Here is a 56,423-nt window from a genome sequence, read left to right as displayed (position 1 = left end):
GAGGTCAGGCCCGAGGGTGATGTGCAGGCGCACGCTGCGGTCCGGATCATCGAAGGGATGCGCGAGGTACACTCGCAACGGCCCCACCGGCGAACGCCACCGCAAGCCGATGCCGGCGCCCACGCTGGGCGACCAGTCGAGCTCGTCGAACGCGTTACCGGCATCCACGAACACCGCCCCGGCAAAATTGCCGAACAGGTCATGGGCGTACTCCAGGCGCAAGGTGGCCAGGCGGGTGCCCCCGACCACGTTGCCTTCCGCGTCCGTGGGTCCCAGCGTCTGGTAGCCGTAGCCCCGGACGCTAGCATCGCCGCCGGCGAAAAATCGGAACTCGGGCGGGAGCTCCTCCAGCTCACTCTTCATAGTCACACCGAGCTCGGTGCCGGCGATCAGCTTCCCCTTCGGTCCCAGCGGATGGACGAGGCGGAAGTAACCGGAGAACTGCAGGAAGCTCGTTGTGGAGCCGATGGCACGGTGAGTGCCCCTCGCTTCCACGCCGACGCTGTAGCCACGGCGCGGATTGACGTCCCAGTCGAACCGGGCCCGGCTGAACGCGAGCGACGGCAGTACCAGCACGCTGTCTTCGCTGTCCGTACTCACCTGATAATCCCAGAAGCCGAGTTCGAGGCCCTCGGTTCGCAGCCAGTCGCCGCCGAGTTTGGTCACACGTTTCACCCCGAAGGTCGCGCTGTCGGTCTCCGAGGTATCCGTGTCTTCGTTGCGCAGGCCCGCGTTGTAGCTCAGCCACTCGACCGTCGGATCGCCGACGGGCAACCGGTAGCTGGCCGTGAGGAAAGACTCGACGTCCGATGCCAGCAGCTCCGCCCGCAGGCGGTGGCCACGGTCGTTCACGCGCATGTTCTCGTAGCCGCCCCGCAACCGCAGGCCGCCGTCCGTCGATGCGCCCACCCCCACGTTGTACTCGATGCGGGTCGCCGGCGTGAGGCGCACCGTCACGGGGATGCGATGGTCGGGCGAGACGCTGAGGTCCGGTTCGATACGAACGCTGCGGAAATACCCGCTGGTGAGCATGGCCTGATAGGCGTCGCTGACCAGGGCCGCGTCGTAAGGTACGCCTTCCGATAGATCCAGGAACGCGCGCGCCAGTCCCGGCTCGAGGAAGTCCTGTTCGACGGTGATCTCGCCCACCCGGTAACGGGGCCCGGAGGCGAAATGCAGGGTGACGTCGGCCGCCTGCTGCTCGGGCCACACGTCGATGCGGGCCGCCGTGAACTCGGCCTCGACGTAACCCCGGTCGGCGGCGGCGATGCGCAGCCGATCCTTGTACGCCGCATACTTGCCGTGATGGAGCGGCTCCCCTTCACGCGGCCGGCCCTCCCGCGCTTCGGCCAGGAACGCCGGATCCTCCTCGGCCGCCCCGCCGATGCGAACCTCCACTTCACGGTAGCGGGTTCGGGGGCCGGCATCGACGACGACCGTCGCCAGCCAGCAGCCCTCCCGCTCCAGGTCCAGCGTCTTCTCGAAGGTCGGGCCGTAATGGCCCAGTGCCTTCAGCGCGTCGGTGATCTCCTGGTCCAGGTTGCGGAACCCCCGCCGCACCCGCCAGGCCGGCGCGTCACAGGGCTCGTCCGCGAGGCCGGCGAAGGACCGGGCGTTGTCGAGGAGTTCACCCTCGACGCCCTCGATGAGCAGCTCGGCCCTGGCGGCGGGCGCCCCCATCGTGGCAATGGTTGCAGCAGCCAGCAGCAGGGCCGAAAACAGGCCCGCAGTCCTGCCGCTCCGCCTGCCCGCACCGGCGGCGCTTTCGTTCCCCCCTGACGCAGACGCACAGCGGTCCGTCAGAACTCCTCCCCGGTCCACGGCCTCACGTAGGCCGGCGGCAGGCCGCGGTCCGGTGCGCCGGCCGGATCACGATACCGGTCGCGCAACAGGGTCTGGCGGCTCCGCATGGGCACGGCCGCGCCGTCGATGAATACCTGGTCAGGAAAGCTGGTGACTTCCAGCGGGTCGCCATCCCAGACCACGAGGTCGGCGGCCAGGCCGGGCCGGATCGCGCCCAGTTCATCGCCCAGGCCGAAGACCTCGGCCGGTGCCCGGGTGATGGCCCGCAGGCCCTCGTGCCAGGGCAGACCATGGGCCACCGCATTGCCGGCCGCCTGGGTGATGTTGCGCGGGTTGTGGCTGTCACCGGCCGAGAAAACGAGGGTGACCTCCGCTTCGTGTAGTCGCGCGGCGTTCTCCAGGGTGGCTTCCAGCCGATCGAAGTCCGCGGGCAGATTCGCGAGCGGATTCAGGATCACGGGCACACCCGCGGCGGCGAGCTTGTCGGCACGCATCCAGGCCTCCGACCCGCCCGAGATCACCAGGCGAAGGCCGTGTTCGAGGGCCAGCGCCAGCACCGCGTCGATGTCACTCGCCCGCTCGACGTCGACCACCAGCGGCATGTCGCCAGCGAGAACCGGCTGCAGTGCCTCGAGATCTTCGGCACTCACGCTGAGTGTCCGACGCTCGCCCCTTGAATAAGCCTCGGTATTGTCCGCGTATTCCGCCGCGTCACGCAGCGCACTCTCCAGCCGCAACAGGGCCTCCGCGCGGGAACCGAAGGCGACGGCGCCGCCGGCGCTGCCGAGCCTCGCGAACAGGGCGGCGCGTTCCCTCGTGACCGAGCCCGGATCGCCCGACAGGGAGATCACGGCACCCAGGCCGGAGATGACGCTGCTGCGCACGCCCGCCTCGTCCGGGCCGGAAGACGTGGGCGCGACCAGCGCCCGGGTGACCCCTTCGATGCGGTTGATCGCGATCAGTGTGGAGCGCGGATTGATGGCCGGCGCCACGGCGAAGGCCGCCGTATAGCGTTCGCCCCGCTGCACGTGATCGACCGTCGAGGCTTCCAGGCTGATCTCCTCCACTCCCAGCACGCTGGCAGGATCGAACAGCCCGGGCGTAATCACCTTGCCGGTGGCATCGATCCGGCGGGCTCCGGCCGGGATGTCGACGTCGGTACCCACCGCCGCGACACGCCCGTTCTCGATCAGCAAAATGGCCGGCGAGAGCGTGCCTTGCGGGCCCATCGTGTGCACCGTCGCGCCTGTAATCGCCACAGTGTCATCGCCGCCCGAACTGCCATCCGAGCCGGCGGCCGGGGCGGAGACAGAGACGGACAGGGCAGCCGCCAGGCAGAGCCCTGCGAACAGGCGTCCGATCCGGGGGTTCGCACGTGTCATTCCGGGCCTCCTGTCCGACGGGTGGTGCCGAGCGTGAAATCCGTGACCGGCTGACGCGCGGGGTCTGTGCGGTCGTAGACCAGCGCGCCGTCGATGTAGACCTCGTCGGCCCGGCTGTAAACGCTGAACGGGTCGCCGCTCCAGATCACGACGTCCGCCATCTTGCCGGCCTCCAGCGTGCCGGTAACGTCCTCGACGCCGAGGGCACGGGCCGCATTGCGGGTAAGCCAGGTCATGGCCAGCTCGGGCTCGACCGGGATGCCGGCTCGGTTGGCCGCTGCCATGGCCTTGGCGGCCTCCTGGTTCAGGCGCTGGATCCCCTCGTCGGAATCGGAATGGATGATGGCGCAGCCGCCGGCCGCGTCGACCAGCGGCGCATTCTCGCGCACCGCGTCGTACGCTTCCAGCTTGAAGCCCCACCAGTCCGCCCACACCGCGGCGCAGGCATCGTGCTCGGCCAGGAGATCGGCGATCTTGTACGCCTCAACCGCATGGTGAAAAGCCGTGACCCGATAGCCGAACTCGTCCGCCACATCCATCATGGTCGCCATTTCGTCGGCACGGTAACAGTGATTGTGCACCAGTATCTCGCCCCGCAGCACACCGGCGAGCGTCTCCAGGCCGAGGTCCCGCGCCGGTGGCTCGCCGTCACCGGCTGCAGCGGCCTCGAGCTTCTCCAGATACCCGGCCGCCTCGATCCACGCCTTGCGATACCCCGCCACATTGCCCATGCGGGTGGACGGGGCCTGATTGCGCTCTCCATAGACCCGCTTCGGGTTCTCCCCGCAGGCCATCTTCAGACCGTGCGGCGCACCCGGGAATTTCATCTGCTGGACCGTGCGTGACGGGACGTTCTTCAGCGTGACGGTGCGCCCGCCGATCAGATTCGCCGAGCCGGGGAGAATCTGCAGCGTCGTGACGCCGCCCGCGAGCGCGGTGGCGAAGCCGGGATCCTGGGGCCAGACCGCATGCTCCGCCCACACCTCGGCCGTCACCGGCGCGGTCATCTCGTTGCCGTCCGAATGCGCTTTCAGGGCCGGTGACGGATAGACGCCCAGGTGCGAGTGCACGTCGATGATACCCGGGGTCACCCACCGGCCCACCCCATCCACGACGCGGGCGCCCCGGGGCGCGTCCAGGCCGCTGCCGACGGCCGCAACCCGTCCATCGCGCAGCACCACGTCGGCCTCTTTCAGCCGCTCGCCGGTGCCGGTCAGGACCGTGGCGCCGCGGATCAGCACCGGCCCGTCGCCAGGCAGGGGTTTGTAGGTGGAATCGTAAGCCCGCGGCTGCGGGGCCTCGTCGGTGCCGCACGCCGCGAACAGCAGCGCCGCGCAGGCGATCGGGAGCGTTTTCCAGCCGGCTTGCATCGTTCTCCTCGGGATCGGATGAAAGCGCAGAATCCTACCACGACGGCGACCCGGCCCGGCCCCGCGCAGGACGACTCCAGACGGTCAGCGAACGCGACCGTCGGCGTTGACGCCTGTCAATCGGCTCCGGTATCGGAATCCGGCGCGGCGCCGGCCGTGCCACCGTGGCGCCCGGCGCCGGCGGAAAAACGCCGGGCGCCTGCCGCGCTCTCGCCGCTGTCCAGGGTAGCGCGGCCGAGGGCGAACTCCAGCGCCATAGCGCCGTCTTCCTCCAGGCTCCATTGCCGCAGCGCGCTCAGGCGGTCGTTCCTGAGACAGGTCTGGGGTGCCGCCCCGATCTCCCGCGCAAGCGCCATCGCCTCGGTGACGGCCTGCCCCGACTCGACCAGCCGATTCGCCAGCCCGAAATCCGCCGCTTCCTCCCCGCCGACACCGCGTCCGGTGAGGATCATGTCCAGCGCCCGGCTCTGGCCGATCAGGCGCGGCAGGCGCACCGTGCCACCGTCGATGAGAGGGACGCCGAAGCGCCGGCAGAAGACGCCGAAGACCGCGTCACGGCTCGCCACCCGCAGGTCGCACCAGAGCGCGAGTTCCAGCCCTCCGGCGACCGCATGGCCTTCCACCGCGGCGATCACCGGTTTCGTGAGCTGCAGGCGGGTCGGCCCCATGGGCCCCGGTCCGTCCGCAGCCACCCGGTTGCCGTCGCCCGAGGCGAACGCCTTCAGATCGGCGCCGGCGCAGAAGGACCCGCCGGCCCCGGCCAGCACGGCCACTCGTGCCTCCGCATCGCGTTCGAAGGCCTCGAGAGCGGCCAACAATGCGGCTGCGGTATCCCGGTCGACGGCATTGCGGTGGGCGGGACGATTCAGGGTCACCAGCGTGACGTAGCCCTCTCGCTCCACCAGGACGTTCGCGTTCTCTGTCATTACGGCCATACCTCCATGCCGAGTCGAATTCCGGTGACGACCAGGAACACCCCGAACAGCCGGCTGAGCCAGCGCCGGCTGAGCCTGTGCGCGACTGCCGCGCCCAGCGGCGCCATCAGGATGGTCGCCGGGATGATGAGCGCCACCGCCAACAGGTTGACATAACCCAGGCTGAACGGCGGCCGGCCCGGCTCGTCCCAGCCGGCCAGCACGTAGCCCACGCTGGCGGGCAGGCTGATCACGAATCCGAGCAGGGCCGCGGTGCCCACGGCCCTGTGGATCGGCTGGTTGAACAGGTTCAGGGCGGTGACGCCGAAGGTACCGCCGCCGATTCCCATCAGCGTCGACAAGGCGCCGATGGAGAACGGCAGGGAGAGTGCGGTGGTGCCGCGAGGCACCTCGTCCCGCAGCACCACGTCGTCCAGCGGCAGCCACATCTTCACCCCGAATATGACGGCCATGACGGCGAAGATAGCCGTCAGCGTGTCGCTGTGCAGCCGATCGGCGATGAGCACGCCCGCGCAGGCACCCACGAAGACGGCGGGGGCCCAGCGGCGTGCCAGTTCGAGGTCGACCGATCCCCGCTGCCAGTGTGCCCGGCTCGAGGACAGGGATGTCGGGATGATCGTGGCCAGCGAGGTCGCCACGGCGACGTGCATGGTCACCGCGTCAGCGGTGTCCGTGGCCGCGAGGGCGACCAGCAGCGCCGGAACGATGATGATGCCGCCGCCGATGCCCAGCAGCCCGGCCAGGAAACCGGCGACGATGCCGGCGGCGAGCACGGGCAATGCGAGTGTCAGAAGCTCGGGGCCCATTGCGGCCATCGTGTCCATCGCCTCCACGGGACTCCGTCGGGCTGTGCGCGAGAGTCACGGAGGATGCCCGAGGCCGGGCTTCATTGAAAGCGCGGTATGCGCCGGCGCCACGCCGTCAGCTGCGCCCGGACTCTCCCAGCAACGCGCGTCTGAGGTCCGCTGATCTGGCCTCCGGGTGCAGCCAGATGGACAGGAAGGCGGGCCCGAACTCCGGCTCCGCCACCTCGCCGGTCTTCTCGCCGTTGTGATAGAAGACAGTACGCTCGTCCGGCAGTACCAGACAGGACAGGGTATCGCCTTCCCGGACGTCCGGCAGCAACTGGCGTAACCAGCCGAACCACCGCGGCGGCGCGTCCACGCCCAGGCGACCCCACTCCTCCCGGGCGATATTGATCAGCTTCGAGGCCCTCACGTCGCGGTGGTAGTAGATCTCGAAACGAGCCCGCTCGGTGTCGGTCCAGTCACTGAAGCGGCCGGTCTCGGTCGCGAAGGAAGCATGATAGACGCGCAGGCCGAACCAACTGTACTCGCCCTGCCCGACCACCTCGAGACCGTCTGCGGCCGGCCCGTCCGACGCGTCTGCATCGGCTGACGCCGGACCGGCGGCGGCCAATGCCATCGCCGTAGCCGCCACCGTCGTGATTGCGCTCAGGCGCACGCGGTGTCGCGCCCATGCCGCCCAACTGACTCCACGCGCCGCCGCCGGAATCCGCCCGATTGCATCCATAGTGCCGGTCTCCTCGAAACCATGCGGTACCATGCCGCTCCTGTACGGGGTTTCGACAGGGCGGCCACGGCGGATGCAACCGCCTCGCCGGACTGGCGCAAACAGAGGCTGAGGAGAGAATATTGACGGCTGCGCAGACGCAGGCCCGTGTCGTACTGGTCGGCATGGGCATCTTTCACCTCGGCTGCCTGGGCGCGTTCTGGACCGGCGTGAGTCCGGCCGCACTGACGGTGGCGCTGATCCTCTATCTGGTGCGCGGTTTCGGCGTCACGGCCGGTTATCACCGACTGCTGGCGCACCGGTCGTTCCGCGCCGGCCGGACGGTGCAGTTCCTGCTGGCATTCGCGGGTAGTCTCGCCACCCAGGGCGGCCCGCTCTGGTGGGTGGCCCACCACCGCAGCCACCACCGCTACACGGAGACGGACCGGGATATCCACTCGCCCCGCACCCAGGGCTTCTGGCGCTCGCACATGGGCTGGATGCTGTCCGCCGAGAGCTTCCGCGAGAACGGCGCCAATGCCAGAGATCTCTACCGCGTGCCCGAGCTGAAGTTCCTGCAGCAGCACTACGCCTGGATCGTGCTCGGTCAGGGTGCCGCCATCTTTGCCCTGGGCGAAGGGCTGGCCGCGCTCGGCCTGAATACCTCGGGGCTGCAGATGCTCGTCTGGGGCTGGTTCATCACCACTGTCGCCCTGTGGCACGCCACGTTCATGGTGAATTCGGTCTGCCACCTCTGGGGCAGCCGCCCGTTCGATGCGGCCGATACCAGCACCAACAACTGGCTGGTGGCGGTGCTGGCGCTGGGCGAGGGCTGGCACAACAACCACCACAAGTTCGCCTACTCGGCCCGCCACGGGCTCGAATGGTGGCAGTTCGACCTGACCTGGATGCTCCTGCGGGCGATGGAGAAGTTCGACCTGGTGACCGATCTCAGGCTACCGCGGCGGCGCATGCTCGAGCGCGCCCGCGCCACGGCCGGCTGATGAGGCGGCCGGCGATGTGCGGCCGTTCAACTGACGAAAAGTTGACGACAGGCGGGAGAATGCCCTAGCGGCCGACGACCTGATCGATCACGAGCCGAGCCGTCTCCCCGCTGTCCATGCGATAGGTCGTCGCGCCGATCAGATCGCCCGCGGTCTCGCTGATCGAACCGCCTTTCGCCACCCGGGCCACCAGCTCGACTTCCTCCTGAGTGGAGATCTGCCGTCCCGCCATCATCGCGTTGGCGTCGCTGAGCGTGATGGACAGGGGCAGATCGCCGGCGCGGCGGCGGACGGCAGCAATCGGCGGCCCGCCGACCCCCGGCGTGCGCGCAAAGATGAACAGTACCGCATCAGCCGGTGCCTGGGCGGCGAGTTCCGGGCTCAACGTCACCTGCAGCGGTACCGTGCCGGGCGCCGCCTCCGGGGCAGGGGCCGGCGCCTCGGGCTCCGGCTCCGGGGCCGCGGCAGGCGCTGATTCCTGTGACGGCATCTCTGCCGCGGCCGCCATCGGCGCGCCGGCATCGCCCTCTCCGGCACCTGCGGCGGCGCGCAGCTCGCGGATATTGCTCTCGAGTATCTGCCGCACGTCATCCGGCGGCGCGGTATCCAGTATCTGCTCCCAGCGGTCCGCCGCGAGCAGCCGCTCGCCCCGGTTCGCCGCCGCCAGACCCGCATACCAGAGCGCACGGGCGTTGTTCGGCGCCAGCTGCAGCGCGTTCTCGAACAGCTGACCCGCCCGTCCCGTGATGGCCGTGCTGTCGGCAAACAGGATCGACTCGCCAAGATCGAGCATCACCACCGGATCGTCGTCGGCCAGTTCGTAGGCCCGCTCGAAGGCCCGTGCCGCTTCCCGGTATCGCTCCTGCGCCCGATAGCTGCGGCCCAGGAACTTCCAGCCTTCGACGTCGTCCGGATTCTCCTCCAGGCTCGCGGCCAGCTCGGCGATGGCATCCTGCGCGTCGCTCGCATGCGGATTGTCGTTCGTGCCCGCCGAGGTGAGTACGCTGTCGAAATCGTAATCACTGAGGTAGACGTAGGTGCCCACCGAGGCACCCAGAAAGAGCACGGCGATGAAAGCCGCGAAGCCGCCGGAGCTGCTCTCGCTGCTCTCACCGTTCTCGGTAGCCTGGCTACCTTTGCGCAGCGCCAGGTAAAGGGGAGCTGCCGCCGCCAGCGCCATGAGGCCGGCTATCGCCCAGAAGATCGTCGTTGTCATAAGTTCACCGGGCCGGGGCACCGGCCGCTCTGTCTAGCTTTCATCGTCGATGGGAAGGTTGGTTCGCCGCCGGATCACCCGGAGCAGCACGAATGCGGCAATGAGCAGCAGCAGGACGGGAGCGCCCCACAGCAAGGCCGTGCGCTGGTCGAACGGCGGCCGGTACAGCACGAACTCGCCGTAGCGGTCAGTCAGGAAGAGCAAGATCTCCTCGTTCGACTTGCCCTCGGAGATCATCTCGCGGATCTCCCGACGGAGATCTTCGGCGAGCATCGCGTTCGAGTCCTTGATGGACTGATTCTGGCAGGTGGCGCAGCGGATCTCGTCGATGAGCTCCTCGTAGCGGGCCTGGGTGGCCGGATCCTCGAACGCCGGACCTTTGTCGATGGCGAAAGCCGACACCGTCAGCGCCATGAGGAGCGCCAACCAACCTGTTTTCAGCAATTTCACGAACCTGATTTCCTGGCCTCGGATGTTCCGATCTCGGATTTCCTCGCCTCGGCGATCCGTGGCTCGAATTCCTCGCGCCACACCTTTGGTGTCAACGGACTCACGTGCTTGTAGATCACGCGCCCCTCCTGGTCGAGCAGGAAAGTCTCCGGCGCGCCGTAGACTCCCCAGTCGATGCCCACCCGGCCGTCACCGTCGAAGGCGTTGGCCGTATACGGGTTGCCCAGATCGCGCAGCCAGCGCAGTGCGGCCGGCCGCTCGTCCCGCCAGTTCAGCCCGTAGATAGGAATGGTACCGGAACGCGCAAGGGCCATCAGGAAATTATGCTCCTGACGGCAGGCTACGCACCAGCTCGCCCAGACGTTGACCAGCGCCACCTCGCCGCGGATGTCCGTGTCGGATACGGTCTCCTCCGGGTTGCTGAGTTCCGGCAGGGTGAAGGTCGGCGAATCCCGCCCGATGAGCGGCGACGGCAATTCGCCCGGGTCCTTGCCGAGACCCGCCATCAGGGCGATCAGCAGCCCCAGGAATACGGCAATGGGCAGTATGTAGCGAATCATGTCGCCGCCCTGCCCTCCGCGGCCGTACCGGCCTCCATGGCGCGCCGCTCGGCGGCCGGCACCCGGTAACGCCGGTCGGACATCGCCACGATGCCGCCGAGCGCCATCACGCCACAGCCGAACCAGATCCAGCGGATCAGGGGCTTGTACTGAATGCGAACGCTCCAGGCGCCGTTGCCGAGTGAGTCGCCCAGCGCGACGAACAGGTCCCGGTCCCAACCGGCGTCGATACTCGCCTCGGTCATGGGGCTCTGGCGCACCCGGTACACCCGCTTCTGGGGGGTGAGCACGGTGACGAGTTCGCCGTCACGGCGCACCTCGAATTCCGCTTCCATGGCGTCGTAGTTGGGGCCCTCCACCTCGCGCAGTCCGCGCATCGTGAAGTCGTAACCGGCCACCTGGATGGTCTCGCCCGGACTCGCCCGCATGTCGACTTCCTGGCCGTAGGACATCACGGCCGTGACGCCGATGACGAACATACCGACGCCCAGATGGGCGAGCTGCATGCCCGTGACGGCCCGCGACTGCCGGGGCCCGGAACGCTTGCCGAACAAGCGCATCAGCGGGTCCCAGACAGCGGTAAAGCTCACGAAGAACGCCGCCAGCATGCCGGTGAAGATCAGCGGCGTGACGCGGCCGTAGATCAGCCAGGGCACCAGGATGGCCAGCGGCACGGCGATAGCCAGCGGCAGGCGCACCTGACGCCAGATGGCCATCTTGTCGCCGCTGCGCCAGGCCGTGCTCATGCCGATGCCTATCAGCAATGCCAGCGGCAGCATCGGGATGATGAACGCCAGGTCGAAGAACGGCGGGCCAACCGAGATCTTGCCGAGGCCGAGACCGTCGAGGAACAGGGGATAGAGCGTACCCAGCAGCACCAGCGTGGCCGTGATCACCAGCAGCACGTTGTTCAGGAGCAGGAAGGTCTCCCGCGACAGGGGCTTGAAGCCGGCGTCGGAATCCATCTTCGGTGCCCGCCAGGCGTATAACGCGAGCGCCGAGCCCACCACGATTGCGAGGAAAGCCAGGATGAAGGCGCCGCGAGTGGGGTCACTGGCGAATGCGTGCACGGAGACCAGCACACCGGAGCGCACGAGGAACGTGCCGAGCAGGCTGAGCGAGAATGCGGTGATCGCAAGCAGCAGCGTCCAGCTCTTGAACAGGCCGCGTTTCTCCGTGACCGCCAGCGAGTGAATCAGGGCCGTGCCGACGAGCCAGGGCATGAACGAGGCGTTCTCCACCGGATCCCAGAACCACCAGCCGCCCCAGCCGAGTTCGTAGTAGGCCCACCAGCTGCCCAGCGCGATGCCGATGGTGAGGAACATCCAGGCGGCGGTCGTCCAGGGCCGCGTCCAGCGCGCCCAGTCCCGATCGAGTTTTCCTTCCAGCATGGCCGCCACGGCGAAGGCGAATGCCACCGCGAAGCCGACGTAGCCGATGTAGAGCATCGGGGGATGGATGACCAGTGCCGGATCCTGCAGCAGCGGATTGAGGTCCGCGCCGTCGGGGGCCGCCGGCACCAGCCGCTCGAACGGATTCGAGGTAAACAGCGTAAAGGCGTAGAAGCCGACGCTGAGCAGACCCATCACGCCGATGACCCGGGCGCCGAAGCGTTGCGGCATGTGGCGCGACGAATAGGCCACGGCAACGGTCCAGGCCGCCATCGCCAGGGTCCACAGCAGCAGCGAACCCTCGTGGGCACCCCATACCGCGGCGATGCGGTAACCGATCGGCAGCATGGAGTTCGAGTTGTTGGCGACGTACAGAACCGAGAAGTCGTTCTGTATGAAAGCCCACGTGAGGCACAGGAAGGAGACCCCCATGAAGCCGAACTGCGCCGCCGCAGCCGGGCGGGCGACCGCCGTCCATTGCGTCTTGCCGAGCTGCGCGCCGACCAGCGGCACGACGCCCTGGACCAGCGCGAGCGTCAGGGCCAGGATGAGTGCGAATTGTCCTATTTCGGGGATCATGGCTTCGTCCGCTCCGGGAAGTGGCCGCTGCGCTTCAGCGAATCGGCGACCTCTGGCGGCATGTAGTTCTCGTCATGCTTCGCCAGGATCTTGTCCGCCTGGAAGACGCCGTCTTCCCCGACGCGTCCGTGCGCGATCACGCCCTGGCCCTCGCGGAACAGATCCGGCAGCACGCCGTTGTAGCGCACGCCGAGGGAGTTCTGGTAATCGGTGATGGTGAACTCCACGTCCATGCTGCCCGAGGCCCGTTCGATGGTGCCTTCCTGCACCATGCCACCGACCCGGTAGGTCCGTGTCTCGGGCACGTTGCCCGCGGCCACCTGGTCGAGCTCGATGTAGAACATCATGTTCTCCCGGAAGGCGGTCAGGCTCAGGGCCGTGGCGATAGCGAGCCCGGTCACGGCCAGCCCAACGGCCAGCATCCGCTGTCGGCGAGGGGTCATCAGTCGTCCTCCATTGCTTGGATTCTGCGGGCCACGTTCAGCCTGGCGGCTGCGTGGCGACGTCTTGCCGCGGTCACGTTAAAAACGAGAATGATTGCGGTTAAGGCGAAGGAACTCCATACGTACCCGCCGTAACCGCCCATGGCCAGGAATTCGGTCATCTCTGCAACTCCCCTGCCGGGATACTTTCCCCGACCGCATTATCGCCGAGAAGTTCACGCTTGACCCAGCGGGAATGGCGCTCGCGCTCGAGCACCTCCGCCCGGGCACGGGTCAGGAGCACCGCGGCGAAGAACAGCGTGAAGCCGATGATCATGATCAGGAGCGGCGTCAGCATGTTGCCGGTGATCGACGGCTGGTCGAACTTGGCCAGCGTGGCGCCCTGGTGCAGGGAACTCCACCACTCGACCGAGTAGTGGATGATCGGCACGTTTATCACGCCCACGATCGCCAGCACAGCACTGGCCCGGTCGGCCTTGTTGGTGTCGTCGATCGAGGCCCGCAGGGCCATGTAGCCGAGATAGAGGAACAGGAGTATCAGCTCGGAGGTGAGCCGGGCGTCGCCCCACTCCCACCAGGTGCCCCACATCGGCCGGCCCCATATGGAACCGGTCGCGAGCGCCAGGAAAGTGAACGATGCGCCGATCGGCGCGCACGCCGCCGCCACCGCATGCGCGAGCTTCATTCGCCAGATCAGGCCGATGGCCGCGCCGGTGGCCATGACCACATAGGCCATGAGCGAGAGGTAGGCGGACGGTACGTGCACGTAGATGATGCGGAAGCCGTCACCCTGCTGATAATCGGCAGGTGCCAGCACCAGGCCCTTGAAGGTGCCGGCGATCAGGGCGATGGCGGCCAGCACGCCGAACCATGGCGCGAGCTTGCCGGCGATGCGGTAGAAGTGGGGCGGCGAGCCCAGCTTATGAAACCAAGTCCACATGAGTCCTGTCCTGCTCCTCTCTGCCGATGCGCCTCAGTCGGCGCTGATCCTCAGTGCCGCCGAAGCCGCGAAGGGTGAAAATGTCATCGTCAGCATGGTGAGTGCCGCGAGAAGGTAGAGCGATCCCCCCGTCGTCTCTCCGTCAGCCGAGAGACTCACGGCTCTCGCACCAAAAATCAATACGGGCATCACCAGCGGCAGCACCAACAGACTCAGGAGCGAATTGGCCTGGCGCAGCCCCACCGTCAGGGCGGCTCCCACCGAGCCGATCAGGCTGAGACTCAGCGTGCCCAGCACGAGCGAGCCCGCAAGAATCGGGAGCGACTCCTCCGGTATGAAGAAGGCGACGCCGGCTATCGGCGATATGATCACGAGGGGCAGCCCGGTCACAAGCCACTGCGCCGCGATTTTTCCGAGGACAAGAACAGACACAGGCTGACCCGAGAGCAGCAGCTGCTCCAGCGTGCCGTCTTCCCGGTCCTGCCGGAACAGCGAGCCGAGCGACATCAGCGAGGCGAGCAGCGCCGCCACCCACAATACGCCCGGCCCGAACTTCATCAGGAGCTGTTTGTCCGGGCTGACCGCCAACGGGAACAGGCTTACCACGATTGAGAAGAAGATGAGCGGGGTGGCCATGTCGCCGGGCCGCCGGAAGGCCAGTCGGAGTTCCCGGGCGACGATCGTCAGCCAGACGTTCCAGAGTCCCGCCGGCTCGGGTCGGCTATGCGCCGTCATGACTTCCTCCCGAGTTCGAGTTGCGCAAGCTCGACCCGCTCGACCTCGACCGCTTCGTGGGCCACCAGAACACAGACACCGCCGCCGATCACGTGTTCCGAGATCAGCTGCTTCACCAGGGCCTTGCCCGCCACGTCCAGGTTGGTCAGAGGCTCGTCCATCAGCCACAGACGGGCCTCGCTCAGCAACAGGTTGGCCAGGGAGGCGCGTCGGCGCTGCCCCGCCGAGAGCCGCCCTGCCTGTATTTCGGACAGGCGGCCGATCTGCAGCTTGTCCATCACCCGGGCGACGGCGGACTCGTCGCGGCCGAAGCGCAGCCGCCGGTGCATCGACAGGTTCTCACGCAGCGTCAGGTCGTCTTTCAGGGCCGGCCGGTGCCCGCACCAGGCGAGGTCCTGCGCATACTCCTGCCGCACGCTCTCGATGCGGTGACTGCACCAGTACACCTGACCGTCCTCGGCGAGCGTGAGCCCGGCGAGCGTGCGCAACAACGTAGTCTTGCCGCTGCCGTTGGGGCCGACCACGTGCAGGGCCTCACCGGGACCCACCTCCAGGTCCAGCCGCTTGAACAGGCAGCGGTCGCCGCGGAACAGGGTGAGCCCGTGAGCCTTCAGATGGGGGGCGCCGAGTTCAGCCACGGGCAGCCTCCCGGTGGCGGGAGAAACCTGAAGGAGCTCGATGGCCGCTGGTTGTTCGGCCACAAGAAAAATTAAATATCAACATCTTATCGAGGTTTATTAACTTTGATTCTTAAGCGGGCAACCAAAATGTCATCCTGCGCGTGTATACCGCTTGCCAGAGCATTTACATAAGTTCGGCGTCTGTCGTAGACTGAACGGCCCGCTGCGGCGGGCAGGAGTCCGTAGACGACGTCATCCGACCAACAACAAAGACGGCAGCATCGGTTTCCAAGGCTAACAAGGCTTCGAATGAAAAGTCGCATACCTGGCCTCGAGCATGAGCCATTCGGCATGGACGGAATCTCCCCCGTCTATATCGAAACACCTCCCATGCGCGACGCCATCGCGATGATGCACGAAGTCTACCGCGATCCGAAGGGGCTCGGCACGATCAACGGCCTGGCCGGAAGCGGCCGCAGGACCGTGCTGGAGCAGTTCGCATCCCGGCTCCGGCGCGAGGACGTCTCCGCAGTGGTCGTGGATGGTAACGGAATGGACCGGCTCGCGCTGTTGCGGACAGTGCTTAGTGAGATCGGTTACGAACTCGATACCGTCGCGCCCGACGATCTGTCCAGCATGCTGCGGGTGTTCCTGATCCACCAGTGCCACGCCGGCCAGCCCGTATTCCTCGGCTTCGTCAACGTCAGCGGGATGCACCCGTCGGCGCTGGAGGAGATATGCCGGCTCGTCCAGATCACCGCGGCGAACGAGGCCGCTGCCAGGCTGGTCCTCTGCTGCGACGATCGCCTAGAGCAGATCATCCGGGCACCCGCCATGGGGCCCGTGCGCGAGCGGATCACCGCCGGCTGCCGTCTCCGTCCCCTCGATCTGATCGAGACCGACGATTACATCGTGCGGCATCTGCGCGCGGCGGGCGCCGGCTCGCACACCGAGTATCTCACGGATGGGGCGATCGCCCTCCTCTGGCGCGCCAGCGGCGGACTGCCGGGCGAGATCGAGTCCCTGACAATGGATGTGCTCCTCGGCGGACGACTGCCGGCGGATACGCAAGAGGTGCGCGAGGCGCTCGGGCTCGACGAACGTCTGCCGGAACCGGCGCTGGCCGGCGAGCCGACGGATGCAATCCGGCCCCAGGCGCCCACCCGGCTCGTGGTATCGCGGGACGGCGAGGTCGTCAGCGACCGGCACTGGCCGGCGGGCCGGGTCCTGATCGGCCGTGACGCCCATAACGACGTCGCCCTGCCGAGCCGCTACGTGAGCCGACACCATGCGCTCGTCGTGGTGGAAGACGGGCGCGCCTGGATCGCCGATCTGAAGAGCATGAACGGCACCTACGTGAACTCGCGGCGGGTCTCGCAGAAGGCGTTGCAACACGACGACGTGATCTCCATCGGCAATCACCGGGTGAAGTACCTGAATCCGGCCGCCCGTTACGGGGACGACGCCGAGGAACCGGGGCTCGCCGACACCGCGATCATGCGCAGCCTGCAGGAAGTGCGCCATCTGTTCGCCGTAGACGCCGCCGGCGACGACACTGTGCTGCAGGATGCGAACGAGACCGGAACCGCCGGCGACAAGGCCGGCTGAGCACTCCTCCGCCGATCAACGGAATTCCGCCTCGATGAGGCGGTCGATCTCGCGCTCGATGTCCTGACGGAAGAACATCAGCGACAGCCCCACCGACGCGTCGATCACGATGTCTTCCTCGTGCACGTCGATATGGCCGCTGAGGGCGGGCCGCTCGAAACTGAGTCTGTCGTCCTGCCAGCGAATCCGCACACCGTATTCCGCAGCCAGTTCGTTGGCGATGCGATTGACGGCAGCGACGGCCTCGTCGTGGCTGAGCCGGTGTCTGCGCCGTATGCGTATGCTGGGCATGGTTCCGAGCGCGCGATGGCTCAGGAGCGGACCGCGGCGCTCTCGAGTTCATCGAAGGCGGCTGCGATGCCCTCCGCGATACGCTCGGGGTCCGGGAGAGCCCGGCGGCCGGTCAGCAGGCCGAAATGGAGATTGCCGGCGTAGCTGTAGATGGTCACGTTCATGGACATGCCGGGCGGGATCGTGGAGATGGGATAGCTGGCCGTCAGCCGCGCACCGCGGATGTAGCGCGGCTCGGTGCCGCCGATGACGTTGGACACCAGCACATTGCCCAGCGGCGGGAAACGCTCGGACAGGTGCGCCAGATCGCCGATCTGCATCAGCGTCTGCACGAGGATGGTGTAGGCCTCGGCGGCCTCGATCCCCATCTCCGCATACTCGTGCTTGACGCTGCCGGCATGCTCGTGGATCTCCTGCAGCCGGGCCAGCGGATCGGATTCGCCGGAGGCCAGCTCGAGCAGCGCGATGGTCACCTGGTTGCCGCTACCGCCCCGGTCGCTGCGCACCGAGATCGGCATCTGCGCCACCAGGGGCTTGTCGGGATGCTCGTCACGCTGGCCGAGATAGCCCCTGAGTGCCGTGTCGCAGAGCGCAAGGATCACGTCGTTCACGGTCACGCCCTGCGCTTTCGCCAGGGCCCTCACCCGGTCGAGCGGCACGCTGCAGACGCCGAAGGCGCGGGCGGCGGTCAGCGGTTGATTGAAGGCCGTGCGCGGCGCGGTAAAGGGGACGGGCAGATCGTCGCCACCGCCGAGAAGCCGCCAGCCGTGCCGCAATGCCAGCTGACTCAGCTGGGGCCCGACCATGGCCAGGCGGCCGAAGCTCTTCGCCGAGCCGAACAGCGTCTCGACGATGCCCTTGCGCACCGCCTCGTGCTCGCGGCTGTGCTCGGCGTTGGCCCACATGGGCGCCACGTCCTCGTCGGGTGTCTTCGACAGGCTCGCCATCGAACGCCGGGACATGCTGATGCCGTCCATGTAGGCGTGGTGGATCTTGGCGTAGACACCGAAGCGGCCGCCCTCGAGCCCCTCGATCACGTAGACTTCCCACAGCGGGGCGTTACGGTCGAGCAGGCGGCCATGCAGCTGTGCCACCCGGTCCAGCAGGTCCTGTTCCCGGCCCGGCGACGGCAGCGCCTCGTGGAAGATGTGGTCGGCCAGGTCCATGTCCGGATCGACTACCCAGCGCGGACGCCCGGCCAGTGGAACTTTCAGCTTCTGGTTAAATGGTTCCACCGGCTCGCTGGCCAGCATGTCCGCCACCAGGCCGCGCACGAAGTCCTCCGGCGCATCGGGCGGCGGCTCGAAGACCTGCAGACCGCCCACGTGCCGCGGGCTGTCCTTGGTCTCGAGCAAAAGCAGCATGTAGTCGAGGAGTGACAGCTGCGACATGGCCACCTCGGCGCCGGAACTCTGTTCAACCGGCGTCGAGGATAACGCGCGATCCCTGCCCCGTCACGTTGCCGTCACGGAAAGCGCCAGCTTCAGCCCGCCTTCTCCTCGACCCTGGCGAGCAGCTCCCGGATCTCCTCGCGCCGGCCCTGGTCGGCGAGTGTGCGGTCGGGCCGGGCCGGCGCCTCCAGCGCGTGCTCCAGCGCCCGCCGTGCCGCCTCGTAGTCCTTCTCTTCGTACAGGAATTCGCCGTAGAAATAGTTCGGGTCGATTCCGTCCGGGTTCATGGCAATGGCTTTCTCCAGGTATTCCCTCGCCCGGTCGTTGTCGCCGAAGCCGATGAAGCCGCCCGGTACCTTGTAGTACAACGCACCGAGACTGGTATAGACGGAGCCCTGCAGAACGGTCGGATCCAGTTTCTCCGCAGCATGCAGCGCAGCCCGGGACTTCTTCGCGAGTCCCATGGCACCGAAGGGGCCTTTCACCCCGGCGTAGGTGCTGAGCACGATGCCCTGCCATACGAGGGGCTCGGCCCGGTCCGGATAGGCCGCGACCAGCGCGGCGGCGTCCTCCGCGAGGGCCTCGAACGCGTCCTTCTGCTCGCCTCCGTCCAGCCGATAATTGGCCTCGGCCCAGCGTTGCTGGATCTCCCGCAGGTCCTGCTCCATGTCCGCCGCCCGGGCCAGGCCCGCGCCCGTCAGGGCGAAAGCCAGCATCGCGCCGGCCAGCATGATCCGGGCAGTCGCCCGGCTGCGAATCATTCGTATCATCTCGTTCACCTCATTGGCTGTGGGTACGTGGACGGAGGTAGGCCTCCACCACCGGTCTCTGCTTGCCGAGCGCACCGTCGACCAGGCGCGGCGCGACCGCATTCACTTTCACGAACAGGCGCTCCGGCCAGCCGATAAAACGTTCGCGCCGGGAGCCGGCCAGCAACGCCATCGCCCGCCGGGCCACCTGCCGGGGAGGGTCCATGGCGACCCCCAGTGCCTCGTTCATGCGGCAGGCGGCATCGCCGTTCATCGCCGTGCGGGTCGCGCGCGGGGCGAGGTAGAGCACCTCGAGAGCGGTCCCGGCACACTCCCGGCGCAGCGCCTCGGTGAACCCGTGCAGGCCGAATTTGGTGGTGGAATAGACCGCCTGGCCGGGCATCCCGATCGAACCCAGTACCGAGCCGACGTTCAGCAGCCAGGCATTCGGCTGTCCCATGAGATGGGGCAGCAGGGTCCGCGTCAGGAGCATGGGCGCCAGCAGATTCGTCTGCACCAGTGTCTCGATGTCCGCCGCGCTCTGGTCGTCGAAGCGAGCCAGGGAATTCACGCCCGCATTGTTGATCAGTACGTCGATACCGCCCTCGAAACCCCGGGCCCGCCGCGCGAGGCGCTCTCTGGCAGTCGCGTCGGTGATGTCGCCCGGCTCGGTCAGGACGACGATCCGGCGCCGGACTGCCGCGGCCTGCTCCGTCAGTTGCCCGGCCAGCGCGTCGAGTCTTGCCGCGTCGCGGGCGCTCAGGAGCAGGTGGGCTCCGGCTCTGGCGAGTTCCCCTGCCAGTGCAGCGCCGATGCCGCCCGTGGCGCCGGTGAGGAGCACGCGTCGTCCGGTGAGATTCATGCCACGGCCCTCTCGGCCGCGCTCCCCGCACTCGGCAGCGAACGGAAGATCCCGGCATAGAGGAGGAAGAAGCGGCGCGCGCAGTAACGGACCGCCTGGCGATCCTCGTCGCGGTCCAGCCGGTTCAGAAGGCCGGCCAGGAACTTCACGTGCTCCTGATCCACCTCGCCGTGGGAGATGAGGTAGGAGAACGCACTCTGCGGCAGCCCAAGGCTGCGGCCGATGGCGGCCGCGGCCTGTCCCGCGATGGCGATGCTGGTGCCTTCCAGCACGTAGACCATGCCGAAAAAGCCCACCGGATTGCTCCGCCCGATCGTGTCCCACGCGTAGCTCACCATCTGCTCCGTCGCGAACCCCGGCTGGCCTTGACGCACCCTGTCGGGATCGCCGCCGGTCGCCGCGATGTCATTCAGGATCCACTCCTGATGGCCGTACTCGTCGTTGATGTAACGGACGATGGCACCCCGCAGCCACTCGTAGTCGTCGCCAAGACGGCTGCCGCAGGCCATCAGCAGGGGCACGGTGCATTTGACGTGATGGTAGGCCTCGGTGAGGAACGCCCGATATTGCGCCGGGGTCACACGGCCCTCGAGGGCATCGCGGATGATCGGCGAGCCGAGCAGGTAGTCGCGCTCGGCGGCGGTGTCGTCGGCCAGGGCCAGGAAAAAGTCGGTCATGCGTTTATCACCTTCTTGTCGGGCGCCGTGACGCCGTGGATCAGATCGGTCAGTCGGTCGCCGTAGCGCCGTATGAGTGCGTCCCGACGGAGCCGCCCGTTGGCAGTCAGCTCGCCGCTGTCCGGGCGGAACGGGGCGTCGGCCGGAAGCCATGCGGACACGCGTGCGTAATCGGGTAGCCGGCGATTCGCGGCGTCGATCGCGGCCTGCACGCCGTCGGCGCCCGCCGACGTCGCCGGCACGATCACGGCGGCATTGCAGGGCAGCGCCTCGCCCCAGACCAGCGCCTGTGCGATCGCGGGCTCGTGGACCAGTTCGCTCTCCACCCACTCGGGCGACACATTGCGACCGAACGCCGTGATGAACAGGTTCTTCTTGCGCCCCTGCACGTGCAGGAAGCCCTGGTCGTCCAGGCTGCCAAGGTCTCCGGTGGCAATTTCCCCGGTCGCGATCCGGCGCTCGCCGTGCCCGGGCACGGCAAGGTAGCCCTGCATCACCGCGCCTGACACCATGATCTCGCCGTCGGGGGCAATCCTGACCCGGGCATGGGGCAGTGGCCGTCCCGCACTGCCCGGTCGGCTGTCGCCGGGCGTGTTCAGCGTCACCACGGAATGGCACTCGGAGAGTCCGTACCCCTCGTAGGCAGGCAGGCCGTGTGCGTGGGCCTGCTCAAGTTCGGCCGGCGCCACGCGGCCGCCGCCCACCGCGGCGAAGCGCAGCGGGCAGTCGTTCCAGGGTTCGAGGTCGGCCGTCCGGTTCAGCGCGGCCAGCATCTGCGGCAGAAGAATCACGCTCTCGGCGCCGCTCTCGTCGATCGCGCGGCGCAGGCGCAGCGGGTCGAGGCCGCTGGAGCCGGTCAGGCCCACCCGCTCCAGCGACGGTGCGTGGATGGCGGCGCCGAGCAGCAGCGGCACGTAGATCCCGGCGATGTTCTCGAGCAGGGTCGCCAGCGGCACCACGCACAGGTGACGTCGTACGCCTGCGCCCTGCAGGCGGGCGGCCAGGCTCGATGCGACCGCCTCCATACCGTCCCGGCCGAGGCACACACCGCGGGGGCTGCCGGTGCTGCCCGAGGTATAGGTCACCTTCGCGACGTCATTGCGGCCGTTCAGGGCCGTGTCCCGGCGGATGGAACGGCGCAGCAGTGCGAGGCCGCCCGCGCCGGCAAGCGGCCGCCTGCGGAAACCATGGCCGTCGTCGGGCAAGCCGTCCGCGCCGGCGCTCAGGACCGCATCGACGCCGGCGTCGCTCAGCAGATGGTCCAGCTGTGCCCGTGTGAAGAACAGCGGAACGGGGATGGCCGTGATCCCGGCCGCCATCATCGCGAGATCAGCCACGATCCAGTCCGGACCGTTGTCCGCTATCAGGGCGCAGCGCCGGATGCGCCCCGCCCGCAACCGGGAGGCGAGCGCCGTCACGCGCGCCTCCAGAGAGGCATAGCCCAGCACGCCCCCGTCCGAGACCACGGCGGCGGCCAGCGGGCGCCCGGCGGCATGACGGCGCAGCGCGGCCAGCACCCCGCTCATGCGTCCCCCTCCGGTGTGCACCGGAATCCGCACGGCCGCTGCAGGTCCCCGACGATCACGCGGGGGTCGTGGCGATAGTAGTCGCCCCAGGTGTCCTCGCGACCCGCCACGCAGGCCTCTCTGGCGGGCGCAAGCTCGCAGCCGGCAAGACCGGCCCGTGCCAGCAGGGATCGTACCGGGCCGGTGGCCGTGAAGCAGACCCAGCCGAAGCCCTGCTGCAGCAGGAACGGCACCAGCTCGCGAAACAGGGGCACCACCACCTGCCGGCTCTCGACGGCCAGTTGGCCGATCTCCACCACGGCGGTGCGGGGCACCGGATGGCCGGCGACGGCCGCGATGGCCTCCTCCACGGGCACGGCGAGATAGTCCTCGAGGTAGAGGCGCTCCCGAGACGCCGGCCGCAGCCCGATGACGCCGCGCGCACCGTCTTGCCGGCAGGTTACCCGCAGCAGCCAGGGCATGAACTCCTCGACCCGGGCGCCGAAATGATGGTCGTAGCAGTCCCGGATCTCGGCTTCCAGTGCGCTCCTGCCGGGGCTGGAAGCGCCGAGCAGATCCAGGCTGACACCGGAGTGGCGCGGCTCACCGCCCATCGTCGGCAAACCGTTGCGCATGTCGGTAACGGGGTGAATCTGTGTTTTCACGCGGCCTCCTCTGCCAGTCGCATCCGTCGGCGCCGTGCCGTCGGCTCGAACCGTTAGAGGCCGGGGCGGAGGCAAATCCTTCGCAATTTTCGCAACCTGCCGTTACAACAGGGATTTTCAGTCGATCGGAACGCCCTGCGGTGGTCTCGTGCGTGGAGTAAACTGCGGCCTCGGCTCCGGACGTCCCCGATCCAGGGAGGAACACTGATGACGACAGCGAAACGCATCGCCGGCCTCGCCTGCGCGCTGGCTCTCACCCTGCCGGCGGCAGCCGCGATGGCGGCGCCCCAGCCGTGGATGCGAACCGATAACCCCCAGGGCCTGTACGTGCTGCTATCCGTCGGAGAGGAATGCGCGATACGGCGCACCGAGGCTGACCTGGCGGTGCAGACGGCGTTCACCCGCCTCGACGTCCCCCGCGCATCCGGCTGGGCCCCCGGCGAGTTGTTCCTGACCGCGGAGGTGGACTGCACCCAGACCACGAACTACCCCGACATCTATCTCTACGTCACCCGGGTGGGCTTCGCCGTGAACTACCAGGAGCAGCCGATCTACATGATGCAGTACGTCAGGGCCCGCTATGAGAGCTTCGGCATCGACAGCCTCAGCAATATCGACCAGATCCTCACGCAGAGCGTCGAGGCGGCACTCGGCGACTACAAGGCGGCAAACGCCGGAACCGGCGCTGGCGACGCTCAGTAGCGGCCGTGCTGCTTGAAGATGTAGTTGCTGAGCTCGATGAACTCGTAATTCATCCGGCTGAGGGTCTTGTGGGCCGAGCGCACGATGGCGCGCATCACCTTGTAGACGATCCCCGGATGCTCGTCTACGAGACCCTCGAAATCGTCGCGTTTCAGACTGAACACGCGGCTGTCGCAGAGCGCACGCAGCCCCACCGTGTGCGGGGCGCCGTCGATGAAACTGAGCTCTCCCGCCTGTTCCCCCTCGCGGAGGATGCCCAGTGTGGCCGTCTCGCCCGCGCCGGCCTGCTTCACGACCTCGAGCTTGCCCTCCAGCAGCACGTGCAGCGAGTCGTCGGTGGCGCCCTCGTTCGTGAGATACTCGCCGTCGCCGAGACTGCGCATCTCCATCAGCGAGGCGAGCGTCGTGGCTTCCTCGTCCGTCAGCTCGGCACCCAGCGATGAGTCGAGGATCAGTCTGGCGGCGTTCTCCATCTTTTTTCCTTGCTTGTCCGGTGCGCCCGGGGATGATACGTAATGCGTCGGCGTCTGCGCAGCCCTGTTTACGGTCGCACAGGCATGCAACCACAGATCAGTCCGACGGCCTATCCGCGTAAACCGCGACCGGCCGTCGGGAGGAACCCGCCACCATGGAAGCCCTGTTCGATACCGTCGAGGCCCGCGTCATCGGCGCTCTGATGGAGAAAGAGATCACGACACCGGATCACTATCCGCTGTCTCTGAATGCGCTGACGAACGCCTGCAACCAGAAGAGCAACCGGGACCCGGTCATGAAGCTGACCGAGAACGAGGTCCAGGAAGCGCTGGATTCGCTGCATCGAAAACACCTGGTCCTGGACCGAAGCGGCTTCGGCAGCCGCGTGGTGAAATTCAAGCAGCGGTTCTGCAATACCGAGTTCAGCGATCTGCACTTCACGCCCGGTGAGACCGCCATCGTCTGCCTGCTGCTCCTGCGCGGACCCCAGACACCCGGCGAACTGCGCTCGCGCAGCGGCCGCCTGCACGCTTTCGGCAGTCTCGGCGAGGTCGAGCAATGCCTCGAGTCCCTCGCGGGCCGTGAGGAGGGTCCGCTCGTCACCGCCCTGCCCCGGGAGCCCGGCCGCCGGGAGATCCGCTGGACGCACCTGTTCTGCGGCGAGCCCGTCGTCGCCGAGGTGGCCACACCCGCGGCGGCGACCGCGCCGGTCACGAAGCAGGCGGACGCCACAATGGAGCGGATAGAGGCACTGGAAGAAAGGGTGGCCGACCTGGTGGAACGGCTCGCCCGGCTGGAGCGGCAGGGGCGGGACGGCTGACACCCCGACAGCACCCCGACAATAGCTGGTCCAACGTAAGACCCGCTTGAGATAAGAGCTATAAACTATTGATTTTGGTGCCCGGGGCCGGACTCGAACCGGCACTTCCTTACGGAAAGCGGATTTTAAGTCCGCAGCGTCTACCAATTCCGCCACCCGGGCGCACCGGCATCAAAAAGGGCTCACCGGGAGCACTGCCGTTGGGCACCCGAAACGTCGTCGCATAGACCGGGAGCCGGCGTTCAGCCGTTCACCCGGGCCGGCTTCCGTTACCACCGGCAGGCTTCGGCGCATGCTAGCCGAGCCCGGCACGGGTGGCAAACGGGCGGAAGAATCCCCGGGGGTATCAGCTGGAGGAAGGAAAGGAAGTGGGTGGAGGCTAGGGTCGGAATCGAACCGGCGTACACGGCTTTGCAGGCCGCTGCATAACCACTCTGCCACCTAGCCACCGTTTGCCCACGGCCCCGGCGCCGCCGGGGACCCGGACCATACCACACAAGGCCCCGGACCGGCACCGGTTTCTCGGGCCGAGAAGGACCTCCGTCCGCACCCCCGATGTCAGGAAATCTCTGCCTTCGCGTGAACACCCTCCGCCGGCTCTTCCTCTTCGATGACGTGCTGGGCGTCGCGCCCTGAGCCGAGCAGCACGGCCACCCAGCGGGTGTCGTCGTTGGCCTCCAGGCCGATCTTCAGCGTCATGGTGAGCGGCACCGAGAGCAGCATGCCCACCGGCCCGAACACCCAGCCCCAGAACACGATGGAGAGCAGCACCACCAGCGGCGAGATGCCGACGCCGTAGCCCATCATCCGCGGCTCGATGACGTTGGCGTAAATCAGGTTGATGATCAGGTAGCCGATGGCGATGCCCACCGCCGGGCCGAGGCCGAACTGGAGCAGAGCCAGCAGCACGGCGGGTATGGCGGCGATGATCGAGCCGATCACCGGGATATAGTTCAGCAGGAAGGCGAGCAGCCCCCAGAGCAGCGGGAAGTCGAGGCCCACGGCCCAGGTCAGCAGCCACGCCGAGACGCCGGTGGCCACGCTGACCAGCGTCTTGATACCGAGATAGCGCCCGAGGTTGACCAGGAAGTCCCGGAACGCCGCCATTTGCTCTTCGCCGCGACCGAAGGCGGCCGTGATCTTCACCGGGAAGGTGGAGGCCTCCAGCAGGATGAAGGTCATCGTCAGGAAGATGAGTAGCGTGTTGGTGAGGACGTCCCTGAGCGCGTTCAGCGTATTGGCCGCCATGCCCATGGCCCAGCCGGGATCGATCATGTCGCCCAGGCTCTCGATGGGCTGATCGCTGTCGACCCGCGCCGCGACGAATTTCAGGAACCCGTCCATCATCGCGTCCAGGCGGGCCTGGTAGGTGGGCAGAGCGGCCGTGAACTCCGCGATGGAGGTGCCCACGATCACGCCGAACACCGCGAGGATCAGCATCATCACGACGACGATCAGCAGCACCGCCACGACACCGGGGATGCGCTGGCGCTGCATGAAAAGCAGCGGGCGGACGCTCACCAGCGACAGGAACACGGCCAGCAGGAACGGCACGAGCAGCACCTTCGCCGCCTGCATGGCGAAGATGATGATGATGACCGCTGCCACGCTGATCAGCGTGGTCCGGCCTCTGACCAGCGGTTCACTCACAAGCGTGTCTGCCGCAATGTCCTCTGTGTCGACCTGCACCGAAACTGCCCGATCGGGCGGGCTGCCGGCCTGGTGTCGGCCTAGTGTGCCCGGGGCTTCCGGCGGCCGCAATGCGCGGTGTCGCAGGCCACTCAGAAACGATAGCGGGCCTCGACGCCGACCATGCGGGGCGGGCTCGGCCAGGCGATGTCGGTGCGCAGGCTCGTGAAGCGGCGGGAGACGAAGTACTCGATCCACTCCTCGTCCGTGGCGTTCTCCGCGAATGCGGTCACGCTCCAGGCGTCGCCACGCAAGCCGAGACGCAGGTCGACGACGGTGTAGGCGCCCTCGGCGTCCCGGCCGTCGATGCTCCAGTAGGTCTTGCCCCGCCGGTCGACGTCGACCCGGGCGAAGCCCTGCAACGACCCGAGCGGCCAGACATACTCGCCGCTCAGATTCAGGGTGTATACGGGTGCCCCCGGCACTTCGTTGCCGATCACGTCCGACGGCGGCACGGTCAGCCCAGGTTCGGCGCCGATGGCTTCGATCTCGCTGTCCACGAAGCCATAGGCCAGCGCCAGCGTCAGGCCGTCCAGCGGCCGGATCACCGCCTCCACCTCGCCGCCGAGGATACGGCTCTCGTCCGCGTTGATCAGCGCCTGGGAGCCGAACGGGTCGAACAGGAACCACTGCTGGTTCTCGTAATCGATGTAGAAGGCCGCGATGTTCAGCACCCGGCTGCCGTCAGCGCTGGCGTACTTCAGGCCGAGTTCGTAGTTGTCCAGGTGCTCGGAGTCGAACGAGGGCGCGAACTGCACGGCCGGGTCGTTCGCCAGCGTGTTGAAGCCGCCGGGCCGGAAGCCCTCGGCATAGGTAGCGAACAGATTCAGGTTCCCGGTCAGCGCATAAGCCAATTGAAGTTTTGGCTGGAACTCGCTGAATTCCTTGACACCGTTAGCCAACGGATTGTTGGTGTCGTTCTCCCGCCGGACGTCATCGAAGCGTCCGGCTACGGTGAGTTCGAGACGCTCCGTGAGGTCGGTGCTCACCTGCCCGAACACGGCGCGGGTCTCGTACTGCTCGTTCAGGATGGCCGGCGCCTGGGGCACGAAGAAGGCGCTCTCGCTGCTCCAGTCGCCGCCGTTCTGGAAACCGGCCACGTTCAGGAAGGTGGCGAGCGTGCGGTCGCGCTCCTGGTCGCTGTAGTAGGCGCCGACGATCCACCTCAGGCCCTCCTTCGCCGTCGACACCAGACGAAACTCCTGGCTGAACTGGCTCTGATTGTCGTCGACGTCGATGTTCAGGAACTCCCGGTTCGTCTGATCCAGGTCCTGGTCGTTGCGGGATTCCAGGTCGTGCCAGCCGGTGATCGAGGTCAGGGTGAACGCGTCGAAGCCGTAGTCCACCTTGGCGGTGTAGTCGTCGAAACTGACGCTCGATACGCCGAGGATATTGGACTGGATGGTGTAGGTGGTGTTGTTCAGCGGGAACGGGAAGGGATCGCCCGGCAGCCGGTTCTCCTCGGTGTCCGCCGAGCCCGGCATGAAGTAGCCGGAACCCGCTTCCTGATCGGCATACTGGTAGCGCAGGTCCACGCTCAGCCGTTCGTCCGGCTCGATCAGCAGGCGCCCGCGCAGCGACGTCGAGTCCTTGAAGTCCACGTACTCGCCGAGGCCCTCGTTCAGCAGCTGACCGTCGCGATCATTGTTGTAGAACGCCAGACGCCCGCGCACCGCGTCGGAGAACAGAGGGCCGGAGACCGCGCCCTGAATGGTGTAGTCGTCGCCCTCGCCCACGCGGGTCTCCACGTAGGCCTCGAGATCCTCGGTGGGGCCGCGGGTGGTGATATTCACGGCACCCGCGACCGAGTTCCGCCCGTAGAGCGCGCCCTGGGGCCCACGCAGCACCTCGATCTGCTCCACGTCGAACAGATCCTGGGTGGTAACCAGCGAGTTGTTTACGGTGACCCCGTCAACGACGAAGGCGAGCGGCGTCTCGCCGATGCCCCGCTGCTGGGTGACGCCGCGGATGGTGATCGTGCTCTGGCCCACTTCCTGGTCGTCGGAGAAGCGCAGATTGGGTGTCAGAGCCGCCACGTCGTTCATACGCTGGATGGACGCATCCTCGATGGTCGTCTGGTCGAACACCGTGATGGCGTCGGCGATCTCCTGCAGGTTCTCGCTGCGGCGCCGGGCAGTGACGATCACCTCCTCGATCGCGGCGGCCTCGGCGCCGGCGGCGTCGCGCTCCTCCTGTGCGGGCAGCGGTCCGGCGGCCAGCGCGGCGACGAGACAGACGGCGGCGGTGCCGCCGATCCTGGGGGGCAGAGTCATTCTGGAATTGTCCTTTATTCGTCAGTGACTTGATGCGGGCTGAGCCGGCGACGGGAGATTACCAGATCGGGCTCCCGGGGCGAACCGGCGACCGTAACGAATCAGGGCCCCGTTGCGGGGCCCTGACAATATCTGGAGCGGGAAACCGGGCTCGAACCGGCGACCTCAACCTTGGCAAGGTTGCGCTCTACCAACTGAGCTATTCCCGCCTAGTCTCGAAGGGACCGCAATTCTAGCGACTCCCGGGGGACTGTCAAGGCACCGCGGTCAGCTATTCGCGTTCAGCACCGGCCAGGCCGCCTTGAGGTAGGCATACATGGACCAGAGGGTCAGGCCCGCCGCCACCAGCAGGAACAGGAACCCCGCGTCGTAGACCGGCAGGCCGCCGGTATCCAGATGCCAGACCATGAGAGTCAGGCCGATCATCTGCAGGCTGGTCTTCACCTTGCCCACCATGGAGACAGCCACCGTCGTGCGCTGTCCGAGCCCCGCCATCCACTCCCGCAGGGCGGACACGGTGATCTCGCGGCCGATGATGATCGCGGCCACCAGGGCGAGCGAGATACGCTGATCCATCTGCACCAGGAGCACCAGGGCGACGGCGACGATGAGCTTGTCCGCCACCGGGTCCAGGAACTCGCCGAAGGGCGTGATCTGGCCGAGCTTGCGGGCGACGTAGCCGTCGAGCCAATCGGTGATGGCCGCGAGCATGAAGACCACCGCGGAGGCCGGGCGGCCCCACTCCCCCGGCAGGTAGAACAGCACCACGAACAGCGGGATGGCGGCGATGCGTATCCAGGTCAGCGTGTTCGCGGTATTCAGTTGCACGGCAATTCCGTTGTCTTCAATTCGTTTGCGCCTCGCCGGCCGTCTCCCGCTCGGCGTGGAGTACAGTATAAATGCGCTCGGCCAGTACGCGGCTGATGCCGGGCACCTTGGTCAGGTCGTCCATGCCCGCGGCGGAAACGCCCTTCAGCCCGCCGAAGTGTCGCAGGAGGTCGCGGCGACGCTTCGGCCCCAGCCCCGGGATGTCCTCCAGCACCGAGCCGCGGCGGGCCTTCGCGCGGCGCGCCCGGTGGCCGGTGATGGCGAAACGGTGCGCCTCGTCGCGGATGTTCTGCAGGAGCAGCAGCGCCGGCGAGCCGGACGGGAGGGTGCGCGGATAGGCCTCCTCCTCCACCCAGAGCTGCTCGCTGCCCGGCCGGCGCGCCCGGCCCTTGGCCACCGCCACCACCTTCAGGAACTCGAGATCCAGATCGGCCAGGATCTCCAGCGCCTGGGTGCGCTGGCCCCGGCCGCCGTCGATCAGCACGAGGTCGGGTAACGGCACCTCGCCGCGCTTGACGCGCTTGTAGCGGCGCTCGAGCACCTCACGCATGGCGGCGTAGTCGTCGCCGGCGGCCGTGCCCCGGATGTTGAACCGGCGATAGTCGGATTTCATCGGCCCCTCGGGGCCGAAGACCACGCAGGACGCCACCGTGGCCTCGCCGCCGGTATGGGAGATGTCGAAGCACTCGAGGCGCTCCGGCACGTCGTCCAGCTCCAGCGCCTCGGCCAGCGCCTCCAGCTGCCGGCGCACCCCGGCATTGCCGGCGGCGCGCAGATCCGCGCCCTGGCGGGCGTTGGTCGCGGCCATCTGCAGCCAGCGCGCCCGGTCGCCGCGCACCCGGTGGCGGATCTCCACCCGGTGGCCTGCCCGCCCGGTCAGTGCCTCCCCGAGCAGGTCGGCATCCTCCACCGCCTGCTCCACCAGGATTTCCCGCGGCGGCGCGGACTCCAGGTAATACTGGCCGAGGAACGAGGACAGCACCTCGTCATCGGGCGTGTCGGGTGCCAGTTTCGGATAGTGCGAACGGCTGCCCAGCAGCCGGCCGTGGCGGACGAACAGCACGGCCACACAGACGATACTGCCTCGCCGGGCCAGCCCCACGGCGTCCACGTCCGTCGCACTCTCCCGGGAGACCATCTGCTCGGCGTCCACGCGCTTGAGCCGCGCGATCTGATCGCGGAACTGTGCCGCCCGCTCGAATTCCAGCGCCTCCGCGGCGGCCTCCATGCGCTCCACCAGACTGTCGATCACGGCCTGGTTGCGGCCTTCCAGAAACGCGATCGCGTTCTGCACGTCCCGTGCGTAGTCCGCCTCGCCGATGTGGCCGACGCAGGGCCCCGAACAGCGCCGGATCTGATACTGCAGGCAGGGCCGCGAGCGGTTGGCAAAGAAGGTGTCGGTGCAATTGCGCAGCAGAAACAGCTTCTGCAGCTCGCCGAGGGTCCGGCGCACGGCGCCCGCGCTGGGATAGGGCCCGAAATAGCGGCCCCGGGCGCTGCGCGCCCCCCGGTGGAAAGCCAGCCGCGGGTAGGCATGGTCGGTCACGTGGATCCAGGGATAGCTCTTGTCGTCCTTCAGGAGCACGTTGTAGCGGGGGCGCTCCCGCTTGATGAGATTGTGCTCCAGGATGAGCGCCTCGGCCTCGGTGTTGGTGACCGTCACCTCGATGTCGTGGATCTCGGCCACCAGCGCCATCGTCTTGGCGTCCTTGGCCTTGCCGCTGAAATAACTGCCCACCCGCTTGCGCAGGTCTCTGGCTTTGCCCACGTAGAGGATCACGCCGTCCTCGTCCAGCATGCGGTAGACGCCCGGCCGGTGGCTCAGGTTCGAGAGGAAACGGCGATGATCGAAGGCGGCTCCGTCCATGATCTCTAGGATAACGGACGGAGCCCGACCAGGGTGACGATGGCGGCATCGCGGCGCTCGCGTGCCGTCTCAGCCGACGAGTTGCCGCGCCCGGCCGATGACGGCATGGAACATCTCGTCGGTCAGACGTCGCGTCTGCGTGTTGTAGCGGCTGCAGTGGTAGGAATCCAGCAGCGTCAGGCCGCCCGGCAGCGCGTGCTCAGCGGCATGGCCGAAGCCGTTCGCGTTCTGCTTCATGCCGAACGCCTTCAGCACCGCCCGGTGGGCGATGGAACCCAGGGCCAGCACCACGCCGCCCTCGCGCACCGTGCCGAGTTCCGCCTGTAGATACGGATTGCACTCGTCCACCTCGGCGGTGGTCGGCTTGTTCTGCGGCGGCAGGCACTTCACCGCATTGGTGATCCGGCAATCCGTGAGCTCCAGCCCGTCGTCGGCCGAGACCGACTCGGGACGGCTGGCGAAGCCCGCGTCGTAGAGCGCCTGGTACAGGAGGATGCCGGCGAAGTCGCCGGTGAACGGTCGCCCGCTCCGGTTGGCGCCGTGCATGCCGGGGGCGAGTCCCACGATCAGCAGGCTCGCCTCCGGGTCGCCGAACGGCGGCACCGGCAGGGCATGGTAGTCCGGGTGCTTTTCGCGCACCGCCACCAGATGGGCGGCCAGACGCGGGCAGCGGGTGCAGTCAGGGTCGTACTGCTCCGGCGGTACGGGCGTCCGAGGCGCGGCCATCAGTCGTCCATGTGCCGGATGACGGCCTCGCCGAAACCCTTCGTGCCCACCAGCGTGGCGCCCGGAATGAGCTGATCGAGTTCCTGCTCCACGTCCTGCTTGCCGTGGGGATGGCTGCCGGCGGGACGCTTCGGTTTGCGGATCGCCTCGCGCAGCCGGGCGAGATCGAAGGTCAGCTCCTTGGCAGCGATGGTATTCGCCACGCCCTTGATGATGAGATCGGCCGCCTCGGTCCAGCCGAGGTAGCGGAGCATCATTTCGGCGGAGAGGATGAGCGAGCCCGGGTTTACCCGGTCCTTGCCGGCGAAGCCGGGGGCCGTCCCGTGGGTGGCCTCGAACACCCCGACACCGTCGCCGATGTTGCCCCCGGGCGCGATGCCGATGCCGCCCACCTGGGCCGCCAGCGCATCGGAGATGTAGTCGCCGTTCAGGTTCAGCGTGGCGATCACGTCGTATTCCTCCGGCCGCAGCAGGATCTGCTGCAGGAAGTTATCGGCGATCACGTCCTTGACGATGATCTCGTGGCCCGTGCGCGGGTTCGGGAACGCGTGCCAGGGCCCGCCGTCTTTCGGCTCCGCGCCGAACTCCTCACGGGCGACCTCGTAACCCCACTGGCAGAAGGCGCCCTCGGTAAACTTCATGATGTTGCCCTTGTGCACCAGCGTCACCGAAGCAAGATCGTTGTCGATGCAGTAGTTGATGGCCTTGCGCACGAGCCGCTCGGAGCCCTCCCGGGACACCGGCTTGATGCCGATGCCCGAACTCGACGGGAAGCGGATCTGGGTGGCGCCCAGCTCCTCCTGCAGGAACTTGATCAGTTTCTGCACCTCCTGTGAGCCCGTTGCGTACTCGATGCCTGCATAAATGTCTTCGGTGTTCTCACGGAAGACCACCATGTTCACCAGGTCGGATTCCTTCATCGGCGTGCTGACGCCGGGGAAGTAGCGGATGGGCCGCACGCAGGCGTAGAGATCCAGGGTCTGGCGGATGGAGACGTTCAGCGAGCGGATGCCGCCGCCGATGGGGGTGGTCAGGGGCCCCTTGATGGAGACCACGTACTTCTGCAGCGCGTGCAGCGTCTCCTCGGGCAGGAAGTTGGCGCTGTCGTAGACCTCGCTGGCCTTCTTGCCCGCGTACACCTCCATCCAGGCGATGCGCCGCTTGCCGCCGTACGCGCGGCTTACGGCGGCTTCCACCACGTCCTTCATGACCGGCGTCACGTCCCGGCCGATGCCGTCGCCCTCGATGAAGGGGATGACGGGCTCGTCCGGCACGTTCAGCCGGAAGTCCCGGTTCATGGTGATGACGTCGCCGCGCTCAGGGATCTGGATCTTCTCGTACTGCATCGGGTGTTCCTCTGGATCCGCAAAGAAAACGGCGCCCGCGAGGGGCGCCGTTCCTGGGTTACTCCAACAAGGATACTCGAACGATGGCTCAGCTGGCCTCGTCGAACTGATCCTCCTCGGTGGAACCGGTCAGCGCCGTGATCGAGGACTCCGCGCTCACCGCCTGGGTGACGCCGTCGAAGTAGCCCGCACCCACTTCCCGCTGGTGGCGGGTGGCGGTGTAGCCGTCCTTCTCCGAGTCGAACTCCGCCTGCTGCAGCTCGACGTAGGCCGCCATCTGGCGCTCCCGGTAGCCCTTCGCCAGCGTGAACATGCTGTAGTTGAGCGCGTGGAAACCGGCCAGCGTGATGAACTGGAACTTGTAGCCCATGGCCGCGAGCTCCTTCTGGAACTTGGCAATGGTCTTGTCGTCCAGGTTCTTGCGCCAGTTGAACGACGGCGAGCAGTTGTAGGCCAGAAGCTGGTCCGGGTACTCCTTGTGCATCGCCTCGGCGAACGCCTTCGCCTGCTCCAGGCTCGGCGTGGACGTCTCGCACCACACCAGGTCTGCGAAGGGTGCATAGGCCAGCGCCCGGTCGATGGCCTGCTCCAGGCCCGGCTTCACCCGGTAGAAGCCCTCGGCGGTGCGCTCGCCGGTGATGAAGCGCTGGTCGCGCTCGTCGATGTCCGAGGTGAGCAGGTTGGCGGCGTCGGCATCCGTCCGGGCCACCACCAGGGTGGGCACGTTGCAGACGTCGGTGGCCAGCCGGGCCGCGGCCAGCTTGCTGACGGCCTCCTGGGTCGGCACGAGTACCTTGCCGCCCATGTGACCACACTTCTTCGCGGAGGAGAGCTGGTCCTCGAAGTGCACGCCGGCGGCGCCCGCGTCGATCATGTCCTTCATCAGCTCGAAGGCGTTCAGCACGCCGCCGAAGCCGGCTTCGGCGTCGGCCACGATGGGCTGCATCCAGTCGATGGAGTCGTCGCCTTCCGCATGATGGATCTGGTCGGCCCGCAGCAGCGTGTTATTGATGCGCCGGACCACGGCGGGGACCGAGTCGGCCGGATACAGCGACTGGTCGGGATACATCTGGCCGGCCAGGTTGGCGTCACCCGCCACCTGCCAGCCGGACAAATAGATGGCGTTCAGGCCGGCCTTCACCTGCTGCATGGCCTGGTTGCCGGTCAGTGCGCCGAGCGCATTCACGAAATCCTTCTCGTGGATGTATTTCCACAGCTTCTCCGCGCCCTGGCGCGCGAGGGAGTATTCCACCTCTACGGTGCCGCGCAGCCGTACCACGTCGTCTGCACTGTAGGGTCGGGTTACGCCTTTCCACCGCGGGTCGCTGTCCCACGATTTCTGAAGCTCCTCGGCTGACATGACACTCATGATTCTCTACTCCTCGCTGACACGCCGTTAGTGGGTTTCGGATGGTACCGGATGGTCACGGCGGGACCATTGGTACTTTCGTCTAATGTCCAAGGGGTCCGATGGTTCAATCGATCTCCCGATACGCCTCCAGCGTCAGGAAGCTTTCGAAATCTTCCTCGCGGGTGATCTTGTCCATCAGCTGCGCCGCCTTCTCGTAGTTGCCGGCAGCGTAGGCCTCCTCCCCGACCTCCTCGCGGATCTTCTCCATCTCTTCCGCGAGCACGGTCCCGAACAATTCCAGGGTCACCGGGCGGCCGTCGTCGAGCACGCCGGTCTCGTGGTGCACCCACTGCCAGACCTGGGCGCGGGCGATCTCCGCCGTGGCCGCGTCCTCCATCAGGTTGTACAGGGGCACGCAGCCGTTGCCGCCGAGCCACGCCGCCATGTACTGCACACCGACGGAGATGTTGTTCCTGAGACCGGTCTCGGTGATGCGCCCCTGGGGCACCTGCAACAGGTCCGCCGCGGTCACCTCCACGTCCTCGCGCTGGCGGTCCACCTGGTTCGGCTGCGGCATGTGGCGGTCGAAGATCTCCATGGCGATCGGCACCAGGCCGGGATGGGCCACCCAGGTGCCGTCGTGACCGTCGGTGGCCTCGCGCTCCTTGTCGGCGCGCACCTTGGCAATGGCCTCCTCGTTGGCCTCGGGATCGTCCTTGATCGGGATCTGGGCCGCCATGCCGCCGATCGCGAAAGCGCCGCGACGATGGCAGGTCTTGATCACCAGCAGTGAATAGGAGCGCAGGAAGTGAGTGGTCATGCCCACCTCGTTGCGGTCCGGCAGCACGAATTCCGGGAACTTCCGGAACTTCTTGATGAAGCTGAAGATGTAGTCCCAGCGCCCGCAATTCTGGCCGACGATGTAATCCTTCAGCGCGTACAGGATCTCGTCCACCTCGAAGGCCGCCAGGATCGTCTCGATCAGTACGGTGACCTTGATGGTGCCCGCCTCCACAACACCGGCCTTTTCGGCGAAGCGGAACACGTCGGACCACAACGCGGCTTCCCTGTGGCTCTCCAGCTTCGGCAGATAGAAATACGGCCCGGTGCCCTGGTTCTTGAGTGCCTTCGCGTTGTGGAACAGGTACAGCCCGAAGTCGACGAAGGCGCCGGGCACTTCCTCGCCGTCCACTTTCAGATGCTTCTCGAACAGGTGCCAGCCGCGGGGACGGACGATCAGGGTGGCGATCTTGTCGCCCAGCTCGTAGTGCTTGCCGTTGGGCGCGTCGAAGCTGATGCTCCGGTTTGCGGCATCGCGCAGGTTGATCTGCCCCTGGACCACGTTGTACCAGTTGGGCGTCATCGAGTCCTCGCAGTCGGCCATGAACACCTTCGCGCCCGAGTTCAGCGCGTTGATGACCATTTTGCGGTCGGTCGGGCCGGTGATCTCGACCCGGCGGTCCTGCAGGTCGGCCGGCGCCTCTGTCACCTGCCATTCGGACTCGCGGATCTCGCGGGTCTCCTCGAGGAAATCGGGCATCTCGCCGGCATCGATGCGGGCCTGGCGCTCGTCCCGCGCCTTCAGCAGGTCATGGACGCGCGGCGTGAACTCCCGGTGCAGGGCGGCGACGAATTGCAGCGCATCAGGGGTGAGTATCTCCTCGAATCCCTCGTGCATCGTTCCCAACAGTTCCATGCCCTCTCCGGGAGCCGTAGGCGCGGGGTTACTCATGACTCACTCCAGTCCGGTTGATCACTCAGGCCCACAGGAATCAAGCGCTTGCAGGGGAATTGCACCCCGGCAGATGACTGCGGGTCCGGTTTTATTGCGGTGCATCATGATACCGGCCGCCAACAGCCGCTGCAATCGGGGAAGCCCCCGAAACGCCTCATTCGAGCCCGTCCGCAGCCGCCGCCGGGTCGATCCCGAGCCGCTCCAACCCACTGTTAGCGGCCCCTCGCCCGGGGTATGGTCGCGGCATGCGACTCGTGCTCCTCAACAAGCCCTACCGCGTGCTCTCGGCGTTCACCGACAGCCGCGGCCGCGATACGCTCGCCGCCTGCGTCGATATCCCGGAGGTGTACCCGGCAGGTCGCCTCGATTACGACAGCGAGGGGCTACTGGCCCTCACGGACGACGGCCGGCTGCAGGCAGCCATAGCCGATCCTCGGCACAAGCTGCCGAAGACCTACTACGCCCAGATAGAGGGCCTCGTCGCGGCGGAGGCTCTCGCCCGCCTGCGCGGCGGCGTCGACATCCGCGGCCGCACGGCTCGCGCGGTGGACGCGACCGCGATCGACGAACCCGAATGGCTGTGGCCGCGTGATCCGCCCATCCGCCACCGGCAGAGCGTGCCCGATTCCTGGCTCAGGATCACCATCGACGAGGGCCGCAACCGCCAGGTGCGCCGCATGGGCGCGGCGGTGGGCCTGCCGGTGCTGCGTCTCATCCGCACCCGCATCGGACCGTGGGACGTGCACCGCCTGCAGCCCGGAGAATATCGCGAGATCCCGACCCGCGAGGCCTGGCACACGCTCCGCAATTTCCAACGGTAGGAGGGCCTTCAGGCCCGATTCCTTCTCTCCTGACCGCCCTGCGGGGGTATCCATCTTGCTCCCGACAAAAGGTCGCGGCGATGCATACCCCCGCATGACGGCCGTGCTCGCGGTGGCCGTGAGGATCTGCCAGTCAGCGACACCTGCTGACTGGTGGCAAGCCTCTCGGCTACGGGCCCGTCAGCGGCTGGGGCGGGCTGTGGGGGTCGTCCGGGCCGACTGGAGCGAATAGACAATGATAGGAGCGGCTTCAGCCGCGATTCATCGGGCCTGAAGGCCCTCCCACATGAGCGTCCCCGCCACGCTTACCCTCCCGATGGCCGGCCTGCGCTAACAGAACCCCGGATCGGGCCTGAAGGCCCTCCTACGTGCTAGCCGGCCTTGCGGTGGGATTCCACGGCGTCGCGGAGGCCTGCGATCAGCATCGCCACCTCCATCGCCTGCTCGTAATTCAGCCGGGGATCCACCTGGGAGCGGTAGGCTCGCGTCAGATCGGCCTCGGCCAGGCCGCGGGCGCCGCCTATGCACTCGGTGACGTTTGCGCCGGTCAGCTCAAGATGGACGCCGCCGAGATAGCTGCCCATCTCACGATGGATACGGAACGCGGCCTTGAGCTCCGCGACGATGTTGTCGAAGCGCCGCGTCTTGAAGCCGCCCGAGGTGCTCTCCGTATTGCCGTGCATCGGGTCGCAGACCCACAGCACCGGGCTGCCGGTGGCGCGGGCCGCCTGGATCAGAGGCGGCAGCCCCTCCTCCACCTGCTTCGCACCGAGGCGATGGATCAGTGTAAGCCGGCCCGGCTCGTTGTGCGGATTGAGGATGCCGATCAGCTCCTGCAGCCACTCCGCCGTCATACCGGGGCCCACCTTCACGCCGAGCGGATTCGTGACGCCGCGGAAGTATTCCACGTGGGCGCCGTCCACGTTGGCCGTGCGCATGCCGATCCAGGGGAAATGGGTGGTGAGGTCATACCAGCGGTCGCGCCGCAGCCGGGTCTGGGCCTGCTCGTAGTGCAGGTGCAGCCCCTCGTGCCCGGCGTAGATGTCCGCACGCCGGGTGTGATGGATGGGTCGGCCGGCGATCGACTCGAAGAAGTCCAGCGAGTGGGAGATGGCATCGGCGATGCGCTGATACTCGGCAGCCATCGCCGAATGGCCCACCCAGTCCAGATCCCAGTTCTCCGGGTGATGCAGGTCGGCGAAACCGCCGTCCACCAGTGAGCGAACGAAATTCAGGGTGAGCGCCGCCCGCTCGTAGCCGCGCAGGATCAGCTCCGGGTCGGGGACCCTGTCGCCGGCTGTGAAGGGGCTGCGGTTGATCAGGTCGCCGCGGAAGCTCGGCAGCGTCTCGCCCTCGCGGGTCTCGGTGTCGGCGGAACGGGGCTTCGCGTACTGGCCCGCCATACGGCCGATCCGCACCACCGGCTTCTTCAGGCCGTAGAGCATCACCAGCGACATCTGCAACAGGATCTTCAGCTTCTGCACGATGCTCTCGGAGCTGCAGTCGTCGAAGGTCTCGGCGCAGTCGCCGCCCTGCAGCACGAACGCCTCTCCGCGCTGGGCGGTGGCGATATGCTGCTTGAGGTTGTCCACCTCCCACGAGGTGACCAGCGGCGGCAGCCGGCTCAGCCGGGCGACGGCGTCGTCCAGTGCGTCGCGATCGGGATAGGCCGCCTGCTGGGTGGCCTCACGGCTCTGCCAGCTGGTGGGATGCCAGTTCGTCTGTGCGGTGCTTCGGGACATTGCGGCAATATGCCACGGGCCTTGCTGCAAAGCAAAACTTTCAGGGATTCGAATAAGTTACGTACGAAATCGTCGGCGCTCCCTGCGGCCGGGTCGAAATGACGCCGCAACGTGTGGCCGCCGGCTCCCATCGCTCGCCATCGGGGAAACCCTCAGTGGCGGCTCATACGGTCAAATGGGAGAATACGGCGCAACGATTCCCATCCCTTTCGTAACTTTAGCAAGCCGGCTCGCGGCCTCGCCGGGTCGGCCGGGAGTGAAAGCCATGAAAGATATCCTGAAACGGCTCGGTCTGGAGGCCGAGAACCACGGGACCTGGTGCGGCGGCAAGGCCATCGAGAAGGACCCGGGACCTCCGATCGAGTCGATAAACCCGGCCACCGGCGAGGCGCTCGGCAGCGTGCGGGCCAGCAGTGCGGGCGAATACGACCGGCTCATGGTCGCCGCCCGGGAGGCATTCGCGGAGTGGCGCAACACGCCGGCGCCGGTGCGCGGTGAGGCGGTGCGGCGCATCGGGCTCGCGCTGCGCGACAACAAGGATGCGCTCGGCAGCCTGGTCAGCCTGGAGAACGGCAAGATCAAGGCCGAGGGCGACGGTGAAGTGCAGGAGATGATCGACATCGCCGACTTCGCCGTGGGCCAGTCGCGCATGCTCTACGGCAAGACCATGCACTCGGAGCGGCCCTCCCACCGCATGTACGAGCAGTGGCACCCGCTGGGCGTGGTCGGGATCGTCACGGCCTTCAATTTCCCGGTGGCCGTCTGGTCCTGGAACGCGCTGATCGCGGCGGTGTGCGGCAACATCTCGGTCTGGAAGCCCTCACCCAAGACCCCGCTGGTCTCGCTGGCGGTGCAGAAAATCTGCAACGAGGTGCTGGCCGACCTCTCGCATCCGCCAATCTTCAACCTGTTCAACGACGGCGGCACCGAACGGGCCGAGGCGTTCGTGGACGACCCGCGCGTGGATCTGTTCTCCTTCACCGGCTCCACCGCGGTCGGCCGCAGGGTCGGCGAACGGGTGGCCGCCCGCATGGGGCGCAGCCTGCTGGAGCTCGGCGGCAACAACGCCATCATCGTCGACGAATACGCCAACATGGACCTGGCCGTGCCGGCCATCGTCTTCGGCGCCGTCGGCACCGCGGGCCAGCGCTGCACGACGACCCGGCGCGTGCTGGTCCACGATTCGCGCCGGGAAGAGCTGAAAGAGCGCCTCATCCGCGCCTACGACCAGGTTAGCATCGGCGACCCGCTGGACGAGAGCACGCTGATGGGGCCCCTCATCGACAACCAGGCGGTCACGAACTTCGAACGCGCCATCGAGGACATCCTCTCCCACCACGGCAAAGTGCTCTACGGCGGCCACCGGCTGGACCGGCCCGGCTTCTACGTCGAGCCGACGCTGGTGATGGCGGAGAACCACTGGCCGATCGTCCAGGCCGAGACCTTCGCGCCCATCCTCTATCTCATCGGCTACGAGGCCCTGGACGAGGCGCTGGCGCTGCACAACGGCGTGGGACAGGGCCTGTCCTCGGCGATCTTCACGGACAAGCTGCAGCACGCCGAGCGCTTCCTGTCCGCGGGCGGCTCGGACTGCGGCATCGCCAACGTGAACATCGGCACCTCCGGCGCAGAGATCGGCGGCGCCTTCGGCGGCGAGAAGGAGACCGGGGGCGGGCGGGAATCCGGCTCCGATGCGTGGAAGGCCTACATGCGCCGGCAGACCACCACCATCAACTGGGGCACCGAGATGCCGCTGGCGCAGGGCATCCGCTTCCGTATCTAGCAGGGCGCGGCAGACAGGCCGCCGAGCGGCGAGCCCGGCGGCCTTTCCCTCATTCCTCGCCGGGGTCCTCGGCCGGGGCCAGCAGCCCGTAGAGCAGACCCACCCACTGGGCTGGCTCGAACATACCCATCTCGTTGTGCACGGCGTCGAAGTCGGCCGTGGGGTCGGCAGCCTGCACCTGCTCGAGGCTCATGCCGTCGGCGATCATCGCATTGATGGAATCGCGCACCGTGGCCAGCATGTCCCGATAGGCACGGAGGTCGTCCCGCGTGGCGATGGGGCCATGGCCGGGGATGATGACGGTGTCCTCGTCGGCCATCGCGAGCACCGCGTTCGCCGCCTCGATGACGCCGTCCACCGAACCGCCGCTGCTGCCGTCGATGAAGGGATACATCTTGTGGAAGAAGGTATCCCCCATGTGGAAGACATTGGCCCCGTCGAAGTAGATGATGCTGTCGCCGTCGGTGTGGGCGTGGGGCGTGTGGAACGCCCGGATCGTCTCGCCGTTGAGATGCAGCGTCACCTTGTCGTTGAAGGTGACGACCGGCAGCGCCTCCGGCGGCGAGGCGGGCACCTCCCGATTGAACGCCTCCAGGAATTGATCCTCGCTCATGCGCTCGCGCACGTTGTCGTGGGCGACGATCACAGCACCGGTCTCGCCGAAGTTCTCGTTGCCGCCCACGTGGTCGAAGTGCCAGTGCGTGTTGAACACGAATTTCACCGCATCCTCTGTCAGCCCGGCGATGGCCGCCTTGATCTTCGGCGTCAGCGGCGCGAACTGATCGTCGATGAGGAACGTGGCATCCTCGCCCACCGACAGCCCCATGTTGCCGCCCCGGCCGGTGAGCATGTAGAGCCCGTCGCCGAGATCCCTGACGCCGATTTCCACGTCGGCCATGTCGTCCTGCGCCTGCAGCCCGCCTGCAGCCATGGCGGTCGCGGCGGCGGCCGCCGCCATCATTACTCTCCACTTCATCGGTTCTCTCCTCTCAGCCGGCATCCCGCCGGGCGATGCTCTCGAAACGGTTCTTCTCCCGATTCTTCACCACCTGGTCGGCGGCGAAGATCGTCCCGCTCATGGCGATGTATACGCCGGGGCCGAGCGTCTGGGCAGCAGCCGTCGCCATGCCCACATTGAAGACGGCATCCGTGCTGCGGAAGCGCGCCGGGCTCAGCGCACCGGTGAGCACGATGACCCGGTCACCGAGCCCGTCCAGCGCGAGCGCTGTCTTCACCATGGTGTCGGTGCCGTGCGTGATCACGTAACGCCCGGCCGAATCGCGTTCGATATAGTCGCGGATGCAGGCCCGGTCGGCTTCGTCAATATCGAGACTGTCCTTGCGCAGCAACGAGACGACTTCATAATCGATGTCGACAAGGGCTTCACGCAGGATATGCTCGACCTGGGACTCGCCCACCTCGAAGCGACTGCTGTCGTCGAAGTAAATCTTGTCGATGGTGCCGCCGGTGGTGAGAAATTTGATGAACACGCGCAGGGTCCCGTGGTCTGAACAGGAGCCGAAGGTTATAGGCGGCCGCAGCGGGGATCAACGCCGGTGCCGGGCTGATATGATGGTGCGGTGAAAAACATGGCCCGAACAAGAATACTCTGGACGCTGTTTGTCGCGCTCGGGCTCGCCGGGCTGGCGGGCCCGCTGGTCTCCCAGGAACAGGATCCGGCCACCCGCGCGCTGCAGCTGCATCTGGAAGGCGCCATCGGCGCCGCCACGGCGGACTTCATTACCGGCGGGATCCGTCAGGCCGAGGAGGAAGCGGCCGATCTGGTGATCATCCGCATGGATACGCCGGGCGGGCTCGACAGCTCCATGCGGGATATCATCTCCGCCATCCTGAATTCCAGCGTACCGGTCGCCACCTATGTCTCCCCCGCCGGGGCGCGCGCCGACAGTGCGGGCACCTACATCCTCTACGCGAGCCATATCGCCGCCATGGCGCCGACTACCCACCTGGGCGCCGCGACACCCGTGCCCCTTGCCGGCGGCGGCGACCGGCCGCAGCCGCCCCTGCCCGGCGGCCAGCCTCTGCCGACGGACGGCGGCGACGGCGGCAGCTCCGGCGAAAGCCCGGCCGGCGATGCGTCACCCGATCAGGCCGGCGAAGACGGTGAAGGCGGAAATGCGACAGAACCGGAAGACGGCACCCAGGCACCGCCGGATCGATCCGGCGACGCCATGAGCCGCAAGATCCTGAACGATGCCGTGGCGTACATCCGCGGGCTCGCCGAACTCCGGGGCCGCAACGCCGAATGGGCCGAGAAGGCCGTGCGCGACGCGGCCACGCTCACCTCCAGCGAGGCGCTGGAGATGAACGTGATCGACCTCCTCGCCGACGACACCGCCGCCCTGCTCGCCCAGATCGACGGCCGCGAGGTGGAGCTGCCCACGGGCACCGTGACGCTCGCCACGAGCAATATGCGCATCGAGACCGTGGAACCCACCTGGCGGCAGAAGCTGCTGTCGGTCATAGCCAGCCCGGAGATCGCGCTGCTGCTGCTCCTCGTCGGCATCTACGGGCTGGTCTTCGAGGGCTGGAACCCGGGCGCCATCGTCCCCGGCGTGGTGGGCGCCATCTGCCTGCTGCTGGCCGCCTACGCGCTGCAGGTGATGCCGGTGAACTACGCCGGCCTCGGCCTGATCCTGCTCGGCATCGTGCTGATGATCGCCGAGATATTCGTGCCCAGCTTCGGCGCGCTCGGTTTCGGCGGCATCGCCGCCTTCGTCATGGGAGCCATCATGATGTTCGACACGGGTGTCCCGGGCTTCGGTATCTCGCCCTGGTTCGTCATCATCGTCGTCGGCGCCTTCGGACTGCTGCTGATGTGGGTCATCGCCTACCTGCTGCGCCTGCGGCGCAAGGGCGCCGTGAGCGGCCAGGAGCAGATCCTGAAGGAGATCGCCGTCGCCCGGGAGGACTTCTCCGACCAGGGCGCCGTCATGCTGGAAGGCGAGATCTGGACGGCGCGCACCAGCGAACCGGTCAAGAGGGGCCAGAAACTGCGGGTCGAGCGTATCGACGGGCTCGTACTCGATGTCTCGCCCGCCGGCAACGAATCTGACACGGACTGAACACTCGAGAGAGGGAATACCATCATGATGCTCTATATCGGAATCGCAGTCGGCCTCGTCCTGCTGTTCCTGTTCAATGCGATCCGCATCCTGCAGGAATACGAGCGTGGCGTCGTCTTTTTCCTCGGCCGTTTCCAGACGGTGAAAGGGCCGGGCCTGATCATCCTGATCCCCTTCCTGCAGACGCTGACCAAGGTCGATCTGCGAGTCGTGGTAATGGACGTGCCCACTCAGGACGTCATCTCACGGGACAACGTTTCCGTGCGGGTGAATGCGGTCATCTATTTCCGCATCGTGGATCCCGAGAAGGCCATCATCCGGGTCGCCAACGTGTTCGAGGCGACCAGCCAGCTGGCCCAGACCACGCTCCGCTCCGTCCTCGGCCAGCACGACCTGGACGACATGCTCGCCGAGCGCGACAAGCTGAACTCCGACATCCGCCTGATCCTCGACCAGCACACCGACAACTGGGGCATCAAGGTGGCCAACGTCGAGATCAAGCATGTGGATCTCGACGAGAGCATGATCCGTGCCATCGCCCAGCAGGCCGAGGCCGAGCGTGCCCGGCGCGCCAAGGTCATCAACGCCGAGGGCGAGTTCCAGGCGGCACAGAAGCTGGCGGACGCGGCCAAGACCCTGGAGTCCGAGCGCCTGGCCATGCAGCTGCGCTATCTGCAGACCCTGCGCGAGATCGCCGGTGAGAAATCCTCCACCATCGTCTTCCCCCTGCCACTCGACCTGATCGGGCCGTTCATGGACAAGGCAAAGGAGATGATGGCCCAGAAGAAAGAATAGGTAGGAGGGCCTTCAGGCCCGATCTCTTTCCAGCTGGTCCCGTTCTCTCGTGGCCCGTGTCCGCCCGATGACGGGCCAACATCGAGAGAAGGACATCTCGGCCAGGGCGAGCCCGATCGGGCCTGAAGGCCCTCCCACCTGGGTTATCGGGTCACGCCCGTGATCCGGTGCCACAGTTTCTCCAGCCGCTTCGGGGAGATCTTGCCGCGGGTGCCGAGTTGCTGGGCGAACAGCGACACTCTCAGCTCCTCGATGCCCCAGCGGAATTCGTCGATCAGCGCCCGCCGCTCGGCGTCGAGGGAGGCCCGGCGCTGCTCGAGCTGTGCGAGACGTCCGAGACAGACCGCGATCTCCTGCGCATCCGCCCGGTCCCGGTCAGCGCCGGCCGGCAGTTTCGATGCCCGCAACTCGGCCGCCCGGAGATAGCGCGGCATCGACTCCAGCTGCTGCGCCGGCGTGGCGCTCAGGAATCCCGGATAGACTAGTCCCTCCAGCTGGGCGTCGATGTCCGCGCGCACGTCGTCCAGCCGCTCGGGGAGATCCGCGGCAGCGGCCGCGGCGAGCCGGCGCGCTTCGAGTATCTCGCCGAGCAGTGTGGCCAGCGCCTCGCCAGTCCCCACCAGCTCGCTCCGGCCCGACTCCCGCAGCGACTCGTAGTCGCCGCGGTTGCGCACCGTCGCCCTGCGCTCCCGGGGGAACGCGCGGCCGAACGCGGCTGCGACGAAATCCTCCGCCAGCTCGCCGGCGCCGCCCACGGCGGCCCAGGCGAGCTGCAGCCGGCGGTCTCCCGTTATCTTGCCGCGTAACAGTTTCTCCTGCTGCGGCAGCGCGAGGCGCAACAGCCGCAATACCCCACCGACATGGACCGTCGCCGCCTCCGTCTCGTCACTCGGATACTCCACCGTCACGCCGTTCTCCCGGTCGGCCAGTGCCGGGAAGCGCTCGAGGCGCAGGCCGCCCGATACCTCCGCCTGCACCGGCGGGAGCTCGCCGAAGTCCCAGTCACGTTGCAGCGTCGGCCGCGCTTCGCCCGACGGCGCCGCGTCCGGGAGCGCCGTTTCCCCGACCTCGGTCCGCAACGATTCCAGATCCCGGCCGGCGGCGATCACCTCGTCGGCTTCGTCGGTGACCTCCAGGCGCAGCCTGAGGTGCGCGGGTTCGTCCGCCGACGCCGCCGGTAGCTGATCGGGCGTGATGCCGAATTCACTGGCGAGGAAATCGGCCAGCGCCTGCTCCAGCTCGCCGCTGCCGGGCATCACCAGATAGCGGGCCGCGAAATCCGCGGCGGTGTCGGCGATGGGTTGCAGGCGCCGGCGCAACGCCTTCGGCAGCGAGCGCAGGCGCAGCTCCGCGCGCTCCGCAACCAGTGGCGGCAGCGCGCGATCCAGCTGCGCTGGTTCCAGCTGCGCCAGCGCGGGCGCCGGCAGCCTCACGGTGGCGCCGTCGTCGGCTTCGCCCGGACGGAAGCGGTAGATGACAGGAAGATCCTGGCCCAGCAGCTCTACGCTGTTTGGCATCTCGGTGCCGTCACCGCCCGGGTCGCGGGCGAGGTCCTGTTCCGGGAAGCAGAGTATCTCCGGGTCGCGCTTCGCCGCCTTGCGCAGCCAGCGGCGAAAGCTGCGCAGGTCCACGACCTGTTCCGGGATCTGCCGCTCGTACAGTGCCGCCAGCTCGCCGTCGGGGATGAGGAGCGCCCGCCGGGCCTCGCCCTCCTTCTCCCGGATGCGCGCGATGGCCGCCTGGTTGTGGCGCCAGAAGCGGTCCCGGTGATTCGCCCTGCCCTGCACCAGTGCCTCGCGAATGAAGATGCGTCGCGACTCCGCCGGGTCGACGGGACCGTAATTCACCCGGCGGCCGGCCGCCAGCACCAGGCCAAACAGCGTGACGGTCTCGCTGGCCTCCACCCGCCCGCGGCGCGGGTTCCAGCGCGGCTCCTCGTAGGTGCGCTGGGCAAGGTGAGCCGCCACTTCCAGGATCTGTCCCGGCTCGGTAGCGGCGACGGTGCGGGCGAACAGCCGGCTCGTGCGCACCAGCTCCATGGCGAACACCCAGGCGGGCGGCTTGCCGTGCAGCCCGGAAGAGGGATGCAGATGAAAGGGGGTACCGCGGGGGCCATCATAGCGGGTCGCCTCGTCCCGGCGGCCGATGTGACCGAGCAGACCGGCCAGCAGTGCCTTGTGCAGGGCCGCACGGTCACCGGCGCCATGGGCCACGGGCATGCCGGCGTCGCGGCAGAGTCCGGTGAGCTGAGAGTGGACCTCGCCCCATTCGCGCAGCCGCCGCGGCGACAGGTAACGCGCCTCGGCCCAGCGCTCCGCCTGCCGGCGGCTCGTTCCCCGCCGGGCCGCCCGCCAGGCCCGCCAGAGGTTCAACAGGGAGACGAAGTCCGAGGCCGGATCGGCGAACTCCTCCTGGGCCGCCCGGGCCTTCGCGCCCTCCTCCGGCGGAAAGAGGCGCGGATCCGCGCCGGCCAGCCCCGCCACGATCACCAGTGCGTCGCGCAGCTCGCCCCGCTCCTCGGCAGCCAGCAGCATACGGGCGAGCCTGGGGTCCACCGGCAGGCGCGCCATGCGCCGGCCCGCCTCCGTGATCTCCCGCCCCTCGTCCACCGCCTCCAGTTCGGCGAGCAGGCGATAGCCGTCCTGGACGTAGCGGGCATCCGGCGGATCGATGAACGGGAAGTCCTCCATCTCACCCAGGCGGGCGGCAGCCATCTGCAGGATGACGCTCGCGAGGTTGGTGCGCCGGATCTCCGGGTCGGTGAAGGCCGGTCGCTCAGCGTAGTCTTCCTCGTCGTAGAGACGCACGCAGATGCCCGGCGCGATCCGCCCGCAGCGGCCGGCCCGCTGATTGGCGCTGGCCTGGCTGACCGGTTCCACCTGCAGGCGCTGGATCTTGCTGCGATACGAGTAGCGGCTGATGCGGGCGAGGCCCGAGTCGATCACCGCCATGATGCGGGGCACGGTGAGCGAGGTCTCCGCCACGTTGGTGGCCAGCACGATCCGGCGCCGCCGGCCGGGCCGAAAGACCCGGCCCTGGGACGTCTCGGACAGCCGGCCGTAGAGCGGCAGTATCTCCCAGCCCGCCTCGCCCCGGCGGGAACCCAGCCGGGCTCGCTCGAGCGCCTCGGCGGCCTCGCGGATCTCGCGCTCCCCGGGGAGGAACGCGAGGATGTCGCCCTCGGGCAATTCCCCCATGAGCCGCCCGGCCCCCTCGGTGAGCGCATCGGCCATGTCCGTGTCACGGGCCGGCGCCTCGTAGCGCACCTCTACCGGATAGCCCCGTCCCGACACCTCGATCACCGGCGCGTCGCCGAAGTGGCGCGAGAACCGGTCGGGGTCGATGGTGGCCGAGGTGATGATCACCTTGAGATCGGGCCGGCGCGGCAACAACCGCCTCAGGTAGCCCAGGATGAAATCGATGTTGAGGCTGCGCTCGTGGGCCTCGTCGATGATCAGCGTGTCGTAGCGGCGCAGATCGTGATCGAAGCCGAGTTCGTTCAGGAGGATGCCGTCGGTCATCAGCTTGACCCGCGTGCCGGGCTCGCTCCGGTCGTCGAAGCGCACCTGGTAGCCGATGCCGCCGCCCAGCGGCAGACGGGTCTCCTCGGCGATGCGCGCGGCCACCGAACGGGCCGCCAGGCGACGCGGCTGGGTGTGGCCGATCATGCCGTCGATGCCGCGGCCGAGCTGCAGGCAGATCTTCGGCAGTTGGGTGGTCTTGCCGCTGCCGGTCTCGCCGCACACGACCACCACCGGATGCTCCCGGACGGCGTCGGCGATCTCCCCCGCCCGGGCGGAGATCGGCAGGGCTTCGGGGAACTCCAGGTGAGGCTGGTGCACCCGGCGTGCCTCTGCCTGGCGCTGCCGCCGGCCTCCCCTGCGCGCCGGCCCGCTCATCCCGGCGGCAGGCGCACCGTCACCCGGGCGCCACCCAGGTCCGACCGACCGACCTCGACTCCGCCCCGGTAAGCGTCGGCGAGTTCCACGACCACGCTGAGACCGATGCCCTGGCCCGGCTTGGTCTCGTCCAGCCGCCGGCCGCGTTCCAGCAACAAATTCTCCCCGCCGTCCGGGATGCCGGGACCGTCGTCCTCCACCGTCAGCACCAGCCCCTGCCGCGGCGAGCCTCCGTCCGCCGCGCGGGTGGCGGTGACCCGCACCCGGCTCTCGCCCCACTTGTGGGCGTTCTCCATCAGGTTGCCGGCGAGTTCCAGCAAATCGCCCCGGTCGCCGTAGAACCTCAGGCCCGGTTCGACGTTCAGCTCGCAGCGCAGCCCCCGATCCCGGTAGACCTTCTGCAGGCCGTCCGCGAGCTTGCCGAGTTCCGGCTCCACCGGCACCGGCTCGGTGCCCAGGGTGGCGCCGGTGCCGGCCAGGGGCTTGGCGAGCTGGTAGCGCACGATCTCCTCCATGCGGCCCAGCTGGTCGGCCAGTGCGTCGCGCCCGCCTTCGCCCTCCAGCAGGGAGCGCATCGCGGCCAGCGGCGTCTTCAGGCTGTGGGCCAGGTCCTGCAGCGTGCGGCGGTGACGCTCGGCGCGGGCCCGTTCGCTGTCGATCAGCTGGTTGAGATTGCGCGCCACGCCGGCGAGCTCGGCCGGATAGCCGGCGGACATCGCGGGCCGCTCGCCGGCCTCGATCTCGGTGATCTCGGTTTCGATCTGCGCCAGCGGGCGCAGCAGCCAGCGCAGCAGCAACGCCAGCGAGGCCAGCAGCAGCGCCGCCACCAGCCCGAACCACACCAGCAGCTGGCGCCGGAAGCTCGCCACCTGGGCGTTCAGGGAATCGAGACCCGCCGCCACGTGGACGAGGTAGGCATGCACGGTGCCGTCCGGGAATTCCCAGTCGATACCCATGCTGAGCGCGAGCAGCGGCGTGCCGTCGGCCAGTTTGATGCGCCGGAAGCTCCGCTCGCCGGTGGACGGCGCCGCGCCCCAGGGAATGTCGATGCCGATGCCCGAGTCCGAGCGCCAGATCGACCCGTCGCCGCGCCTTACGAGGGCGCCGTACAGTCCGGACCCCGGCGAGCCGAACAGCGGCTCCGGCAGATCGACGGGCAGCACCAGCGTATTGCCGTCCGCGGGTTCGGCGGCCGCGAGCAGCATGATCATCCGGCTGTCCAGCAGGTCGCGCTCCGCCTCCAGCGCCGCGCTGCGGAAGGCGGAATCCAGCACGCCGACGATGAGGCCGAAGAAGACCAGTAACAGGAGCATGCCCGAGACGAGCACGCGGAGTCTCAGTGACTGTCCGGGCGACCGCCCTGGAGACAGTCCCGGCGGCCCGGTCGCGGTTCCGGACTCAGTCACCGCCGCCGGTGGACGCCTCGGCGGCACGCTCCAGAGCGAAGCGATAGCCCCGGCCGCGCAGGGTCTCGATCGGCTTCAGGCTGTTGTCCGGATCGAGCTTGCGCCGCAGCCGGCCAACGAAGACCTCGATGACGTTGCTGTCGCGCTCGAAGTCCTGGTCGTAGAGGCGCTCTGTGAGCTCGGTCTTGGAGACGACCTGTCCCGCCCGCAGCATCAGGTGCTCCAGCAGCTTGTACTCGTGGCCCGTGAGTTCGATCGCGCGACCGTCCACCTTCAACTCCTGGGCCGCCGTGTCCAGGCTGATCGGGCCCGCGACCAGCTCCGAAGAAGCCCAGCCGCCGGCGCGCCTGAGCAGCGCATTCACCCGCGCAATGATCTCCTCGACGTGGAACGGCTTGGCCACGTAGTCGTCCGCGCCGGCGCCCAGTCCGTCCACCTTGTCCTGCCAGCGGTCGCGCGCGGTCAGGATCAGGATGGGATAGGCATGGCCTTCCTGGCGCAGCGTGGTGATGATCTCCAGGCCGCTCATTTTCGGCAGACCGAGGTCGACGACGGCCAGGTCCACCGGATACTCCCTGGCGTAGTACAGCCCCTCCTCGCCGTCCTTCGCCGTCTCCACACCGAAGCCGGCCGAGCGCAGCCGGGCCGCGAGGGACTCGCGGATGATCTCCTCGTCCTCGATGATCAGCAGTCGCATAGGGTTGGACCCGTGTCGATGGCGCGTCGATGCCGCGGCGGGCCGGCCTCAGCGATCCCCGGCCGGAATCCGCACGGTGCGCACGCGACCCTCCCGGGTGAGCACCTTGATGACGTGGACGCGGCGCCCGTTCTGCTCCCGGGTCTCGGCTTCGAGGATGCGGCCGCCGTATTCGCGCTTCACCCGGGCCACCGCCTCGCTCAGGCTGACCTCGTCCCGCACGGCTGCCATGCCGGCGGCCTGCGCCGGCAGGACCGATCCCGGACCGGTCGCATGGGCCGGTACGGCGGTGGCGGCCAGGCCCAGCACGAGGGCGAGCAGGAGCGGCATTGCGAGGCGGAGGGTCTGATTCATGATGTGATTTTCGGCCCTGGCGACGGGCTTTGCAACGGGACACGGCACGCGCTGGTAATTCGGCGCATCACGCCCCGCCGGACCGCGGCGCCGTCCCTGGCACCGCAGCCCGCCGTCCGATCGTGCGATCGTGCGATCTCCAATCGTGCGCCGGCTACCGTGCGCCGACTCAGTAGCGCACGGGTTCCACTTCCACCCGCACCCGGATGCGGTCGCCCGGGTCATAGTCTGTGCGCGTGGTGTAAGTCTGACCCCGGTAGCGGTAGGTAACCCGGTAGCCGTCGATCCGCTCTTCTGCATCCGTGCGGTAGCGGGTCTCGCAGCGGGTGACCGGACGCGACTGCCGCTCGTACGCACCGTAGTCGGCGTAGCGCTCGTCGTATTCCCGGCCGCGACTGGCGCGCTCGTTACCGATGGCGGCGCCCACCAGTGTGCCGACCAGGGTCATCGCATCGCGACCCTTTCCGTCGCCGAACTGACGGCCGATCACGCCTCCGATGATGCCGCCGGCAATGGTGGCGCCGGCTTCGCCGCGGCGCGGCCTGTCGTGGCGGTCGTAGCGGCCGTATTCGTCGTAACGGTCGTCGTAGCGGTCATAGCGCGTCTCCTCCCAGCATTCCCGTACCGGGGTGCGCACCCGCACGTGACGGACGATGGGGTCGACGTCGACCACCCGGGCGTAGTCGTAGCCGGCGCCATGGTCGCGTGCAGGGCGCCAGTCCCGACCGGGGTCGGCCAGGGCAGGACCCGCCGACAGCAAGGCACCACCGATCAGGGCCGTCGCCGTAACAGTCACCGCGGCCGCAGCGCTGCTGCGACGGCTGCCACTGATCCGGCGGACTCGGTTTCGATTGAACATGGCTGACTCCTTCTGCTTCCATGAGCACCCGGGTTCGAAAACCCGTTTCTCCCGGGTGTGGGAAGGAGAATAGGCCGGCCGTGCTGAACGGGTCCTGAACGTGGCGAAACGCAACGATCACCTTCCGGGGCCGGCCCGATGAGCGCCGCCTGCCGGCTCGCTTGCGCCTCACCGGCCCCGGGACGCCACCTCCGCCGTCTTGACCGCCTGCCAGAGCTCTTCCAGCTCCCCGGCGTCCAGCGCGGCCACCGAAGCGCCCCGTGCGGCCGCCTCGGCCTCCAGGGCCCGGAAGCGCCGCTCGAACTTCCGGTTGGCGGCCGCTGCCGCCGCCTCGGCATCGACGCCCGCATGGCGGGCCAGGTTCACCAGCGAGAAGAACAGGTCGCCGATCTCGTCCTCGATGCGCTCCGTCTGCCCTGCCTCGAGCTCCTGGTCCAGTTCCGCCAGTTCCTCGTCGATCTTGCAGCGCACGCCCGCGGCGTCCGGCCAGTCGAAGCCGGCCCCGGCCGCACGGCCGGCCAGCTTCTGGGACTGCTTCAGCGCCGGCAGGGCCTTGGGAATGCCGTCCAGCAGGCTGACGGAGGTGCCGTGGCGCTCCTCCCGCTCGGCCGCCTTGATGGTCTCCCAGTTGCGCCGCACGCTGGCCTCGTCGGCCGGCCCTCCGTCGCCGAAGATGTGCGGATGGCGCCGCTCGAGCTTGTCGCTGATGGCGCCGGCGACGTCGTCGAAATCGAAGTCGCCCGCCTCCTCGGCCATGCGGGCATGGAAAACCACCTGCAGCAGGAGGTCGCCGAGTTCGTCCTTGAGACCCTCGGTGTCGCCGCGATGGATCGCATCCGCCACCTCGTAGGCCTCCTCGATGGTGTAGGGCGCGATGGTGGCGAAGGTCTGGCGGCGGTCCCACTCGCAACCGGTCTCCGGGTGCCGGAGCCGCGCCATGATATCAAGCAGTTTCGAGATATTCGCCATTATCTATTGTTTTAAATGCTGTTCCAGTTTGTGATGCAGCGTGACCAGCATCGACGCCGTTGCGCCCCAGATCCGGTGACCGCCGTAGCGGTATTCATACACCGGTATCTCGGTGCCCTCGAACTCCCGCCAGGCCCGGTGCAGGTTGCGCCGGTCCATGAGGAAATCGAGCGGCACCTCGAAGGCTTCTTCCACCTCAGCCGGGTCGGGCCGGATCGGGAAACCCTGGTGGATCAGCCCGACCACCGGCGTGACCGCGTAGCCGGTGATGGTGAGGTGCGGCTCCAGGTAGCCGGCGATGCGCACGTGGCTCCGGGGCAGGCCCACCTCTTCCTCCGCCTCGCGCAACGCGGCGTCGGTGACGTCCCGATCCTCCGGCTCCATGCGGCCGCCGGGGAAGCTCACCTGGCCGGGATGATGGCGCAGGTCCGGTGAACGCCGGGTGAACAACACGTGATAGTCCGCACCGCGGGCGAGCAGCGCGATGAGGACGCCGGCCGGCATCTTGCGACCCGCGAAGTGCTTGCGCAGTCCCTCCGGCACGTCGCCGTAGGCCGAGGGCGGAGTCGCCAGCGTCGGGTCCCGGGGCGCGGCGCTGTCCGCCAGCGCCGCCAGGATGCGCTCGCGCAGCGAGCTGATGCTCATCGTCTCAATGCTTGATGCCGCCCCGGGTCAGGTCCGCCGGGTCGAGCAGCCGGTCCAGCTCCTCGTCCGTGAGATCGGTCATCTCGCGGGCCACGTCCTTCACGGGCCGGCCCTCGGCATAGGCCTTCTTGGCGACGGCCGCGCCCTTCTCGTAGCCGATCACCGGATTCAGCGCGGTCACCAGGATGGGGTTGCGGTCCAGCGCCTCGTTCAGCCGGTCCTGGTTGACGGAGAAACCGGCCACCGCCCGGTCGGCGAGCACGGTGGCGCCATTCGCCAGCACCTCGATGCTCTGCAGCAGGTTGTAGGCGATCACGGGCAGCATCACGTTCAGCTGGAAGTTGCCGGCCTGCCCGGCCACCGTGATGGTGGCGTCGTTGCCGATCACCTGGGCCGAGAGCATGGCCACCGCCTCCGGGATCACCGGGTTCACCTTGCCGGGCATGATGCTCGAGCCCGGCTGCAGGGCCGGCAGCGCTATCTCGCCGAGTCCGGCCAGCGGTCCGGAGTTCATCCAGCGCAGGTCGTTCGCGATCTTCATGAGGCTCACGGCCACCACCTTCAGCTGCCCCGAGAGCTCCACCGCCGTGTCCTGGCAGGACAGCGCCTCGAAGCAGGAGTCGGCAGTCGTGAACGGCACGTCCGTGCGCTCCGCCAGCAGCGTGGCTACCTTGGCGCCGAATTTCGGATGGGCATTGATGCCGCTGCCCACGGCAGTCCCGCCCTGGGCCAGCGCGCAGAGCCGGGGCATGACGGCGCGGATGCGATCGGCGCCGTGCTCCACCTGGGTCTTCCACGCGTCCAGCTCCTGACCGAGGGTGACCGGCATGGCATCCATGAGGTGGGTGCGGCCGGTCTTCACCACGTCCGCGTTCTGCTTCGCCTTGTCGCCGAGCACCTCCGCCAGGTGCTCCAGGGCCGGCAGCAGCCTCTCCGTGACGTCCAGCGCGGCACTCACATGGATGGCGGTGGGGATGACGTCGTTGGAACTCTGGCCCATGTTGACGTCGTCGTTCGGGTGGATGTCCTCCACGCCGTACTGCCGCGCCAGGCGCGAGATCACCTCGTTGGCATTCATGTTGGATGAGGTGCCCGAACCGGTCTGGAACACGTCCACGGGAAAGTGCGCGTCGTGCTCCCCGTCCGCCACGGCCGCCGCCGCCTTCTGGATGGCTGCCGCCCGCGGGCCGGTGAGCAGGCCCAGTTCGGAGTTGGCGCCCGCCGCCGCCCATTTCACCAGGCCCAGCGCGCGGATGAAGCTGCGCGGCATGGTGAGACCGCTGATCGGGAAGTTGTCCACGGCGCGCTGGGTCTGTGCGCCCCACAGCGCGTCGGCCGGGACCTGGAGTTCGCCCATGCTGTCTTTCTCGGTGCGGAATTTGCTGTCAGTCATCGTCTGGCTCTCGCCTTTGCTGTCACGGAGTGTTCGGGTCCCGGCGGCCGCCCGGGGCAGTCCCGGCCGGGTCCACGGTGGTGTATGATTCGCGCTTTGCCGAGCCAAGTCCAGGCCGCCTCCCGGCGGACAGAAAGCGGCTGACCGAATATGGAACTGACCACGCTGCGCGCCATCTCCCCCGTCGACGGCCGCTATGCCTCGAAGGCGGCGCCGCTGCGCGATGTCTTCAGCGAATTCGGGCTGATCCGGTTCCGGGTGCTGGTGGAAGTCCGCTGGCTGCAGTTCCTGGCGGATGAGCCGGCCATCACCGAGCTGCCACCGCTGCCCGGCCACCTGAAGGACATGCTGAACCGCATCGTCGACGGTTTCGCCGGCGAGGACGCCGCCCGCATCAAGGCCATCGAGGCCACCACCAACCACGACGTTAAGGCCGTCGAGTATTTCCTCGGCGAGCGCCTGGGCGAGGGCGCCGACGCGGCGCGGGTGCGGGGCTTCGTCCATTTCGGCTGCACCTCCGAGGACGTGAACAACCTGGCCTACGCGCTCATGCTGCGCCACGGCCGCGACGACGTACTGCTGCCGGCGATGCGCGAGCTCGGCGCCTCCCTCGACGCCATGGCGCGCCAGCACGCGGGCCTCGCCATGCTGTCGCGCACCCATGGCCAGACGGCCAGCCCCACCACGCTGGGCAAGGAGATCGCCAACGTCGCCGAGCGCCTGCGCCTGCAGCGATGCGGCCTGCAGCAGGTGGCGGTCCGCGGTAAGTTCAACGGCGCCGTCGGCAACTTCAACGCACACGCGGCGGCCTATCCGGACGTGGACTGGCCGGCGCTGTCCGCGCGCTTCGTGGAATCCCTCGGCCTCGCGCCGAACGCCTTCACCACCCAGATCGAACCCCACGACTGGATCGCCGAGTACTGCCATGCGCTGAGCCGCTACAACACGGTGCTCACGGACCTGTGCCGGGACGTCTGGGGCTACATCTCGCTCGGCTATTTCCGCCAGCGTCGGGTGGAGGGCGAGGTGGGCTCCTCCACCATGCCCCACAAGATCAACCCCATCGACTTCGAGAACGCCGAGGGCAACCTGGGCGTCGCCAACGCCCTGCTCGGCCACTTCGCCGACAAGCTGCCGATCTCCCGCTGGCAGCGGGACCTGACCGACTCCACCGTGCTGCGCAACCTCGGCGTGGCGCTGGCGCACAGTCTGATCGCCATCGAGTCGGCCCGCCGCGGACTCGGCAAGCTGCAGGCCGATGCGGAGCGCATTGCCGCCGACCTGGAAGGCGCCTGGGAGGTGCTCGGCGAAGCCGTGCAGACGGTGATGCGCCGCTACGGCGTCGACGAGCCCTACGAGAAGCTGAAGGCGCTGACCCGCGGGCGGCGCATCGACCGCGACGCCATGGCCGCGTTCATCCGCTCGCTGGAGATCCCCGAGGCGGAGAAAGAACGCCTCCTCGCACTGACGCCGTC

At 67.8% G+C, this 56,423-nt stretch carries 51 protein-coding genes and 3 tRNA genes (2 of these 54 running past the window's edge); 9 read left to right on the top strand and 45 right to left on the bottom strand.

Annotated features, from left to right (window positions below; translation table 11 throughout):
* The 6 genes from ACJMKX_RS01935 to ACJMKX_RS01910 all read right to left on the bottom strand — a co-directional run.
* Positions 1 to 1,680: the 5' portion of an autotransporter assembly complex protein TamA gene (locus ACJMKX_RS01935; RefSeq protein ID WP_405220441.1), read on the bottom strand. 3 nt of this gene lie to the left of the window's left edge; the window shows 1,680 of its 1,683 coding nt (coding positions 1-1,680); the start codon lies at positions 1,678 to 1,680; the stop codon falls past the left edge of the window.
* Positions 1,681 to 1,799: 119 nt separating this feature from the next.
* Complete coding sequence (locus ACJMKX_RS01930) at positions 1,800 to 3,185, bottom strand: amidohydrolase family protein (RefSeq protein ID WP_405220439.1); 1,386 nt, start codon at positions 3,183 to 3,185, stop codon at positions 1,800 to 1,802.
* Positions 3,182 to 4,555 carry an amidohydrolase gene (locus ACJMKX_RS01925; RefSeq protein WP_405220437.1) on the bottom strand — a complete coding sequence of 458 codons (1,374 nt, stop codon included), beginning with the start codon at positions 4,553 to 4,555 and terminating at the stop codon, positions 3,182 to 3,184. Before ACJMKX_RS01925 ends, ACJMKX_RS01930 begins: the two co-directional genes overlap by 4 nt.
* Before the next feature lie 116 nt (positions 4,556 to 4,671).
* Complete coding sequence (locus ACJMKX_RS01920; protein WP_405220756.1) at positions 4,672 to 5,481, bottom strand: crotonase/enoyl-CoA hydratase family protein; 810 nt, start codon at positions 5,479 to 5,481, stop codon at positions 4,672 to 4,674.
* Complete coding sequence (locus ACJMKX_RS01915; RefSeq protein ID WP_405220754.1) at positions 5,481 to 6,314, bottom strand: sulfite exporter TauE/SafE family protein; 834 nt, start codon at positions 6,312 to 6,314, stop codon at positions 5,481 to 5,483. Before ACJMKX_RS01915 ends, ACJMKX_RS01920 begins: the two co-directional genes overlap by 1 nt.
* Positions 6,315 to 6,411: 97 nt before the next feature.
* Positions 6,412 to 6,954 carry a chalcone isomerase family protein gene (locus ACJMKX_RS01910; RefSeq protein ID WP_405220436.1) on the bottom strand — a complete coding sequence of 181 codons (543 nt, stop codon included), beginning with the start codon at positions 6,952 to 6,954 and terminating at the stop codon, positions 6,412 to 6,414.
* Positions 6,955 to 7,145: 191 nt separating this feature from the next.
* Between ACJMKX_RS01910 and ACJMKX_RS01905 the strand changes: the two genes are divergently transcribed.
* On the top strand, positions 7,146 to 8,006 hold the full coding sequence (locus tag ACJMKX_RS01905) for an acyl-CoA desaturase (RefSeq protein WP_405220434.1): 861 nt from the start codon (positions 7,146 to 7,148) through the stop codon (positions 8,004 to 8,006).
* Between the two features lie 64 nt (positions 8,007 to 8,070).
* Here the strand turns inward: ACJMKX_RS01905 and ACJMKX_RS01900 are convergent, their stop codons facing one another.
* Genes ACJMKX_RS01900 through ccmA form a run of 9 tightly spaced genes read right to left on the bottom strand, consistent with a single transcriptional unit; the run spans position 8,071 to position 14,958 of the window.
* The gene (locus tag ACJMKX_RS01900; protein ID WP_405220432.1) at positions 8,071 to 9,222 is read right to left on the bottom strand and encodes a tetratricopeptide repeat protein; all 1,152 of its coding nucleotides are present in this window, start codon (positions 9,220 to 9,222) and stop codon (positions 8,071 to 8,073) included.
* Between the two features lie 33 nt (positions 9,223 to 9,255).
* Positions 9,256 to 9,672 carry a cytochrome c-type biogenesis protein gene (locus ACJMKX_RS01895; protein ID WP_405220430.1) on the bottom strand — a complete coding sequence of 139 codons (417 nt, stop codon included), beginning with the start codon at positions 9,670 to 9,672 and terminating at the stop codon, positions 9,256 to 9,258.
* The gene (locus ACJMKX_RS01890; RefSeq protein WP_405220428.1) at positions 9,669 to 10,232 is read right to left on the bottom strand and encodes a DsbE family thiol:disulfide interchange protein; all 564 of its coding nucleotides are present in this window, start codon (positions 10,230 to 10,232) and stop codon (positions 9,669 to 9,671) included. Before ACJMKX_RS01890 ends, ACJMKX_RS01895 begins: the two co-directional genes overlap by 4 nt.
* Positions 10,229 to 12,202 carry a heme lyase CcmF/NrfE family subunit gene (locus tag ACJMKX_RS01885; RefSeq protein ID WP_405220426.1) on the bottom strand — a complete coding sequence of 658 codons (1,974 nt, stop codon included), beginning with the start codon at positions 12,200 to 12,202 and terminating at the stop codon, positions 10,229 to 10,231. The genes ACJMKX_RS01890 and ACJMKX_RS01885 overlap by 4 nt, the downstream gene beginning before the upstream one ends.
* On the bottom strand, positions 12,199 to 12,645 hold the full coding sequence (gene ccmE, locus ACJMKX_RS01880; protein ID WP_405220424.1) for a cytochrome c maturation protein CcmE: 447 nt from the start codon (positions 12,643 to 12,645) through the stop codon (positions 12,199 to 12,201). The genes ACJMKX_RS01885 and ccmE overlap by 4 nt, the downstream gene beginning before the upstream one ends.
* Positions 12,645 to 12,806, bottom strand: coding sequence for a heme exporter protein CcmD (gene ccmD / locus ACJMKX_RS01875; protein WP_405220423.1), 162 nt, complete (start codon positions 12,804 to 12,806; stop codon positions 12,645 to 12,647). The genes ccmE and ccmD overlap by 1 nt, the downstream gene beginning before the upstream one ends.
* Positions 12,803 to 13,585, bottom strand: a complete 783-nt coding sequence (locus ACJMKX_RS01870; protein ID WP_405220421.1) for a heme ABC transporter permease — start codon at positions 13,583 to 13,585, stop codon at positions 12,803 to 12,805. The genes ccmD and ACJMKX_RS01870 overlap by 4 nt, the downstream gene beginning before the upstream one ends.
* Positions 13,586 to 13,618: 33 nt before the next feature.
* On the bottom strand, positions 13,619 to 14,320 hold the full coding sequence (gene ccmB / locus ACJMKX_RS01865; RefSeq protein ID WP_405220419.1) for a heme exporter protein CcmB: 702 nt from the start codon (positions 14,318 to 14,320) through the stop codon (positions 13,619 to 13,621).
* Positions 14,317 to 14,958, bottom strand: a complete 642-nt coding sequence (ccmA, locus tag ACJMKX_RS01860) for a cytochrome c biogenesis heme-transporting ATPase CcmA (protein WP_405220417.1) — start codon at positions 14,956 to 14,958, stop codon at positions 14,317 to 14,319. Before ccmA ends, ccmB begins: the two co-directional genes overlap by 4 nt.
* A 333-nt stretch (positions 14,959 to 15,291) precedes the next feature.
* On the opposite strand from ccmA, the gene ACJMKX_RS01855 reads away from it, so the two are divergent.
* Positions 15,292 to 16,548, top strand: coding sequence for an FHA domain-containing protein (locus tag ACJMKX_RS01855; RefSeq protein WP_405220415.1), 1,257 nt, complete (start codon positions 15,292 to 15,294; stop codon positions 16,546 to 16,548).
* Positions 16,549 to 16,563: 15 nt separating this feature from the next.
* Here the strand turns inward: ACJMKX_RS01855 and ACJMKX_RS01850 are convergent, their stop codons facing one another.
* From ACJMKX_RS01850 to ACJMKX_RS01820, 7 genes are all read right to left on the bottom strand, one after another.
* Positions 16,564 to 16,839 carry a polyhydroxyalkanoic acid system family protein gene (locus ACJMKX_RS01850; protein WP_405220413.1) on the bottom strand — a complete coding sequence of 92 codons (276 nt, stop codon included), beginning with the start codon at positions 16,837 to 16,839 and terminating at the stop codon, positions 16,564 to 16,566.
* Between the two features lie 20 nt (positions 16,840 to 16,859).
* Positions 16,860 to 18,230 (bottom strand): WS/DGAT/MGAT family O-acyltransferase, encoded by a 1,371-nt coding sequence (locus ACJMKX_RS01845; protein WP_405220411.1) that lies wholly within the window; start codon positions 18,228 to 18,230, stop codon positions 16,860 to 16,862.
* Positions 18,231 to 18,322: 92 nt separating this feature from the next.
* Positions 18,323 to 18,991 carry a tetratricopeptide repeat protein gene (locus ACJMKX_RS01840; RefSeq protein ID WP_405220752.1) on the bottom strand — a complete coding sequence of 223 codons (669 nt, stop codon included), beginning with the start codon at positions 18,989 to 18,991 and terminating at the stop codon, positions 18,323 to 18,325.
* Positions 18,992 to 19,010: 19 nt separating this feature from the next.
* Positions 19,011 to 19,841, bottom strand: a complete 831-nt coding sequence (locus ACJMKX_RS01835) for an SDR family oxidoreductase (RefSeq protein ID WP_405220409.1) — start codon at positions 19,839 to 19,841, stop codon at positions 19,011 to 19,013.
* On the bottom strand, positions 19,838 to 20,518 hold the full coding sequence (locus ACJMKX_RS01830) for a TenA family transcriptional regulator (RefSeq protein ID WP_405220407.1): 681 nt from the start codon (positions 20,516 to 20,518) through the stop codon (positions 19,838 to 19,840). Before ACJMKX_RS01830 ends, ACJMKX_RS01835 begins: the two co-directional genes overlap by 4 nt.
* Positions 20,515 to 22,044, bottom strand: a complete 1,530-nt coding sequence (locus tag ACJMKX_RS01825) for an AMP-binding protein (protein WP_405220405.1) — start codon at positions 22,042 to 22,044, stop codon at positions 20,515 to 20,517. Before ACJMKX_RS01825 ends, ACJMKX_RS01830 begins: the two co-directional genes overlap by 4 nt.
* The gene (locus tag ACJMKX_RS01820; RefSeq protein ID WP_405220403.1) at positions 22,041 to 22,688 is read right to left on the bottom strand and encodes a thermostable hemolysin; all 648 of its coding nucleotides are present in this window, start codon (positions 22,686 to 22,688) and stop codon (positions 22,041 to 22,043) included. Before ACJMKX_RS01820 ends, ACJMKX_RS01825 begins: the two co-directional genes overlap by 4 nt.
* A 207-nt stretch (positions 22,689 to 22,895) precedes the next feature.
* Between ACJMKX_RS01820 and ACJMKX_RS01815 the strand changes: the two genes are divergently transcribed.
* On the top strand, positions 22,896 to 23,390 hold the full coding sequence (locus ACJMKX_RS01815) for a hypothetical protein (RefSeq protein WP_405220401.1): 495 nt from the start codon (positions 22,896 to 22,898) through the stop codon (positions 23,388 to 23,390).
* Here the strand turns inward: ACJMKX_RS01815 and ACJMKX_RS01810 are convergent.
* Positions 23,384 to 23,863: a Crp/Fnr family transcriptional regulator gene (locus tag ACJMKX_RS01810; protein WP_405220399.1), complete on the bottom strand. Its 480-nt coding sequence runs from the start codon at positions 23,861 to 23,863 to the stop codon at positions 23,384 to 23,386. The genes ACJMKX_RS01815 and ACJMKX_RS01810 overlap by 7 nt on opposite strands.
* Before the next feature lie 155 nt (positions 23,864 to 24,018).
* Between ACJMKX_RS01810 and ACJMKX_RS01805 the strand changes: the two genes are divergently transcribed.
* On the top strand, positions 24,019 to 24,684 hold the full coding sequence (locus ACJMKX_RS01805; RefSeq protein ID WP_405220397.1) for a YceH family protein: 666 nt from the start codon (positions 24,019 to 24,021) through the stop codon (positions 24,682 to 24,684).
* 75 nt (positions 24,685 to 24,759) lie between these two features.
* On the opposite strand, the gene ACJMKX_RS01800 is transcribed toward ACJMKX_RS01805, so the two are convergent.
* From ACJMKX_RS01800 to aceB, 11 genes are all read right to left on the bottom strand, one after another.
* Positions 24,760 to 24,846 (bottom strand) — tRNA-Leu (locus tag ACJMKX_RS01800).
* Positions 24,847 to 25,057: 211 nt separating this feature from the next.
* Positions 25,058 to 25,131, bottom strand: a tRNA-Cys gene (locus tag ACJMKX_RS01795).
* A gap of 111 nt (positions 25,132 to 25,242) precedes the next feature.
* Complete coding sequence (locus ACJMKX_RS01790) at positions 25,243 to 26,334, bottom strand: AI-2E family transporter (RefSeq protein ID WP_405220395.1); 1,092 nt, start codon at positions 26,332 to 26,334, stop codon at positions 25,243 to 25,245.
* A gap of 131 nt (positions 26,335 to 26,465) precedes the next feature.
* The gene (locus ACJMKX_RS01785; RefSeq protein ID WP_405220393.1) at positions 26,466 to 28,646 is read right to left on the bottom strand and encodes a TonB-dependent receptor; all 2,181 of its coding nucleotides are present in this window, start codon (positions 28,644 to 28,646) and stop codon (positions 26,466 to 26,468) included.
* Between the two features lie 133 nt (positions 28,647 to 28,779).
* Positions 28,780 to 28,855: transfer RNA gene (locus ACJMKX_RS01780), tRNA-Gly, on the bottom strand.
* A 58-nt stretch (positions 28,856 to 28,913) separates the two neighbouring features.
* Positions 28,914 to 29,474, bottom strand: coding sequence for a CDP-diacylglycerol--glycerol-3-phosphate 3-phosphatidyltransferase (gene pgsA, locus ACJMKX_RS01775; protein ID WP_405220391.1), 561 nt, complete (start codon positions 29,472 to 29,474; stop codon positions 28,914 to 28,916).
* A 16-nt stretch (positions 29,475 to 29,490) separates the two neighbouring features.
* A complete protein-coding gene (gene uvrC, locus ACJMKX_RS01770; protein ID WP_405220389.1) occupies positions 29,491 to 31,341 on the bottom strand; it encodes an excinuclease ABC subunit UvrC in 1,851 nt (616 codons plus the stop codon).
* 69 nt (positions 31,342 to 31,410) lie between these two features.
* Positions 31,411 to 32,067: a uracil-DNA glycosylase gene (locus ACJMKX_RS01765; protein WP_405220387.1), complete on the bottom strand. Its 657-nt coding sequence runs from the start codon at positions 32,065 to 32,067 to the stop codon at positions 31,411 to 31,413.
* A complete protein-coding gene (icd, locus tag ACJMKX_RS01760; protein ID WP_405220385.1) occupies positions 32,067 to 33,413 on the bottom strand; it encodes an NADP-dependent isocitrate dehydrogenase in 1,347 nt (448 codons plus the stop codon). Before icd ends, ACJMKX_RS01765 begins: the two co-directional genes overlap by 1 nt.
* An 88-nt stretch (positions 33,414 to 33,501) precedes the next feature.
* Positions 33,502 to 34,782, bottom strand: a complete 1,281-nt coding sequence (aceA, locus tag ACJMKX_RS01755; RefSeq protein ID WP_405220383.1) for an isocitrate lyase — start codon at positions 34,780 to 34,782, stop codon at positions 33,502 to 33,504.
* Positions 34,783 to 34,888: 106 nt separating this feature from the next.
* Positions 34,889 to 36,460 carry a malate synthase A gene (gene aceB, locus ACJMKX_RS01750; RefSeq protein ID WP_405220381.1) on the bottom strand — a complete coding sequence of 524 codons (1,572 nt, stop codon included), beginning with the start codon at positions 36,458 to 36,460 and terminating at the stop codon, positions 34,889 to 34,891.
* A gap of 284 nt (positions 36,461 to 36,744) precedes the next feature.
* Between aceB and ACJMKX_RS01745 the strand changes: the two genes are divergently transcribed.
* Entirely contained in the window at positions 36,745 to 37,320 is a 576-nt protein-coding gene (locus ACJMKX_RS01745; protein WP_405220379.1) for a pseudouridine synthase, read from the top strand.
* 371 nt (positions 37,321 to 37,691) lie between these two features.
* Here ACJMKX_RS01745 and ACJMKX_RS01740 read toward each other — a convergent pair whose 3' ends face one another.
* A complete protein-coding gene (locus ACJMKX_RS01740; RefSeq protein ID WP_405220377.1) occupies positions 37,692 to 39,062 on the bottom strand; it encodes a 3-deoxy-7-phosphoheptulonate synthase class II in 1,371 nt (456 codons plus the stop codon).
* A gap of 265 nt (positions 39,063 to 39,327) precedes the next feature.
* Here ACJMKX_RS01740 and amaB point away from each other — a divergent pair, with 265 nt between their 5' ends.
* Positions 39,328 to 40,845 carry an L-piperidine-6-carboxylate dehydrogenase gene (gene amaB / locus ACJMKX_RS01735; RefSeq protein WP_405220375.1) on the top strand — a complete coding sequence of 506 codons (1,518 nt, stop codon included), beginning with the start codon at positions 39,328 to 39,330 and terminating at the stop codon, positions 40,843 to 40,845.
* A gap of 49 nt (positions 40,846 to 40,894) precedes the next feature.
* Here the strand turns inward: amaB and ACJMKX_RS01730 are convergent, their stop codons facing one another.
* Complete coding sequence (locus ACJMKX_RS01730) at positions 40,895 to 41,821, bottom strand: MBL fold metallo-hydrolase (RefSeq protein ID WP_405220373.1); 927 nt, start codon at positions 41,819 to 41,821, stop codon at positions 40,895 to 40,897.
* Positions 41,822 to 41,834: 13 nt separating this feature from the next.
* Complete coding sequence (locus ACJMKX_RS01725) at positions 41,835 to 42,335, bottom strand: asparaginase domain-containing protein (protein ID WP_405220371.1); 501 nt, start codon at positions 42,333 to 42,335, stop codon at positions 41,835 to 41,837.
* Positions 42,336 to 42,434: 99 nt separating this feature from the next.
* On the opposite strand from ACJMKX_RS01725, the gene ACJMKX_RS01720 reads away from it, so the two are divergent.
* Positions 42,435 to 43,931, top strand: coding sequence for an NfeD family protein (locus ACJMKX_RS01720; protein WP_405220370.1), 1,497 nt, complete (start codon positions 42,435 to 42,437; stop codon positions 43,929 to 43,931).
* Positions 43,932 to 43,955: 24 nt separating this feature from the next.
* Entirely contained in the window at positions 43,956 to 44,726 is a 771-nt protein-coding gene (locus ACJMKX_RS01715; protein ID WP_405220368.1) for a slipin family protein, read from the top strand.
* A 143-nt stretch (positions 44,727 to 44,869) separates the two neighbouring features.
* Here ACJMKX_RS01715 and hrpA read toward each other — a convergent pair whose 3' ends face one another.
* From hrpA to ACJMKX_RS01675, 8 genes are all read right to left on the bottom strand, one after another.
* A complete protein-coding gene (hrpA, locus tag ACJMKX_RS01710; RefSeq protein WP_405220366.1) occupies positions 44,870 to 48,625 on the bottom strand; it encodes an ATP-dependent RNA helicase HrpA in 3,756 nt (1,251 codons plus the stop codon).
* Complete coding sequence (locus ACJMKX_RS01705; RefSeq protein WP_405220364.1) at positions 48,622 to 49,953, bottom strand: ATP-binding protein; 1,332 nt, start codon at positions 49,951 to 49,953, stop codon at positions 48,622 to 48,624. Before ACJMKX_RS01705 ends, hrpA begins: the two co-directional genes overlap by 4 nt.
* Positions 49,954 to 50,023: 70 nt before the next feature.
* Entirely contained in the window at positions 50,024 to 50,728 is a 705-nt protein-coding gene (locus ACJMKX_RS01700) for a response regulator transcription factor (RefSeq protein WP_405220362.1), read from the bottom strand.
* Positions 50,729 to 50,776: 48 nt separating this feature from the next.
* Positions 50,777 to 51,082, bottom strand: coding sequence for a PepSY domain-containing protein (locus ACJMKX_RS01695; protein ID WP_405220360.1), 306 nt, complete (start codon positions 51,080 to 51,082; stop codon positions 50,777 to 50,779).
* A 169-nt stretch (positions 51,083 to 51,251) separates the two neighbouring features.
* Entirely contained in the window at positions 51,252 to 51,941 is a 690-nt protein-coding gene (locus tag ACJMKX_RS01690) for a glycine zipper 2TM domain-containing protein (RefSeq protein WP_405220358.1), read from the bottom strand.
* Positions 51,942 to 52,109: 168 nt separating this feature from the next.
* A complete protein-coding gene (gene mazG, locus ACJMKX_RS01685; protein ID WP_405220356.1) occupies positions 52,110 to 52,910 on the bottom strand; it encodes a nucleoside triphosphate pyrophosphohydrolase in 801 nt (266 codons plus the stop codon).
* A 3-nt stretch (positions 52,911 to 52,913) separates the two neighbouring features.
* Positions 52,914 to 53,555 (bottom strand): CoA pyrophosphatase, encoded by a 642-nt coding sequence (locus ACJMKX_RS01680; protein ID WP_405220354.1) that lies wholly within the window; start codon positions 53,553 to 53,555, stop codon positions 52,914 to 52,916.
* Between the two features lie 4 nt (positions 53,556 to 53,559).
* Positions 53,560 to 54,948, bottom strand: a complete 1,389-nt coding sequence (locus tag ACJMKX_RS01675; RefSeq protein WP_405220352.1) for a class II fumarate hydratase — start codon at positions 54,946 to 54,948, stop codon at positions 53,560 to 53,562.
* Positions 54,949 to 55,098: 150 nt separating this feature from the next.
* Between ACJMKX_RS01675 and purB the strand changes: the two genes are divergently transcribed.
* Positions 55,099 to 56,423 carry the 5' portion of an adenylosuccinate lyase gene (purB, locus tag ACJMKX_RS01670; protein ID WP_405220350.1) on the top strand. It continues 43 nt past the right edge of the window, so the window shows 1,325 of its 1,368 coding nt (coding positions 1-1,325); it begins with the start codon at positions 55,099 to 55,101; the stop codon falls past the right edge of the window.

Source organism: Lentisalinibacter sediminis (assembly GCF_040706615.1).
Classification (GTDB): domain Bacteria; phylum Pseudomonadota; class Gammaproteobacteria; order Steroidobacterales; family Woeseiaceae; genus Lentisalinibacter; species Lentisalinibacter sediminis.
This window is presented reverse-complemented; position numbering and strand designations above follow the sequence as displayed.

Bases quoted from the DNA above. Each gene is read 5' to 3' on its own strand.
- ACJMKX_RS01930 (WP_405220439.1), bottom strand. From the start codon at position 3,185: ATGACACGTGCGAACCCCCGGATCGGACGCCTGTTCGCAGGGCTCTGC.
- ACJMKX_RS01925 (WP_405220437.1), bottom strand. From the start codon at position 4,555: ATGCAAGCCGGCTGGAAAACGCTCCCGATCGCCTGCGCGGCGCTGCTG.
- ACJMKX_RS01920 (WP_405220756.1), bottom strand. From the start codon at position 5,481: ATGACAGAGAACGCGAACGTCCTGGTGGAGCGAGAGGGCTACGTCACG.
- ACJMKX_RS01915 (WP_405220754.1), bottom strand. From the start codon at position 6,314: ATGGACACGATGGCCGCAATGGGCCCCGAGCTTCTGACACTCGCATTG.
- ACJMKX_RS01900 (WP_405220432.1), bottom strand. From the start codon at position 9,222: ATGACAACGACGATCTTCTGGGCGATAGCCGGCCTCATGGCGCTGGCG.
- ACJMKX_RS01890 (WP_405220428.1), bottom strand. From the start codon at position 10,232: ATGATTCGCTACATACTGCCCATTGCCGTATTCCTGGGGCTGCTGATC.
- ACJMKX_RS01885 (WP_405220426.1), bottom strand. From the start codon at position 12,202: ATGATCCCCGAAATAGGACAATTCGCACTCATCCTGGCCCTGACGCTC.
- ccmE (WP_405220424.1), bottom strand. From the start codon at position 12,645: ATGACCCCTCGCCGACAGCGGATGCTGGCCGTTGGGCTGGCCGTGACC.
- ccmD (WP_405220423.1), bottom strand. From the start codon at position 12,806: ATGACCGAATTCCTGGCCATGGGCGGTTACGGCGGGTACGTATGGAGT.
- ACJMKX_RS01870 (WP_405220421.1), bottom strand. From the start codon at position 13,585: ATGTGGACTTGGTTTCATAAGCTGGGCTCGCCGCCCCACTTCTACCGC.
- ccmB (WP_405220419.1), bottom strand. From the start codon at position 14,320: ATGACGGCGCATAGCCGACCCGAGCCGGCGGGACTCTGGAACGTCTGG.
- ACJMKX_RS01855 (WP_405220415.1), top strand. From the start codon at position 15,292: ATGGACGGAATCTCCCCCGTCTATATCGAAACACCTCCCATGCGCGAC.
- ACJMKX_RS01850 (WP_405220413.1), bottom strand. From the start codon at position 16,839: ATGCCCAGCATACGCATACGGCGCAGACACCGGCTCAGCCACGACGAG.
- ACJMKX_RS01845 (WP_405220411.1), bottom strand. From the start codon at position 18,230: ATGTCGCAGCTGTCACTCCTCGACTACATGCTGCTTTTGCTCGAGACC.
- ACJMKX_RS01840 (WP_405220752.1), bottom strand. From the start codon at position 18,991: ATGATTCGCAGCCGGGCGACTGCCCGGATCATGCTGGCCGGCGCGATG.
- ACJMKX_RS01835 (WP_405220409.1), bottom strand. From the start codon at position 19,841: ATGAATCTCACCGGACGACGCGTGCTCCTCACCGGCGCCACGGGCGGC.
- ACJMKX_RS01830 (WP_405220407.1), bottom strand. From the start codon at position 20,518: ATGACCGACTTTTTCCTGGCCCTGGCCGACGACACCGCCGCCGAGCGC.
- ACJMKX_RS01825 (WP_405220405.1), bottom strand. From the start codon at position 22,044: ATGAGCGGGGTGCTGGCCGCGCTGCGCCGTCATGCCGCCGGGCGCCCG.
- ACJMKX_RS01815 (WP_405220401.1), top strand. From the start codon at position 22,896: ATGACGACAGCGAAACGCATCGCCGGCCTCGCCTGCGCGCTGGCTCTC.
- ACJMKX_RS01810 (WP_405220399.1), bottom strand. From the start codon at position 23,863: ATGGAGAACGCCGCCAGACTGATCCTCGACTCATCGCTGGGTGCCGAG.
- ACJMKX_RS01805 (WP_405220397.1), top strand. From the start codon at position 24,019: ATGGAAGCCCTGTTCGATACCGTCGAGGCCCGCGTCATCGGCGCTCTG.
- ACJMKX_RS01785 (WP_405220393.1), bottom strand. From the start codon at position 28,646: ATGACTCTGCCCCCCAGGATCGGCGGCACCGCCGCCGTCTGTCTCGTC.
- uvrC (WP_405220389.1), bottom strand. From the start codon at position 31,341: ATGGACGGAGCCGCCTTCGATCATCGCCGTTTCCTCTCGAACCTGAGC.
- ACJMKX_RS01765 (WP_405220387.1), bottom strand. From the start codon at position 32,067: ATGGCCGCGCCTCGGACGCCCGTACCGCCGGAGCAGTACGACCCTGAC.
- icd (WP_405220385.1), bottom strand. From the start codon at position 33,413: ATGCAGTACGAGAAGATCCAGATCCCTGAGCGCGGCGACGTCATCACC.
- aceA (WP_405220383.1), bottom strand. From the start codon at position 34,782: ATGAGTGTCATGTCAGCCGAGGAGCTTCAGAAATCGTGGGACAGCGAC.
- aceB (WP_405220381.1), bottom strand. From the start codon at position 36,460: ATGGAACTGTTGGGAACGATGCACGAGGGATTCGAGGAGATACTCACC.
- ACJMKX_RS01745 (WP_405220379.1), top strand. From the start codon at position 36,745: ATGCGACTCGTGCTCCTCAACAAGCCCTACCGCGTGCTCTCGGCGTTC.
- ACJMKX_RS01740 (WP_405220377.1), bottom strand. From the start codon at position 39,062: ATGTCCCGAAGCACCGCACAGACGAACTGGCATCCCACCAGCTGGCAG.
- amaB (WP_405220375.1), top strand. From the start codon at position 39,328: ATGAAAGATATCCTGAAACGGCTCGGTCTGGAGGCCGAGAACCACGGG.
- ACJMKX_RS01730 (WP_405220373.1), bottom strand. From the start codon at position 41,821: ATGAAGTGGAGAGTAATGATGGCGGCGGCCGCCGCCGCGACCGCCATG.
- ACJMKX_RS01720 (WP_405220370.1), top strand. From the start codon at position 42,435: ATGGCCCGAACAAGAATACTCTGGACGCTGTTTGTCGCGCTCGGGCTC.
- ACJMKX_RS01715 (WP_405220368.1), top strand. From the start codon at position 43,956: ATGATGCTCTATATCGGAATCGCAGTCGGCCTCGTCCTGCTGTTCCTG.
- hrpA (WP_405220366.1), bottom strand. From the start codon at position 48,625: ATGAGCGGGCCGGCGCGCAGGGGAGGCCGGCGGCAGCGCCAGGCAGAG.
- ACJMKX_RS01700 (WP_405220362.1), bottom strand. From the start codon at position 50,728: ATGCGACTGCTGATCATCGAGGACGAGGAGATCATCCGCGAGTCCCTC.
- ACJMKX_RS01695 (WP_405220360.1), bottom strand. From the start codon at position 51,082: ATGAATCAGACCCTCCGCCTCGCAATGCCGCTCCTGCTCGCCCTCGTG.
- ACJMKX_RS01690 (WP_405220358.1), bottom strand. From the start codon at position 51,941: ATGTTCAATCGAAACCGAGTCCGCCGGATCAGTGGCAGCCGTCGCAGC.
- mazG (WP_405220356.1), bottom strand. From the start codon at position 52,910: ATGGCGAATATCTCGAAACTGCTTGATATCATGGCGCGGCTCCGGCAC.
- ACJMKX_RS01680 (WP_405220354.1), bottom strand. From the start codon at position 53,555: ATGAGCATCAGCTCGCTGCGCGAGCGCATCCTGGCGGCGCTGGCGGAC.
- ACJMKX_RS01675 (WP_405220352.1), bottom strand. From the start codon at position 54,948: ATGACTGACAGCAAATTCCGCACCGAGAAAGACAGCATGGGCGAACTC.